General features: G+C 63.9%; 55 protein-coding genes, 1 tRNA gene, 1 other RNA gene and 1 pseudogene (1 of these 58 cut by a window edge). 16 read left to right on the top strand and 42 right to left on the bottom strand.

The genetic code is table 11. The annotated features are described in order from the left end of the window. Nucleotides 1-1001 carry the 3' portion of a phosphomannomutase/phosphoglucomutase gene (locus SO156_RS30160; RefSeq protein ID WP_498537297.1) on the top strand. Its footprint begins 499 nt before the window's first position, so only the last 1001 of its 1500 coding nucleotides appear in the window; its start codon lies beyond the left edge, outside the window; the stop codon is at nt 999-1001. Between the two features lie 160 nt (nt 1002-1161). On the opposite strand, the gene SO156_RS30155 is transcribed toward SO156_RS30160, so the two are convergent. The 9 genes from SO156_RS30155 to SO156_RS30115 all read right to left on the bottom strand — a co-directional run bounded on the left by SO156_RS30155 (nt 1162) and on the right by SO156_RS30115 (nt 8797). Further along, nucleotides 1162-1671: an Lrp/AsnC family transcriptional regulator gene (locus SO156_RS30155; RefSeq protein ID WP_498537296.1), complete on the bottom strand. Its 510-nt coding sequence runs from the start codon at nt 1669-1671 to the stop codon at nt 1162-1164. A 98-nt stretch (nt 1672-1769) separates the two neighbouring features. After that, the gene (locus tag SO156_RS30150; RefSeq protein ID WP_498537295.1) at nt 1770-2690 is read right to left on the bottom strand and encodes a sugar kinase; all 921 of its coding nucleotides are present in this window, start codon (nt 2688-2690) and stop codon (nt 1770-1772) included. A gap of 12 nt (nt 2691-2702) precedes the next feature. Beyond that, a complete protein-coding gene (nudC, locus tag SO156_RS30145; protein ID WP_458149924.1) occupies nt 2703-3647 on the bottom strand; it encodes an NAD(+) diphosphatase in 945 nt (314 codons plus the stop codon). Between the two features lie 27 nt (nt 3648-3674). Further along, the gene (locus SO156_RS30140; protein ID WP_027520822.1) at nt 3675-4094 is read right to left on the bottom strand and encodes an HIT domain-containing protein; all 420 of its coding nucleotides are present in this window, start codon (nt 4092-4094) and stop codon (nt 3675-3677) included. Between the two features lie 267 nt (nt 4095-4361). Next, nucleotides 4362-5489, bottom strand: coding sequence for a muconate cycloisomerase family protein (locus SO156_RS30135; protein ID WP_498537294.1), 1128 nt, complete (start codon nt 5487-5489; stop codon nt 4362-4364). After that, complete coding sequence (locus tag SO156_RS30130; protein ID WP_498537293.1) at nt 5486-6241, bottom strand: SDR family NAD(P)-dependent oxidoreductase; 756 nt, start codon at nt 6239-6241, stop codon at nt 5486-5488. The genes SO156_RS30135 and SO156_RS30130 overlap by 4 nt, the downstream gene beginning before the upstream one ends. Further along, nucleotides 6241-7047, bottom strand: coding sequence for an amino acid ABC transporter ATP-binding protein (locus SO156_RS30125; RefSeq protein WP_498537292.1), 807 nt, complete (start codon nt 7045-7047; stop codon nt 6241-6243). Before SO156_RS30125 ends, SO156_RS30130 begins: the two co-directional genes overlap by 1 nt. Then, the gene (locus tag SO156_RS30120) at nt 7044-7706 is read right to left on the bottom strand and encodes an amino acid ABC transporter permease (protein WP_458149929.1); all 663 of its coding nucleotides are present in this window, start codon (nt 7704-7706) and stop codon (nt 7044-7046) included. Before SO156_RS30120 ends, SO156_RS30125 begins: the two co-directional genes overlap by 4 nt. Nucleotides 7707-7936: 230 nt before the next feature. After that, nucleotides 7937-8797: a transporter substrate-binding domain-containing protein gene (locus tag SO156_RS30115; protein WP_498537291.1), complete on the bottom strand. Its 861-nt coding sequence runs from the start codon at nt 8795-8797 to the stop codon at nt 7937-7939. Between the two features lie 178 nt (nt 8798-8975). Here SO156_RS30115 and ffs point away from each other — a divergent pair. The 5 genes from ffs to SO156_RS30090 all read left to right on the top strand — a co-directional run bounded on the left by ffs (nt 8976) and on the right by SO156_RS30090 (nt 12421). After that, an RNA gene (ffs, locus tag SO156_RS30110) (signal recognition particle sRNA small type) lies at nt 8976-9072 on the top strand. A 94-nt stretch (nt 9073-9166) separates the two neighbouring features. Then, nucleotides 9167-11005, top strand: coding sequence for a DNA polymerase III subunit gamma/tau (locus SO156_RS30105; protein ID WP_498537290.1), 1839 nt, complete (start codon nt 9167-9169; stop codon nt 11003-11005). Between the two features lie 26 nt (nt 11006-11031). Beyond that, the gene (locus SO156_RS30100) at nt 11032-11352 is read left to right on the top strand and encodes a YbaB/EbfC family nucleoid-associated protein (protein WP_254100560.1); all 321 of its coding nucleotides are present in this window, start codon (nt 11032-11034) and stop codon (nt 11350-11352) included. A 1-nt stretch (nt 11353) separates the two neighbouring features. After that, nucleotides 11354-11956 carry a recombination mediator RecR gene (recR, locus tag SO156_RS30095; protein WP_027520814.1) on the top strand — a complete coding sequence of 201 codons (603 nt, stop codon included), beginning with the start codon at nt 11354-11356 and terminating at the stop codon, nt 11954-11956. 30 nt (nt 11957-11986) lie between these two features. Further along, on the top strand, nt 11987-12421 hold the full coding sequence (locus SO156_RS30090; protein WP_458149932.1) for a hypothetical protein: 435 nt from the start codon (nt 11987-11989) through the stop codon (nt 12419-12421). Nucleotides 12422-12527: 106 nt separating this feature from the next. Here the strand turns inward: SO156_RS30090 and SO156_RS30085 are convergent, their stop codons facing one another. The 3 genes and pseudogenes from SO156_RS30085 to SO156_RS30075 all read right to left on the bottom strand — a co-directional run bounded on the left by SO156_RS30085 (nt 12528) and on the right by SO156_RS30075 (nt 15576). Beyond that, the gene (locus SO156_RS30085; protein ID WP_498537289.1) at nt 12528-13901 is read right to left on the bottom strand and encodes an AmpG family muropeptide MFS transporter; all 1374 of its coding nucleotides are present in this window, start codon (nt 13899-13901) and stop codon (nt 12528-12530) included. 86 nt (nt 13902-13987) lie between these two features. Continuing rightward, a pseudogene (locus SO156_RS30080) lies at nt 13988-14291 on the bottom strand (GIY-YIG nuclease family protein). 88 nt (nt 14292-14379) lie between these two features. Next, a complete protein-coding gene (locus tag SO156_RS30075; RefSeq protein ID WP_498537288.1) occupies nt 14380-15576 on the bottom strand; it encodes a DNA recombination protein RmuC in 1197 nt (398 codons plus the stop codon). A 171-nt stretch (nt 15577-15747) separates the two neighbouring features. Here SO156_RS30075 and def point away from each other — a divergent pair, with 171 nt between their 5' ends. From def to truA, 3 genes are all read left to right on the top strand, one after another. Continuing rightward, on the top strand, nt 15748-16272 hold the full coding sequence (gene def / locus SO156_RS30070; protein ID WP_458149936.1) for a peptide deformylase: 525 nt from the start codon (nt 15748-15750) through the stop codon (nt 16270-16272). A gap of 139 nt (nt 16273-16411) precedes the next feature. Further along, the gene (gene fmt / locus SO156_RS30065; protein WP_498537287.1) at nt 16412-17347 is read left to right on the top strand and encodes a methionyl-tRNA formyltransferase; all 936 of its coding nucleotides are present in this window, start codon (nt 16412-16414) and stop codon (nt 17345-17347) included. 120 nt (nt 17348-17467) lie between these two features. Continuing rightward, entirely contained in the window at nt 17468-18205 is a 738-nt protein-coding gene (gene truA / locus SO156_RS30060) for a tRNA pseudouridine(38-40) synthase TruA (RefSeq protein ID WP_498537311.1), read from the top strand. Nucleotides 18206-18359: 154 nt separating this feature from the next. Here truA and dapE read toward each other — a convergent pair whose 3' ends face one another. From dapE to rpmH, 11 genes are all read right to left on the bottom strand, one after another. After that, the gene (dapE, locus tag SO156_RS30055; protein WP_498537286.1) at nt 18360-19526 is read right to left on the bottom strand and encodes a succinyl-diaminopimelate desuccinylase; all 1167 of its coding nucleotides are present in this window, start codon (nt 19524-19526) and stop codon (nt 18360-18362) included. Then, a complete protein-coding gene (locus SO156_RS30050; protein WP_498537285.1) occupies nt 19523-20155 on the bottom strand; it encodes a DUF805 domain-containing protein in 633 nt (210 codons plus the stop codon). Before SO156_RS30050 ends, dapE begins: the two co-directional genes overlap by 4 nt. A gap of 150 nt (nt 20156-20305) precedes the next feature. Continuing rightward, on the bottom strand, nt 20306-21151 hold the full coding sequence (gene dapD, locus SO156_RS30045; protein WP_498537284.1) for a 2,3,4,5-tetrahydropyridine-2,6-dicarboxylate N-succinyltransferase: 846 nt from the start codon (nt 21149-21151) through the stop codon (nt 20306-20308). Nucleotides 21152-21374: 223 nt separating this feature from the next. Further along, nucleotides 21375-22064: a pyrimidine 5'-nucleotidase gene (locus SO156_RS30040; protein WP_498537283.1), complete on the bottom strand. Its 690-nt coding sequence runs from the start codon at nt 22062-22064 to the stop codon at nt 21375-21377. A 188-nt stretch (nt 22065-22252) separates the two neighbouring features. Beyond that, complete coding sequence (locus SO156_RS30035) at nt 22253-23317, bottom strand: DUF1036 domain-containing protein (protein ID WP_498537310.1); 1065 nt, start codon at nt 23315-23317, stop codon at nt 22253-22255. 104 nt (nt 23318-23421) lie between these two features. Next, nucleotides 23422-24309: an acetylglutamate kinase gene (gene argB, locus SO156_RS30030; RefSeq protein WP_458151538.1), complete on the bottom strand. Its 888-nt coding sequence runs from the start codon at nt 24307-24309 to the stop codon at nt 23422-23424. 232 nt (nt 24310-24541) lie between these two features. Next, nucleotides 24542-24907 (bottom strand): DUF423 domain-containing protein, encoded by a 366-nt coding sequence (locus SO156_RS30025; protein WP_498537309.1) that lies wholly within the window; start codon nt 24905-24907, stop codon nt 24542-24544. Further along, nucleotides 24907-25560, bottom strand: a complete 654-nt coding sequence (yihA, locus tag SO156_RS30020; RefSeq protein WP_498537282.1) for a ribosome biogenesis GTP-binding protein YihA/YsxC — start codon at nt 25558-25560, stop codon at nt 24907-24909. The genes SO156_RS30025 and yihA overlap by 1 nt, the downstream gene beginning before the upstream one ends. A gap of 134 nt (nt 25561-25694) precedes the next feature. Continuing rightward, the gene (gene yidC, locus SO156_RS30015) at nt 25695-27548 is read right to left on the bottom strand and encodes a membrane protein insertase YidC (RefSeq protein ID WP_498537281.1); all 1854 of its coding nucleotides are present in this window, start codon (nt 27546-27548) and stop codon (nt 25695-25697) included. A gap of 16 nt (nt 27549-27564) precedes the next feature. Further along, a complete protein-coding gene (gene rnpA / locus SO156_RS30010) occupies nt 27565-27942 on the bottom strand; it encodes a ribonuclease P protein component (RefSeq protein WP_458151542.1) in 378 nt (125 codons plus the stop codon). Nucleotides 27943-27971: 29 nt separating this feature from the next. Continuing rightward, nucleotides 27972-28106 carry a 50S ribosomal protein L34 gene (gene rpmH, locus SO156_RS30005; protein ID WP_008542748.1) on the bottom strand — a complete coding sequence of 45 codons (135 nt, stop codon included), beginning with the start codon at nt 28104-28106 and terminating at the stop codon, nt 27972-27974. Nucleotides 28107-28531: 425 nt separating this feature from the next. Here rpmH and SO156_RS30000 point away from each other — a divergent pair, with 425 nt between their 5' ends. Both SO156_RS30000 and SO156_RS29995 read left to right on the top strand, forming a co-directional pair. Further along, the gene (locus SO156_RS30000; RefSeq protein WP_498537280.1) at nt 28532-29998 is read left to right on the top strand and encodes an ATP-binding protein; all 1467 of its coding nucleotides are present in this window, start codon (nt 28532-28534) and stop codon (nt 29996-29998) included. A 318-nt stretch (nt 29999-30316) separates the two neighbouring features. Then, nucleotides 30317-30393, top strand: a tRNA-Arg gene (locus SO156_RS29995). A 6-nt stretch (nt 30394-30399) separates the two neighbouring features. On the opposite strand, the gene SO156_RS29990 is transcribed toward SO156_RS29995, so the two are convergent. Then, the gene (locus tag SO156_RS29990) at nt 30400-31134 is read right to left on the bottom strand and encodes a tyrosine-type recombinase/integrase (RefSeq protein WP_498537279.1); all 735 of its coding nucleotides are present in this window, start codon (nt 31132-31134) and stop codon (nt 30400-30402) included. On the opposite strand from SO156_RS29990, the gene SO156_RS29985 reads away from it, so the two are divergent. Then, the gene (locus tag SO156_RS29985; RefSeq protein ID WP_498537278.1) at nt 31133-31744 is read left to right on the top strand and encodes a hypothetical protein; all 612 of its coding nucleotides are present in this window, start codon (nt 31133-31135) and stop codon (nt 31742-31744) included. The genes SO156_RS29990 and SO156_RS29985 overlap by 2 nt on opposite strands. 42 nt (nt 31745-31786) lie before the next feature. Here the strand turns inward: SO156_RS29985 and SO156_RS29980 are convergent, their stop codons facing one another. Both SO156_RS29980 and SO156_RS29975 read right to left on the bottom strand, forming a co-directional pair. Continuing rightward, nucleotides 31787-32062 (bottom strand): hypothetical protein, encoded by a 276-nt coding sequence (locus SO156_RS29980; RefSeq protein WP_498537277.1) that lies wholly within the window; start codon nt 32060-32062, stop codon nt 31787-31789. A gap of 554 nt (nt 32063-32616) precedes the next feature. Next, entirely contained in the window at nt 32617-32856 is a 240-nt protein-coding gene (locus SO156_RS29975) for a DUF6894 family protein (RefSeq protein ID WP_498537276.1), read from the bottom strand. A gap of 983 nt (nt 32857-33839) precedes the next feature. On the opposite strand from SO156_RS29975, the gene SO156_RS29970 reads away from it, so the two are divergent. Beyond that, complete coding sequence (locus SO156_RS29970) at nt 33840-34127, top strand: usg protein (RefSeq protein WP_027528055.1); 288 nt, start codon at nt 33840-33842, stop codon at nt 34125-34127. A gap of 408 nt (nt 34128-34535) precedes the next feature. On the opposite strand, the gene SO156_RS29965 is transcribed toward SO156_RS29970, so the two are convergent. Both SO156_RS29965 and SO156_RS29960 read right to left on the bottom strand, forming a co-directional pair. After that, nucleotides 34536-34811 (bottom strand): recombinase family protein, encoded by a 276-nt coding sequence (locus tag SO156_RS29965; RefSeq protein WP_498537275.1) that lies wholly within the window; start codon nt 34809-34811, stop codon nt 34536-34538. Next, nucleotides 34790-34906: a hypothetical protein gene (locus SO156_RS29960; protein WP_498537308.1), complete on the bottom strand. Its 117-nt coding sequence runs from the start codon at nt 34904-34906 to the stop codon at nt 34790-34792. The genes SO156_RS29965 and SO156_RS29960 overlap by 22 nt, the downstream gene beginning before the upstream one ends. Before the next feature lie 928 nt (nt 34907-35834). On the opposite strand from SO156_RS29960, the gene SO156_RS29955 reads away from it, so the two are divergent. Continuing rightward, the gene (locus SO156_RS29955) at nt 35835-36209 is read left to right on the top strand and encodes a hypothetical protein (protein ID WP_498537274.1); all 375 of its coding nucleotides are present in this window, start codon (nt 35835-35837) and stop codon (nt 36207-36209) included. Between the two features lie 271 nt (nt 36210-36480). Further along, nucleotides 36481-36720, top strand: coding sequence for a hypothetical protein (locus SO156_RS29950; protein WP_458149065.1), 240 nt, complete (start codon nt 36481-36483; stop codon nt 36718-36720). Nucleotides 36721-36781: 61 nt separating this feature from the next. Here the strand turns inward: SO156_RS29950 and mctP are convergent, their stop codons facing one another. From mctP to SO156_RS29895, 11 genes are all read right to left on the bottom strand, one after another. Beyond that, a complete protein-coding gene (mctP, locus tag SO156_RS29945; protein ID WP_458149066.1) occupies nt 36782-38335 on the bottom strand; it encodes a monocarboxylate uptake permease MctP in 1554 nt (517 codons plus the stop codon). Nucleotides 38336-38400: 65 nt separating this feature from the next. Next, complete coding sequence (locus tag SO156_RS29940; protein ID WP_458149067.1) at nt 38401-38649, bottom strand: DUF3311 domain-containing protein; 249 nt, start codon at nt 38647-38649, stop codon at nt 38401-38403. 321 nt (nt 38650-38970) lie between these two features. Continuing rightward, on the bottom strand, nt 38971-39795 hold the full coding sequence (locus SO156_RS29935; RefSeq protein ID WP_498537273.1) for a TIGR04222 domain-containing membrane protein: 825 nt from the start codon (nt 39793-39795) through the stop codon (nt 38971-38973). Further along, entirely contained in the window at nt 39792-40355 is a 564-nt protein-coding gene (locus SO156_RS29930; RefSeq protein ID WP_498537272.1) for a glycine-rich domain-containing protein, read from the bottom strand. Before SO156_RS29930 ends, SO156_RS29935 begins: the two co-directional genes overlap by 4 nt. Nucleotides 40356-40431: 76 nt before the next feature. Continuing rightward, nucleotides 40432-41397, bottom strand: coding sequence for an alpha/beta hydrolase (locus SO156_RS29925; protein ID WP_498537271.1), 966 nt, complete (start codon nt 41395-41397; stop codon nt 40432-40434). 174 nt (nt 41398-41571) lie between these two features. Next, nucleotides 41572-41904, bottom strand: a complete 333-nt coding sequence (locus SO156_RS29920; RefSeq protein ID WP_458149071.1) for a hypothetical protein — start codon at nt 41902-41904, stop codon at nt 41572-41574. A 24-nt stretch (nt 41905-41928) separates the two neighbouring features. Next, nucleotides 41929-46743: an NAD-glutamate dehydrogenase gene (locus SO156_RS29915; protein WP_498537270.1), complete on the bottom strand. Its 4815-nt coding sequence runs from the start codon at nt 46741-46743 to the stop codon at nt 41929-41931. A gap of 70 nt (nt 46744-46813) precedes the next feature. Further along, nucleotides 46814-47236 (bottom strand): CBS domain-containing protein, encoded by a 423-nt coding sequence (locus SO156_RS29910; RefSeq protein WP_458149073.1) that lies wholly within the window; start codon nt 47234-47236, stop codon nt 46814-46816. Nucleotides 47237-47353: 117 nt separating this feature from the next. After that, complete coding sequence (locus SO156_RS29905; protein ID WP_498537269.1) at nt 47354-47824, bottom strand: aminoacyl-tRNA deacylase; 471 nt, start codon at nt 47822-47824, stop codon at nt 47354-47356. 200 nt (nt 47825-48024) lie between these two features. Further along, nucleotides 48025-48708, bottom strand: coding sequence for a DUF2270 domain-containing protein (locus tag SO156_RS29900; protein WP_458149075.1), 684 nt, complete (start codon nt 48706-48708; stop codon nt 48025-48027). A 106-nt stretch (nt 48709-48814) separates the two neighbouring features. Continuing rightward, nucleotides 48815-50845, bottom strand: coding sequence for a YgiQ family radical SAM protein (locus tag SO156_RS29895; RefSeq protein ID WP_498537268.1), 2031 nt, complete (start codon nt 50843-50845; stop codon nt 48815-48817). Nucleotides 50846-51060: 215 nt separating this feature from the next. On the opposite strand from SO156_RS29895, the gene SO156_RS29890 reads away from it, so the two are divergent. Continuing rightward, the gene (locus tag SO156_RS29890; RefSeq protein WP_498537267.1) at nt 51061-52347 is read left to right on the top strand and encodes a DUF1963 domain-containing protein; all 1287 of its coding nucleotides are present in this window, start codon (nt 51061-51063) and stop codon (nt 52345-52347) included. A 198-nt stretch (nt 52348-52545) separates the two neighbouring features. Here the strand turns inward: SO156_RS29890 and SO156_RS29885 are convergent, their stop codons facing one another. From SO156_RS29885 to SO156_RS29875, 3 genes are all read right to left on the bottom strand, one after another. Next, a complete protein-coding gene (locus SO156_RS29885; protein WP_498537307.1) occupies nt 52546-53901 on the bottom strand; it encodes an ABC transporter substrate-binding protein in 1356 nt (451 codons plus the stop codon). Nucleotides 53902-54065: 164 nt separating this feature from the next. Then, the gene (locus tag SO156_RS29880; protein WP_498537266.1) at nt 54066-54731 is read right to left on the bottom strand and encodes a GntR family transcriptional regulator; all 666 of its coding nucleotides are present in this window, start codon (nt 54729-54731) and stop codon (nt 54066-54068) included. A gap of 6 nt (nt 54732-54737) precedes the next feature. Further along, on the bottom strand, nt 54738-56017 hold a 1280-nt coding region (locus tag SO156_RS29875), incomplete at its 5' end, for an FAD-binding oxidoreductase (RefSeq protein WP_498537265.1).

Below are 56017 nucleotides of genomic sequence, written 5' to 3'. Positions count from 1 at the left end.
AGTTCCACGAAAATTATCCGGCGCGGTATATCGCCGATCTCACCAACCGCCCGAAGCTGAAGCGCAAACTCAAGGTCGTTGCGGCTTGCGGCAACGGCACCGCCGGCGCATTCGCCCCGCAGGTGCTGGAGGCGATCGGCTGCGAGGTGATCCCGCTCGACACCGAGCTCGACCACACCTTCCCGAAATACAATCCGAATCCCGAAGACATGGAGATGCTGCACGCGATCCGTGATGCGGTGCTGCATCACAAGGCCGACGTCGGTCTCGGCTTCGACGGTGACGGCGACCGCTGCGGCGTCGTCGACAACACGGGCGAGGAGATCTTCGCCGACAAGGTCGGCGTGATGCTGGCGCGTGACATGTCGGCGATCCACAAGGACGCGCAGTTCGTCGTCGACGTGAAGTCGACCGGCCTGTTCATCACCGATCCCGTGCTGCAGAAGCAGGGTGCGAAAACCGCCTATTGGAAGACTGGCCATTCCTACATGAAGCGCCGCACCAACGAGATGGGCGCGCTTGCCGGCTTCGAGAAGTCGGGCCATTTCTTCTTCAACAAGCCGTTCGGGCGCGGCTATGACGACGGCCTCGTCTCTGCGATCGCGATCTGCGACATGCTCGACCGCGCACCGGGCAAGTCGATGGCCGACCTGAAGAACGCGCTGCCAAAGACCTGGTCGTCGCCGACCATGTCGCCGCATTGCGCGGACGAGGTCAAATATGGCGTCATCGATGCCGTGGTGAAGCATTTCGAAGGCTTGCACGAGAAGGGCGCCAAGATCGGGGGGCAATCGATCCGCGACCTCGTCACCGTCAACGGCGTGCGCGTCACGGTTGAGGACGGAAGCTGGGGCCTGGTGCGAGCGTCCTCCAACAAGCCCGAGCTCGTCGTCGTTGTCGAAAGCCCCGTCTCCGAGCAGCGCATGCGCGACATGTTCGAGATGGTGGACGGCGTGCTGCGCACGCATCCGGAAGTCGGCGAGTACAATCAGAAGATTTGAGCGGCGCGAGGGAGGCATGATCCATGCCTTCCTCTCCGCTGTCATGCCCCGGCTCGACCGGGGCATCCAGTACACCGCCGTATTCAATCGCCGTCTCTGGAATACTGGATCGCCCGGTCGAGCCGGGCGATGACAGTTCCCTTGTGGCGAGATTCGAAGTCTAAGCCGTCACTACCACCGGGATCGGCAGTGCGGTGACCGACTTGATCTTCTCCATGGCGAAGCGCGAGGTCACGTTCTTGAGCGGCACGGCGCTGATCAGCTTCTTGTAGAAGACGTCATAGGCCTGCATGTCGGCGACCACGACGCGCAGCATGTAATCGACATCGCCGGCCATGCGGTAGAACTCCATCACCTCAGGCATGGCGCTGACGGCCTCGGCGAATTTCTTCAGCCAGGCCTCCGAATGGTCGGCGCTCTCCACCGACACGAACACGGATATGCCGAGCCCGATCTTGTTCTGGTCGACCAGCGCCACTCGCTTGAGGATCACGCCATCGGCCTCCAGGCGCTGGATGCGCTTCCAGCAAGGCGTGGACGAGAGCCCGACCCGGTCGCCGATCTCGGCGACGGACAGGGAAGCGTCTTCCTGAAGTACCATCAGAATCTTGCGGTCGATGGCGTCGAGGCGGCGATTGGTCTCTGGCAGTTGGACGGCGAGGTCGCTCATTTGAGGAACTTTTTTCCATTTCAGGGGTCGAAATCCCTCATATATAGAAAAATCTTCTAGAGCAAGCCCATATTGCGGACACCCGGGTGCCGCGCTGGTCAGCCTTCGTGCAAAAGCTCTTCAACTTCAATGCGTTGCGGGGCGGCCAGACCGCCACCAAAGCGGGTGCATTTCAGCGCGGCAGCGGCCGCGGCGAATCGCAGCGCCTCCCGCCTATCCCGGCCTTCGGCGAGGTGAAGTGCAAAAGCACCATGGAAGACGTCGCCTGCGCCGAGCGTATCCACGGCGTGGACCGGAAAGGCCGGCGTCTCCTCCAGCTCGCCCCACTCATTGAGCCAGATCGTGCCGCGCGGGCCGCGGGTGCCGGCGAGGAATGCGGGCGTCAGCCTCGCCAGCGTCTTCAGCGCCCCACCGTCGTCGGCGACACCGGCCGTTTCCCGCAACTGCTCGCTGGCGAACAGGATGTGCGAGGCGGCCGCGAAAAGGCCATCGCCTGGCGACATTGCGCGGTCGACGCCGACGATGACGGGAATGCCGCGGCGTCGCGCCTCGGCGCAGAGGGGAAGGGCGAATTCGGCGCAGCGGCTCTCGACCAGAATGGCGTCGCAATCGCCGAGCAGCGCGTCGGCATCAGGCAGCTTCACCGTCCACAGCTTGGGATCACGATAGATGACGAGGGTGCGTTCGCCGCTCGCGTCGATCATGATCGTCGAGACCGGCGTCGTCAGGCCCGGCATTCGCGCGATGTGCCCGACGTCGATGCCCTCGCGCGCCATGCGTTCGAGGATGAAGCCGCTCGAGGTCTCCCGCGCATCGCCCATCGGCCCGACCAGCGCAGCGCGGCCGCCGAGGCGCGCGATGGCGATCGCGGCGTTGAGAGCGTTGCCGCCGCAGATCTCCTCCAGATGCGTGGCGTTCGCCTTGCTGCCGTGCTCGGGGACGCTGTCCACGCGGAAGGTCAGGTCGCGCACGGGAATGCCGATGCAGAGGATGCGCGGCGCGATTGTTCTGGCGGACATCGGCCGTCGTCGCTATGCGCCGTCCTTGCCCTGCAACCAGCGGCCGACCAGATGATGGGCGATGGCGAAGGGGTGCGGACCGGCAAGCCCGTCCGGATGCGTTCGCGTCAGCATGAGCCGCGCTTCGTCGCGGCTGAACCAGCGCGCGTCTTCCAGCTCCGAGTGGTCGACAGTGATCTCATCCGTCAGTGCCCGCGCGCTGCAACCGATCATCAGTGACGACGGATATGGCCAGGGCTGCGTCATGTAATACGCGACGTCCGTGCAGCGAATGCCGGATTCCTCGAAGATCTCACGGCGCACAGCGTCCTCGATGGTCTCGGCGGCTTCGACGAAGCCGGCAAGGCAGGAATACATGCCCGGCGGAAACTGCTTCTGGCGGCCGAGCAGGCACTTGTCGCCGGCGGCGACCAGCATGATCACGACCGGGTCGGTGCGCGGAAAATGCTCGGCCTTGCAAGCAGGACATTCGCGCTTCCAGCCGCCTTCCTTCATCGCGCTGCGCGTGCCGCAATTGGCACAATAGCCGTGGCGCTGATGCCAGGTGACCATCGACTTCGCCATCGCGATCGCGGATAGCTCGTCGGGGTGGATTGCGCCCTGCATGGCCATGCCGCGCAATTCGGTCACGGTATAATCCTCGCGGCCGATCAGCTTTTCGGCCGCGGCCTGCGGCATGCCCATGCCGAACACCGCTGCGCCATCGCGCAGCCCCAAGAAGATCGTGCCGGGATTGGCGCCGCATTTGGTGGCTTCGTCGATCGAGAGCAGAGCGCGCACGCCCTCGCCCTCGCGCTTCACCAGCAGCGAGTCGCGGTAGATCACATAAGCGCGCGACGACGGCTTCTGTTCGATCGCGAAGAGTTTTTCGTCATTGAGGCGCAGATGCGCGGCGCGATCCAGGACGTTGGTGACGAAGGCCGGCCGTCCCAGCGGAAACGAGTCGAATGCTGACATTATTGTTCTTTCAACCCAATCGTTCTTTCAACCCAACCAGATCTTGCGGCGAAGCGCGCTGATGAAATTCTGCACCTCTTCGGCATCATGCGCCAACGGCGGCATCACGCCCCAGACCGGGCGCGGCCACGCCGCATCGCTGGTGCGGCGCGCGATGATGTGCACGTGAAGCTGCGGCACGAGGTTGCCGAGCGCGGCGACATTGAGCTTGTCGCATTTGGTGATCTCCTTCAGCGCGCGGGAGACGCGCGTGATCTCGGTCATCAATTGCGCCTGCTGGACCTCGTCGAGATCGATGATCTCGACCGCATCCGCGCGCCGCGGCACAAGCAACAGCCAGGGGTAATGCGCGTCCTTGATGACCAGCACTTTCGACAACGGCAGATCGCCGATATCGATGGTGTCCTCTTTCAGGCGGGAATGCAGCGACCAGGCAGGATCAGGCATGAAGATTGTCCGGATGGCCCGACAGGCTCGGGCGGCGAGGGCAGGAACCCAAAGTGTTCGGCTTCGACCATACGCCACCGATTCCCGTAGGGGAAGGATCGCACTCCGCAGGAGCGATATGCTCCATCGTCGTCCCGGCGAAGGCCGGGACCCATAACCACAGGGAGAAGTTGTTGTGCGAGATCGTGGTTGCGAGCTCGCACGAGCAACAGAAGCCTGCGGCTATGGATTCCGGGCTCGCGCGTTGCGCGCCCCGGAATGACGGAATTACGCTTCCGCCAGCACGCGCGCGTTGGCGCGGACCGAGGCTTCGCTGACGCGGATGCCGAGGCCCGGACCATCGGGCACCACGACATGGCCGGCGCGGTTGGGGATGCGCTCCTCCAGCACGTCCTCGGTCAGCACATGGTGCGGCATGTAGAACTCGCAGCCAAGCGAGATGCCGGGCGTCGCCGCGATCAACTGCGTGCCGGCGGCGAGCCCGATGCCGCCTTCCCATAGCGTGCCGCCATAGCCGGGCAGGCCGGCGACGTCGGCGATCGCCATGATGGCTTGTGACTCGAACAGGCCGCCGGCCTTCATCAGCTTGATGGACACCGCGTCAGCGGCTTGCCGGCGCACCACCTCCATCATGTCGCGGCGATCGAAACAGCTCTCATCGGCGAGAACAGGTGTTTCCAGCGCTGACGTCAGCTGTGCCATGACGTCGAGATATTTGCGCGGCACCGGCTGCTCGATGAAGGTCGGCGAAAACTGCTCGACGTCGCGCAGGATCTTGATGGCGCCAAATGGCGCCAGCGCCTGGTTGTAATCGACCCGTAGATCGACGGTATCGCCGAATTCTTTCCGGATCGCCGCGAGATGATCGAGGTCCTCGCGGTGCGGCTTCACACCGGTCTTGACCTTGTAGATGACGTTGCCGTCCGGAACCATTTTGCGCATGCGCTCGAGGTCGGCGGCGAAATCCGGATCGGCAATCGAAAAGGAGAGGGGGATCGTGTCGCGCACGCGGCCGCCGAGCAGGTCGGCGGCCGAAAGTCCCGCCGTTTTGCCGACGATGTCGAGCAGCGCCATCTCGATCGCGACTTTTGCTTCGGCATGTCCAACCAGCGCGCGGTCGAGCTCCGCCATCAGCGCGCGGATGCGGCGCACCGGCTTACCGAGCAGGATCGGACGCAAGTAGATGTCGAGCGCGGAGAACGCCGCCTCCGGCGTTCCCGTAAACACCTCCCATGGTGCCGCCTCGCCCCAGCCGACTACGCCGTCGCTCGCAGTGAGTTCGAGTAGCACGCGCTTCACCGTGCCCTTGACGTTGCCGACGCCCTGAAGGCGGGCCATCTTGATCGGGCTTTCGATCAGGAACAGGCGAAGCCGCTCGATCCTCGCTTCGGTCATGCCAGGCCTCCATTGACGTGCCAGATCTGGCCGGTGACGTAGGATGCCTTCGGCGACGCCAGGAAGGCGATGATCTCGGCCACCTCCTCCGGGCGCCCGCGACGGCGCATCGGGATCAGCGCTTCCGTTGCGGCGATCTGCTCGGGCGAAAGCCTGCTCTCGCTCGGCTTGTCCTTGAGGATGAGACCGGGCGCAACTGCGTTGACGGTGATGCCGTCGCCGGCGAGCTCGACCGCGGTGAGCCGCACCAAAGCTTCCAGCGCGGAGCGGCTCGCGGCGGTTGCCGCGAAGGGCGCGAAATCGGGGCGGATCGCATGCGCAACGAACGACGACACCGCGATGATCCGCGCATCGTGCCCGGCACGCAATAGCGGAAGGGCGGCCGCGACCAGCCGCGTGAAGGCCAGCGCGGACTCCTCCATCGCGCGGCGGAATTGATCTGCCGGCGTGCCGATCGCGCTGCCGCGGCGGGCATGGCCGCCGACCAGGACGAGCGCATCGAGCCGGCCGAAGGCGGCTTGCGCGGTCGCGACAGCGTCGGTTGCGGCGCTCTCCTCGGCGAAGTCGCCGAGGCATTTCGCGATCGTCGCTCCGCGCGCTTCGGCCTCAGCGGCCGTGGCATCGAGGCCGGCACTGTTCGAGCGTGTGTGCAGCAGGAGTGCGGTACCGGGAGCGGCCAGGAGCTTTGCCGTGGCGCGGCCAATGCCGCTGGCGGCGCCGGTGACGAGATAAGCGCGATTGATATCGGACATCACGATGTCGCATTGGCTGGCGGCAATGCGCCGGTGCGGTGGAAATGGCTCAGGAAGGCGCGCGTCGCAGCTTCCCGCGGGGCATCGATCACCTGCCGCGCCGGGCCGTCCTCGACAACGACGCCATCGCGCATGAACACGACGCGATCAGCGACTTCGCGGGCGAAGGCGATTTCGTGAGTCACGATCACCATGGTCATGCCTTCGGAGGCGAGCTGCTGCATCACGTTGAGCACCTCGCCGACGAGCTCGGGATCGAGCGCGGAGGTCGCTTCATCGAACAGCATCACGTCCGGCTCCATGGCGAGTGCCCGCGCGATCGCCACGCGCTGCTTCTGTCCGCCGGAAAGCGTCGCCGGATATTGATCGGCCTTTTCCAGGAGCCCGACTTTTGCCAATTGCGCGCGCGCCAGTTTTTCGGCGGCTGCCTTCGGCATGCGGCGCACCGTGACGGGGCCTTCCATGACGTTTTGGAGCGTCGTCATGTGCGGGAACAGGTTGAAGTGCTGGAACACCATACCGGTGGTGGCGCGGAATCTTGCCAGCGTCTTCACATCGGGCAGCTTCGCGCCTTCCCCGAACGCGAAGCGCGTCTCGCCGACGCGGACGCTGCCGCCGTTCGGCACGACCAGCAGGTTGATGCAGCGGAGCAGCGTCGACTTGCCGGAGCCCGACGGCCCGATCAGCGCGACCACGCCGCCCTTGGCGACGTCGAGGTTGATGTTCTTCAGCACCTCGTTGCTGCCGAAGCTTTTGCGCAAGCCGCGGATTTCGATCTTGCGACTATCTCTAGACGTATCGCTCATTCGCTGACCGCCAGACGCTTCTCGCCCCGCCGCACGATGATGGTCAGGGGAATCAGGATCGCGGCATAGGCGAGCGCCACCGCGGTGTAGGTCTCGAGCGGCCGGTAGCTGTCATGCGCCGCGACCTGGCTCTGATAGACGAGGTCGGGCACGGCGAGAACCGAGACCAGCGAGGTGTTCTTGAACTGGATGATCGACTGGTTCATCAGCGCCGGAATCATGCGCTTGATCGCCTGCGGCAGGACGATGCGCATCATGGCCTGGCGCGGCGTCATGCCGAGCGCGGCGCCCGCTTCCGACTGACCGCTGTCGATCGAGACGATGCCGCCGCGAATGATCTCCGAATAAAACGAGCCGCCATAGAGCGACAGCGCGAGCGCCGAGGCCGTGATCGGCGTCATCTCGACGCCGGCAAGGATCGGCAGCGCGTAATAGAACCAGATCAGTTGCACCAGGATCGGCGTGCAGCGGAACGCCTCGACGAAGGTCAGTGCAATGCCGCGCAGCCAGCCAAAGCGCGACAGCATCGCGAGCGCGGCGATGAGGCCAAACAGCAGTCCGAGCAGCACGATGACCACGGTGAAGCCGACGGTGACGCCGAGCCCGTTCAGGAAGAGCCAGCGATAGCTCCAGAGGATGCCGAAGTCCCACTGATACATACGTGCCTTTCGGAACTCAGACTGACGCGAGATTAAAGCGGTGGTGCCGCATTCTCACTGCACCTCTCCCGCTTGCGGGAGAGGTCGGCGCGCGTCAGCGCGCCGGGTGAGGGCTCTCCCCATCTTGGGGTTATCGATTGCGGAGGCACCCTCACCCCAACCCTCTCCCGCAAGCGGGAGAGGGGGCGCGGTGCCAATCACGGATCGAGCTTGCCTCAAACTCATCCTACTTACAGCGTCACGCCCGGCGGAATGTCCGCCTCCGTCACGCCCACGAGCTCCATGTTTGTGAGGATCGCGGTGCGGATGAAGCCGAGGCCCTTGTTGAAGTCGATCCAGGTGTTGACGTAGTCGCGCCAGGTCTTGTCGGTCTCGCGGCGGAAGCCGGCGTTCGAGGTGGTGGCGAAGATCGGCGTCGGCAGCACGAACTGGCCGAGCGAAGGATTCTTCTTCAGCACCGTGAGCGAGAGCATGGTGATCAGGCACTGCGCGTCCACGCGACCGGTCTGCAGCGCGGCGGTGGCATCATCCGCCGTCTTCAGGCGCGAGATCTGCGCCTTCGGGATCAGGCGGCTGACGACCTGGTCGTGCGAGGAGCCCTGGTCGACGGCGATCTTGATGTCGGGCGAGTTCAGCTCGGCCCAGGTCTTCGGCTTGAACTCCTTCTTGGCGAGGAAGCCGAAGGCGTTGTTGAAGACGGGAATCGAGAAGTCGACCACGAGCGCGCGCTTCGGAGTTGGGTTGAGGCCGAAGAAGATGTCGATCTTGTTGGACTGGAGATCGAGCACCGAATTGCCCCAGGTCGTCTCGGTGATCTCGAGCTCGGCCTCCATGTCGTCGGCGAGCGCCTTGGCGATGTCGATGTAAAAGCCCTTCCACTGCCCGCTGGCGAGGTCCTTCATGTAATAGGGCGCACCGCCATTGACCGCGCCGATCCGCATCTTCTTGGTACGGCGGATGCGCGCGAAGGTGGATTCGTTGGCATCGGGGGCCGTCTGCGGCGCCGCCGGGGATGCGACCGCGCCTGCCGCCATTGCCGCGCCGACTGCGCCAAGCCCGACAATCGATGCAACATCACGACGTGTAACCATTTTGGTTTCGCTTTTCTGATTGGGTGAAGTTCCGGCAGCGTTCATACCAAGGCAGCACCAACAGCGAAAGCACAGCCTCTTGGCGCTTTAGGCGGGGATTTGCCCGGATGCTGGGCAGGCTGATACCCGACCCGATACCCGCTTGCTTTCCGACCCTTTTGGCCCCAAATAGAGACCGGGAGATTGGCGGTGGACGAGCCACTCGCCAACCGGGTCAGGTCCGGAAGGAAGCAGCCCTAACGAGGTCCGGATCGGGTCGCTCGTCAGTCTCCTACCTGTTTTTTCGAGCGAATTGCGCCGGCGGGCTCCCCGCCAGCGCGCTCCTTTCCGCAAAAGCCGGCCGAGAGACATTTCATTGCGGATCGACCGATGACCGACGCTGGCGCCCCCACAGACCCTGACAGCGCCAGCCAGCCTGGCTTTGCGCTCGGCGCCCAGCCGGGAACGCCGTATCGGGTGCTGGCGCGCAAATACCGCCCCTGCAGTTTCGACGATCTGATCGGCCAGGAGGCCGTGGTCCGCACCGTCTCCAATGCGTTCGAGACCGGGCGTATCCCGCAGGCCTGGATCCTCACCGGCGTCCGCGGCGTCGGCAAGACCACCACCGCGCGCATCCTCGCCCGCGCGCTCAACTACGAGATGCCGGACGGCTCGGTAAAGGGCCCGACCATCCACATGCCGACGCTCGGCGTGCATTGCCAGGCGATCATGGAAAGCCGGCACATGGACGTGCTGGAGATGGACGCGGCATCGCACACCGGCGTTGATGACGTCCGCCAGATCAACGACAGCGTGCGTTATGCGCCAGCCAGCGCCCGCTACAAGGTCTACATCATCGACGAAGTCCACATGCTGTCGACGGCGGCGTTCAACGCCTTCCTGAAGACGCTGGAGGAGCCGCCGGAACACGCAAAATTCGTGTTCGCGACCACCGAGATTCGCAAGGTTCCGGTCACGGTGCTGTCGCGCTGCCAGCGCTTCGACCTGCGCCGGGTCGAGGCTGACGTGCTGATGAATCACCTTGCCAATATCGCTGCGAAGGAAAGCGTCGAGATCGAGCCGGAGGCGCTCGGCATCATTGCTCGCGCTGCGGAAGGTTCGGTACGCGACTCGCTGTCGCTGCTCGACCAGGCGATCGCCCATGCGGCCGGCCAGGTGAAGGCCGATGCCGTCAGGCAGATGCTGGGGCTCGCCGACCGCACCCGCGTCATCGATCTCTTCGATTCGCTGGTGCGCGGCGACATCGCGTCGGCGTTCAAGGAGTTCCGCGACCAGTACGATACCGGCGCCGATCCGATCGTCGTGCTCTCGGACCTTGCTGAGTTCGTCAACTTCGTTACCCGCGTCAAGATCGTGCCGGCTACGGCGGATAATGTCGCCTATGGCGAGACCGAACGGCTGCGTGCGCGCGAATTCGCGTCGAAGATCTCGATGCGCGTCTTGTCGCGGATGTGGCAGATGCTGCTCAAGGGCATCACCGAGGTGCAGGCCGCGACGCGCCCGGCGGCCGCCGCGGAGATGGTGCTGGTCCGCATCGCCTATGTCGCCGACCTGCCGACGCCGGACGAAGCGATCAGGATGCTGGAGCAGAACGGCGGCGCGTCGCCGGTCGTGAGCGGCGGCGGCGCTGCGCGCAGTACGCCGACCGCGCCGGTTGCCTCCGCGGCGCCGGTGCGCGCGCCGTCCTCGCTACCCTCATTCGGCGGTGGTGCGCGGCCGCAAATGGCAGCGCCTGCGCCCGAGATCCAGGGCTCGGCGCCCGCGCTGCGCATCACGAGCTTCACCCAGCTCGTCGCGCTCGCCGGTCAGAAGCGCGACCTCATGACCAAGGGCGCGCTCGAAGGCGATATGCGCCTCGTCCGTTTCGAGGAGGGCCGGCTGGAAGTCGCACTCGAGCCCAACGCCTCCAAGACCATGATTTCCGAGCTCGCGCGCAAATTCGAGCTCTGGACCGGTCGCCGCTGGACGGTGATCGTGTCCAACGAGCAGGGCCAGCCGACGCTGCGCTCGCTCAACCAGGCCGCCAAGCAGGAGCACGCGCGGACCGCGGAGGCCGATCCACGGGTGCAGGAGGTGCTGTCGCGCTTCCCCGGCGCCAAGGTCGTCGAAGTCCGCAGGCTTGCCCCCGAGACGCCGGAATCCAATATTAACGCCGACTATGGCAGTGACGATCCGCCCGACGGTTCCGACGGCGACGACGATCTCTGAGCCTATCTTTCCAAGGACGAACAACCATGGCTGATTTTCTCGGCATGATGAAGCAGGCGGCGCAGCTGCAATCCAAGATGCAGGCGATGCAGGACGAACTCGGCAATGTCGAGGTCGAGGGCATCTCCGGCGGTGGCCTGGTGGCGGTGCGCATGACTGCGAAGATGGACGTCAAGGGCATCAGGATCGATCCCTCGCTGATGAAGGCGGAGGAGCGCGAGGTGCTGGAGGATCTGCTCGTCACCGCGCTCGGTGATGCACGCCGCAAGGCGGAAGCCGCCATGCAGGAGAAGATGCAGGCGCTCACCGGCGGTCTCGGCCTGCCGCCGGGCCTGTTTGGCCAGTGATATGGGAGCGGTTGCCGGTCCCGAGATCGAACGCCTGATCCAGCTTCTGGCGCGGCTGCCCGGCTTGGGGCCGCGTTCGGCGCGGCGGGCCGCGCTGCACCTGATCAAGAAGCGCGAAGCGCTGATGATGCCGCTCTCCGCCGCCTTGCAGGTCGCGCTCGATAAGGTCCAGGTGTGCAAGACCTGCGGCAATATCGATACGCAAAGTCCCTGCACGGTCTGCACCGACCCGCGCCGCGATCCGGCCATCATCGTCGTGGTCGCCGATGTCGCCGATCTCTGGGCGCTGGAGCGGGCCAACGCGACGCAAGGGCGCTATCACGTGCTTGGCGCGACATTGTCGCCGCTCGACGGCGTCGGCCCGCAGGATCTCACCATCGACGCGCTGGTCGCCCGCGCACATGATCCCCAGGTGCACGAGATCATCTTGGCGCTGAACGCAACGGTAGACGGCCAGACCACGGCGCATTACATCACCGACCTGCTCCAGGATGCCAACGTCAAGGTAACCCGGCTCGCCCATGGCGTTCCGGTCGGCGGAGAACTTGATTATCTCGATGAAGGTACGCTATCGGCAGCAATGCGGCAGCGGACCCTGTTCTAGCTTTTCCCTTAAGACGACGGAACGGACGACATGACGAAACGATTCGCCAAACGGCTGGCTTTGGTCGCGACGATGATGACGCTGGTGACGCCGGCCATCTCGGCGCAGCAGGACGATGGTGCTCCGCCGCCGTCAAAGCCCGGCAAGCCGATCAACACCGGAGAGGTCCTGTCGGGCGAGCTCAACAGCATGCGCGTACGTGACGTCAAGAACGGCAAGAAGGTTGCAACCTATCAGATCACGTCCGAGCCGCGGCGCCTGCCGCCGCCGAACGGGCTGTGCAATCTGGAGACCGGCCCCGAGACATTCCAGCTCGTCACAAGCAGCGACGCGCAGGCCACGCAGTTGAAATCGTTCGTCGGCAAGGAGATCTCCGTCAAGGTCGACGAGGTCGCCTGCGCCAGCGATCCCGGCCAGATGAGCGAGGCCGTGATCACGAAGTGGAGCCTGGTGAAGAAGCAGTAGGGGTTCGATTGTAGGGTGGGTTAGCCGAAGGCGTAACCCACCACTGTCTATGTCCGCGGAGGCAGAAGAGGTGGGTTACGCTTCGCTGACCCACCCTACGGCAGCCCTACACCCGCACCGGGCCCAGCGTTTCGAAATGTCCGCGCTTCTGCAACCAGGTGAGCAGGATCAGGCTCGGCACCGCGACCACCACGCAGATCATGAAGAACAGCGGCCAGCCCGTCATCTTCGCGACGAAGCCGGCGCCTGACGAGAGATAGGTGCGCCCGACCGCGGCCAGCGCGGTGAGCAGCGCATATTGCGTCGCCGTGTGCAGCGGGTTCTGGCATAGCGCGGAGAGATAGGCGACGAAGATCACCGTGCCGATGGCGCTGGTGAAATTCTCGCAAGTGATGGCGAAGGCGAGCGCCCACTGGCTGGCGCCTGCCAGCGCGAGCCACGAGAACGACAGGTTCGCAAGCGCCTGCACGACGCCGCCGATCCACAGGCTGGCTGCCAGCGAAAAGCGCCGTGCGACGAAGCCGCCGGCGAAGCCGCCGATCAGGGTTGCGGCAAGGCCGACACCCTTCACGATCGCCGCATAGTCGTTGCGGGAGAACCCGAGGTCGATCACGAACGGCGCCGTCATGGTGCCGGAAAACGCGTCGGTGAACTTGAACAGCACCACGAAAGCGAGCGCGGCGAGCGCATCCTTGCGCGACAGGAATTCCGAGAAGGCGCCGATCGCGGCGTGCAGGACGCGCGCGAACGCCGTCTCGGTCTGTGTTGCCGCTTCCGCCTTTGCGGATTGTGCAGGCTCGGTGGCGAGAAGCGCAGTGATCGTGCCGATCAGCACCATGGCCGCCATCACCACATAGCCCCACATCCACGCGGACGGCTTCGGAATGCCGGTGCTTTCGAAGCCGGATACGATGAACAGCGCGCCCGCGGTCGAGACCAGCATGCCGATGCGGTAGGCTGCGACATAGGAAGCCATGCCGGCGGCCTGCTCGCTTTCGGGCAGGCTCTCAACGCGGAAGGCGTCGACCACGATGTCCTGCGTCGAGGAGGTCGTCGCCACCAGCAGCGCACCAAGTGCGACGAAGAACGGCGAGCGCGCAGGATCGGTCAGCGCCAGGAGCAGGATCGAGATGATCAGCAGGAGCTGCGAGAACAGCAGCCAGCCGCGGCGGCGCCCGAAGGCGCGGGTGAACAGCGGCACATGCAACGCATCAACCAGCGGCGCCCACAGGAACTTCAGCGTGTAAGGCGTGCCGACCAGCGCGAACAGCCCGATGGTGCCGAGATCAACGCCGGATTCCCGCATCCAAACCAGCAACGTCGAGCCCGACAGCGCCAGCGGCAGACCGGAGGAGAAGCCGAGAAACAGCACGATCAGCACCCGCGGCTGCAGATACACGGCAAGGCTCTCGCGCCAGGAGGCAGCGGGAGCGTCGGCGGTCGTGGGAGCGGTTCCGGAAGTCGCGTCGGGTGCGGTCATGGAGGGGTGTTAGCAGATTCTGGCGGCCACAAGTGAGGTGTCGTCGCCCGGCTTGACCGGGCGACCCAGTATTCCAGAGACCGGAGTTATGGGGGACCTGCAATCCCCGGGTAAAGATCGTTCCAATCGGGGATTGTCCTTCTCGATCAGCGCGATCTTCCACGCGCGCTTCCATTTCTTGAGGCGCTTCTCGCGCTTGATCGCATTCTCGGGATCATCGAACTGCTCGAAATAAACCAGCTTCACGATCGCGTATTCTTTCGTAAAGCTCTCGACCAGCTTCAGCTTGTGCTCGGCCACCCGGCGGATCAGATCATTTGTCACGCCAATGTACAGTGTACCGCCGATCTTGCTGGCGAGAATGTAGACGTAGTAACAGCGTGCACCCATCTGCCGCCTCTGGGATACTGGGTCGCCCGGTCAAGCCGGGCGACGACAGCGATATTGGGGCGACAGGTTGCTTCATCTTTGAAGATGGTCACTCCCCCGCTTGCAGCTTGCGCGGGAACAGTTCTGGCGTGCTGGCGACCAGGCGCGGGCCTTCCGGTGCGTCGGTTTTGCTGAAGTCGAGCTCCTCGATGCGGCCGGCGCGCTTCTCGATCTTGTCGGCGGAGATCAGTACCTGGCGCACGTCCTCGTTCACGTCGGCAAAATGCTTCTGCAGTTTCAGCACGCGATCGCGCAGGCGGCCGAGATCGTCGCCGAGCTTGATCACCTCGGTGCGGATCTGGTCGGCGGCGTCGCGCATGCGCGCGTCCTTCATGATCTGCTGCATGACCTGGATCGCGAGCATCAGCAGCGAGGGCGACACCAGCACGACGCGGGCGCGATAGGCCTTCTGGATCACGTCATCGAAGCCGTCGTGGATCTCGGCATAGACCGACTCCGACGGCACGAACATCAGCGCCATCTCCTGGGTCTCGCCGGCGACGAGATATTTTTCGGCGATGTCGCTGACATGCTTCATCACGTCGCCGCGCAGGCGCTGCGTGGCGACCCTGCGCTCCTCATCGGTGCGTGCGTCGTGCAGCGCCGTCATCGCCTCCAGCGGAAATTTGGCGTCGATGCAGAGCGGGCGCTGGTCGGGCAGGAACACCACGCAGTCCGGCCGTTTGCCGGTCGAGAGCGTGAACTGGAACTCGTAGGCGCCCTTCGGCAGACCGTCCTGGACGATCGCCTCCATCCGCGCCTGGCCGAACGCGCCGCGCGATTGCTTGTTGGCGAGGACGTCGCGCAGGGTGGTCACCTGCGTGGTCAGGTCGGTGAGGTTCTTGTGCGCGCTGTCGATGATGCCGAGCCGCTCGTGCAGTGCACGCAGGCTCTCCATGGTGTTGCGTGTCGTATGCTCCATGGACTGGCCGACGCGATGGGTGACCGAATCCAGCCGCTCGTTGACCGCGCGTGCCATCTCGGCCTGGCGGCCGGCGAGCGCCTGCGCCATGGCGTCGACGCGGCCCGACGCCTCGCTCTGGGCGCGCAGCATCTGGCTCAGGCGCTCCTCCAGTTCGTCGGCCCGGATGGTCTGGGCCATGGCGAGTTCCGCGCCACGCCGCGAGCCGCGCGCGATCACGATGGCAATCACCAGGAGCAGGATGAGGGCCAGCACACCGAAGCCGATCAGGGCGTCGACGGTGCGCACCGGCCAGTCGCCAGCGGTAAAAATGATCTCGTTCATGTCAACCCTTCTAGCCGATTCGCGAGCAGGCGCGAACGAAGAGGGAACATTTATGGTTAACCGGCAGTGAATTTTTATGGTTAACGAAAGCCTGGTTTTTATGGTTAGCGAACCGTTAACGGCGTTCCCGGCAACATTGACCGCATCCGGCGCGCGGCTTAAATCGCCGCCATGGCCTTAAGAGAAATCATCATCCTGCCCGACAAGCAGTTGCGTCTGGTCTCCAAGCCGATCGAGAAGGTCACGGCCGAGATCCGCAAGCTTGCCGACGACATGTTCGAGACCATGTACGATGCGCCCGGCATTGGCTTAGCGGCGATCCAGATCGCGCAACCCCTGCGTCTGATCACGATGGATCTCGCCAAGCGCGACGAGAACGGCGAGACCGCGCGAGAGCCGCGCGTCTTCATCAATCCGGAGATCGTCGCCTCGTCCGAGGAAGTGTCGGTCTACGAGGAGGGCTGTCTCTCGATCCCGGAATATTACGAGGAGGTCGAAAGGCCTGCGAAGGTGCGCGTGCGCTTCACCGATCTCGACGGCAAGTTGCACGAGGAGGATGCCGAAGGGCTCTACGCCACCTGTATCCAGCACGAGATCGATCATCTCAACGGCGTGCTGTTCGTCGACTACCTGTCGAAGCTCAAGCGCGACCGCGTGTTCAAGAAGTTCGAGAAAGCCGCCAAGCGCGCGGAGTGAGCGAACCATCCTCCGCCGTCATGCCCGGCCTTGTGCCGGGCATCCACGTTCTTCGCGCTACGAGCAAGAAGGGCGTGGATGGCCGGGACAAGCCCGGCCATGACGAGTACCTTGCTCGTTTTGAGGATTGTCTCGCCCTATGCCTCTCCGCCTCATCTTCATGGGCACGCCCGATTTCTCCGTGCCGACGCTGCTGGAGCTCGTCGCGCATGGCCATGAGATCGTGGCCGTCTACACCCGCGCGCCGAAGCCGGGCGGGCGGCGCGGGTTGCAGTTGCAGCCGACACCGGTTGAAGACGCTGCGCGAAAGCTCGGTATTCCCGCGTTGACGCCGAAGACCTTGAAGACGCCGGAAGCGCTCGACGAGTTCCGCGCGTTCGATGCCGATGCGGCTGTCGTCGTCGCCTACGGCATGATCCTGCCGCAGGCGATCCTCGATGCACCAAAGCTCGGCTGCTACAATCTGCACGCCTCACTGCTGCCGCGCTGGCGCGGTGCCGCGCCCATCAACCGGGCGATCATGGCCGGTGATGCCGAGAGCGGCGTCATGGTGATGAAGATGGACGTGGGGCTGGACACCGGCGACGTCGCGATGGCCGAGCGTCTTGCGATCTCGGACACCATGACCGCAGCCGATCTGCACGATCGCCTCGCCCGGCTCGGCGCCGACTTGATGGTCCGCGCGATGGCGGCGCTCGAACGCGGCGGACTTCAGCTCAAAAAGCAGAGCGAGGACGGCGTCACCTACGCCGCCAAGATCGACAAGGCCGAGGCACGGATCGACTGGACCAAGCCTGCGCGCGACGTGCTGCGCCACATCCACGGCCTGTCGCCGTTTCCCGGCGCCTGGGGCGAGCTCGCCGGGGTGAGTGAAAATGCGCGCGTAAAGATTTTGCGCTGTGAGCTTGCAAGAGGCTCGGGTGCGCCGGGCGACGTGCTCGACGACCAGCTCACCATCGCCTGTGGCGAGGGCGCCATCCGCATCATCGAGCTGCAGCGCGAGGGCAAGGCGCGGATGCAGGCCGCGGACTTCTTGCGCGGCGTACCGTTGAGGGCGGGAGCTCGATTTACGTAACACTGTCATACCCCGCGAAGGCGGGGTATCCAGTACGCCGCGGCTTCTCGGTTGAACGGAGATGCTGAGGCGTACTGGATCGCCCGGTCAAGCCGGGCGATGGCAGCGAAACTGGACAAGATGCCCCGTTACAAGCTCACCATCGAATATGACGGCGCGCCGTTCTGCGGCTGGCAGGTGCAGGAGACGCTGCCCTCGGTGCAGGGCGCGCTCGAGACGGCCGTGAAGGCGATGTGCGGCACGGACGTGCGCGTGCATGGCGCGGGCCGCACCGATGCCGGCGTGCACGCGCTCGGCCAGGTCGCGCATGTCGATATTGAAAAGCCCTTTGCGCCGGATCGCCTTCGCGACGGCCTCAACGCGCATCTGCGTCCCCATCCGGTCGCGGTGCTCGAAGCCGAGATCGTGCCTGAAACATTTGAAGCGCGCTTCTCGGCCATCAAGCGCCACTACCGCTATCGGATCGTCAACACTCGCGCCAATCTCGCGCTCGACGTCGGCCATGCCTGGCGCGTGCCGCGCAGGCTCGACACCGACGCCATGCATGCTGCCGCGCAGCGCCTGATCGGCAAGCACGATTTCACGACCTTTCGCGATACCGAATGCCAGGCCAAGTCGCCGGAGAAGACGCTCGATCAGCTCGACGTCTTGCGCGAAGGGCGCGAGGTGACGATCCTGACCTCGGCGCGCTCCTTCCTGCACAGCCAGGTCCGCTCCATGGTGGGTTCGCTGGTCTGGGTCGGCGAAGGCCGCTGGACCGCCGATGATCTCGCCGCAGCCCTGGCTGCCCGCAACCGCGCCGCCTGCGGCATCGTCGCCCCGTCGCAGGGACTGTATCTGGTGAAGGTGGATTATTAGTTGGCTAATCGCTTTTGCGCCCCGACGTCATGGCCGGGCTTGTCCCGGCCATCCACGACCTTTCTTGCCTGAGGCGCCAAAGAACGTGGATGCCCGGGACAAGCCCGGGCATGACGGTTGAGTGAGCGGCAAAAGCAGAGCAAAAAGTCGGACGCTACCCAAAATACCGCGCCAAAATTCCGCGATAGACCTTCGTCAGCTTCTCCAGATCCGCCACCGGCACGCGTTCGTCGACCTGGTGCATGGTCTGGCCAACGAGGCCGAACTCGATCACCGGGCAATAGTTGGAGATGAAGCGCGCATCGGAGGTGCCGCCTGACGTTGACAGCTCGGGCTTGCGTCCCGTGACCTCCTCGATCGCGGAGACCGCGAGATCGGTGAACGGGCCAGGCTTGGTGACGAACACGTTGGAGTTCGACGGCTCCCAGACGATATGGGCGCGGATGCGGTTGCCGCAGGCTTTGGCCAGACGTGTCTCGACCAGCTCACGCAGGCTCGCTTGCGTGTGGTTGTCGTTGTAGCGGATGTTGAACTTCGCGCGCGCCTGGCCGGGAATCACATTGTAGGTGGTGTTGCCGACGTCGACGGAGGTGAATTCGAGGTTGGAGGCCTGGAATTGCGCGCTGCCGTGGTCGAGCGGCTCGTCGGAGATCGCCACGATCAGGCGGGAGATATCGGGCACGGGATTGGAGGCGCGGTGCGGATAGGCGACGTGGCCCTGCCGTCCTTCGACATGGAGCGTGCCGGATTGCGAGCCGCGGCGGCCGACCTTGATGGTGTCGCCGAGCGTCTCGACATTGGATGGCTCGCCGAGCACGCAATGATCGAACTTCTCGCCGCGCGCCGCGGCCCATTGCAGCAGCTTGATCGTGCCGTTGATCGAGACGTCTTCCTCGTCGCCGGTGATCAGGAAGGAGATTGATCCCTTACCATCGCCCCGCGGCTGGGCACCGTTGGCCGCGAGATGCTCCAGCACCGCGGCCACGGAACAGGCGATGCCGCCTTTCATGTCGACCGCGCCGCGCCCATGCAGAACGCCGTCCTTCACTTCGCCGGAGAACGCGCCGACGCTCCAGGCACTTTCATCGCCGGGTGGCACCACGTCGGTATGGCCGGCAAAGGTGATGTGCGGTCCGTCGCTGCCGATCCGCGCGTAGAGGTTATCGACGTCGGCAAAGCCTGCCTCGGAGAAGGTCACGCGGTGGCAGGTGAAGCCGGCTGCGGTGAGCGCCTTTTCGAGCACCCCCAACGCACCGGCATCGGCCGGGGTTACCGAGGGGCAGCGGATGAGATCGCGGGCAATGGAGAGAGCATCGGTCATGCCCCCCGCTTAACATGCATGCCGCCGGGCGGGCTAGCACTGTGCGCGACGAATTCGAGCTCGCTCTGCTGGTGCCAACCGCTCCCGCGCGGCAGGGCCGACGCGCCGCTGTGGCGTGTCCGGGTCTGGATTTTGGGCAGCGGATTGGGACCGAAGAGATTCGTGTGCGGTGTGCCGCGCAGGCAGCCTATCTCGACGAAACCCCAGATGCTCAGTGCCAGCGCGGCCAGGGCAAGCGGCAGTTCGATTGGCGCAGCGGGGAGTTGCGCGGCAACATGCGGATAGAGAGCGGGAAAGACGATGAAGGCAAGCGACCACCATCCGCTCTTGTCACGGTCATGCAGTCGCTTGATCGAGGTCGCGAGGTAGACCCACAGCAAGAGACCGCTCAAAAGCAATCTCGTGAGCAAGAGGGGCAGGCCGGCCATTGTCAGCGACCGGTAGGTTGCCGGATCGAGGAATTCGAGCGCATCGAGCTTGAAACTCCAGGGGCCGCCGAAAAGTCCGCGGATGCCCGCGACGATGGTGATCAGAAGCAGCATCCCGCAGATGATGACCAGCATCGCCAGCCAGAACCTGGCGCGGTTGATACGGCCTTCGATTCGGAACAGAAGCCAGATCCAATCCATGGCAAATCTCCGGGCGGCAGGGTCGCCCGGTTGTTGGTCGCGATGGAGGGAGGGTGGGTTCGATCGGCTATCCGACCCGTCATCCTGAGGTGCTCGCGGCACGCGAGCCCCTCAGGGTGACGGTGAGGGATTGCAGTTCGGGGACTGAACTCAGTCCCGCAGCAGCTCGTTGATGCTGGTCTTCGACCGCGTGCGCTCGTCGACGCGCTTCATGATCACGGCGCAGGCGGTGCTCGGGCCGATCTGGCCGTTCTTCATCGGCCTACCGGGCAGCGCACCGGGCACCACCACCGAATATTCCGGCACCTCGCCGACGAAGACTTCGCCGGTCTCGCGGTCGATGATCTTGGTCGAAGCGCCCAGAAACACGCCCATCGCAAGCACCGCGCCCTTGCGCACGATCACGCCCTCGGCGACTTCCGAGCGCGCGCCGATGAAGCAGTCGTCCTCGACGATCACGGGCTCGGCCTGGAGCGGCTCGAGCACGCCGCCAATGCCGACGCCGCCGGAGATGTGCACGCGCTTGCCGATCTGCGCGCAGGAGCCGACGGTCGACCAGGTGTCGATCATGGTGGACTCATCGACATAGGCGCCGAGATTGACGAAGGACGGCATCAGCACGACGTTGCGCGCGATGAAGGCCGAGCGGCGCACGATCGCGCCGGGCACGGCACGGAAACCGGCGTCGCGAAACCGGTTCTCGCTCCAGCCGTCGAACTTCGAGGGCACCTTGTCCCACCACGAGGCCTTGCCGGGGCCGCCGGGAATGGCGCTCATGTCGTTGAGGCGGAAGGATAGCAGCACCGCCTTCTTCAGCCACTGATTGACCTTCCACTTGCCGCTCGCCTCGCGCTCGGCGACGCGCGCTTCGCCCTTGTCCAGGATCTCCAGCGCATGATCCACGGCTTCGCGCACCTCGCCCTTGGTCGAGGTCGAGATGCTGTCACGCGCATCGAAGGCGCCGTTGATGGTGGATTCGAGGGCTTGGAGGGACATCGGGATTTCCTCAAGGCGGGAAGGATTTGTGACGGATTGGGGGGCTTTTTCGGGATTTGGGCGGGCGGAGTCAAGCTTGGTTCGCCGTCATCACCCGCGAAAGCGGGTGATCCAGTACGCCGCGGCGGATGTGATGAATCGAGATAGCAGTGATTACTGGATACCCCGCTTTCGGCTTTCGCGGGGTATGACGCCTCATCGGGGCTTCACAGTCGCAACGGCCTCAGCGCGACAGGCTCGCCAGAAACCCGGCGAGATCATCCGTGACATGGTCGACATGGGCCGCATCGCGGCCTTCCAGTTCCCAGTCCTCGCGGACCACTTCCTTGGTGCCGTCGGGCACCACCAGCACCGTGGTCATGCCGAGCTCGTGCGGAACGGTGAGGTTGCGGGCGAGGTCCTCGAACATTACGGCCCGGGTCGGATCGACCGCGTGCAGGTCAAGGAATTTCTGGTAGGTCTGCCGCGCCGGCTTCGGCTCGAACTCGGCCGCGATGATGTCGAACACGGCATCGAAATGCGTGGCGAGTCCAAGCCGCGACAGCACGGCATCGACATGATCGACCGAGCCGTTGGTCAGGATCAGCTTGCGCCCCGGAAGTTTCGCGATCGCCTCGCCGAGCGCCGGGTTCGGCTCCAGCGGCGAGTGGTCGATTTTGTGCACATAGGCGAGGTAGTCGTCGGCGCGCACGCCGTGCAGGGTCATCATGCCGCGCATGGTGGTGCCGAAGCGGCGGTAATAATCCTTCTGGATATTCCGCGCTTCCTCAGCCGTCACGTTCAGCCAGCGGCAAACGAACTCCCCGATCCGCGCATCGACCTGCTGCCACAGGTTGACGTGATGCGGATAGAGGGTGTTGTCGAGGTCGAACACCCAGGTGTCGATGTGGGTGAAGGGGCGGGGTGGAGTCATCTCAGCATTCTCGTCTCGTCGTCCCGGGGCGCGCGAAGCGCGAGCCCGGGACCCATAACCACAGGGAGCAGTCGTATGCGTGATCGTCGTTACGCCTCGCCGCCAAACTCAATCCTGTGGTTATGGGTCCCTTCGCCGGGACGACAGTGGGGTTTGTGGCACCTGCGTTCTGATCACGGCGCAATTTCTCACGGCATCGCAAAGCGCAGCGTCTTGCCGCCGCTACTCATGTCGACCGTGCCGAATCCCGTCGCTGCGAATCCCCGTGCGCCGCAATCGGTCTGCTCGTTGGTCTCGAACTTGGTCTCGCGCGTGCAAAGCTGCTTCTCGCCGCCCCAGTTCAGTGGCTTGTCCATCAGCTTGATGGTGCGGTTGTCGGCATCGACGGCTTCCGCAAAGCTGAAAATCTGTTTCGGCTGGCCCGCCACGTCGGGGTGCAGGCACTTGCCGGGATCGATACGGTACCAGCCGCGGCTCGTCACTGCCTTGCCGTCGTCGGTCGCGACCGCCGCCATCACCCTGTGCGGGGTATCGTTGCACCAGGTCAGGCCGCTCGTTGACGGCGTCTGCACCGCGTCGACCATGGTCTTGAAGAGGTTTGGCGACTGCATGACGTCGGACGGCAGCCCGCGGCTCTTCAGGAAGGCGGCGAGGGCTGATTGCGTCTTCGGACCGTCGACGCCGTCGATTGCGCCCGCGTCATATCCGGCGATCGCCAGCAGGCGCTGAATGCCGGCGAGCCGGGCCTGCTCGTCGTCATACTCCGAGTCCTCGGCGAGATAGGCGACGAGGTTGCCGTCGTCGCCTTGCGTCGGCGTCACCTGGGTGAAGGCGGCTTGCGTCTGCCCGCTACGGCATTGGCGCGCGGCCGCGATGACGAAATTCTCCTGCGCGATGCACAGCATGTCGCTGCCGTTCTGCGGGATCGGCGAGGCGCCATAGACGCCGAGCGCGCGGGCATGGAGCAGGATGCGGTCGGCGGTCAGCGTGCCCTGCACCACCACGCGGCAGGTGGCGGGATCGATCCGAAACCAGCCGCGCGTCGCGGTCGCCGCCTTGTCGTCGATGCCGATCGCGGCTTCCACGACGTAGGACATGCGATTGCAGATCTTGAGGTCGGCGAGAGCCGGGGCGGCGGAGAAGATGAAAGACACCGCCGCTGCCGGCAGTGACGTCAGGAAGCTTGCCAAGGCTGAGCGACGGTGTCGCCTCGTTCTCTGCTCGTCATGCTCGGGCTTGTCCCGGGCATCCACGTTCTTTGTGCGGGCCGAAACGTCGTGGATGGCCGGGACATTTTCGCGAAGACGCGCTTCGCGCTCTTGCCCGGCCATGACGACTCGCTTTTGCCCTTCGTCCGTCACTTGTGGATCAGCGTTCCCGTGCCCTGGTTGGTGAACAGCTCGAGCAGCACCGCGTGCTGCATCTTGCCGTCGATGATGACGACGCCCTGCACGCCCTGTTCGAGCGCATAGATGCAAGTCTCGACCTTCGGGATCATGCCGCCCGAAATGGTGCCGTCGGCGATCAGCTTTCGCGCATCCTTGATCGACATCTCGGGGATGAGTTTCTTCGACTTGTCGAGCACGCCCGGCACGTCGGTGAGCAGCAGCAGGCGTTTTGCCTTCAGTGCGCCCGCGATCGCGCCGGCAAAGGTGTCGCCGTTGACGTTCAGCGTTTGGCCGTCATGCGATGTGGCAAGCGGCGCCAGCACCGGAATCAGCTCATAGCCGATCAATTGGTTGAGCAGCGTGAGGTCGACCTTTTCGGGGTCGCCGACGAAGCCGAGATCGACCACCTTCTCGATGTGCGAATCCGGATCCACCATGGTGCGCGTCGTCTTGGACGCCTTCACCATGTTGCCGTCCTTGCCACAGAGCCCCACCGCCTTGCCGCCGGCATCATTGATGTAGCCGACGATCTGCTTGTTGACCGAGCCGGCGAGCACCATCTCGACGACCTCGATGGTCGCGGCATCGGTGATGCGCAGGCCGGCGGCGAATTCGGAGACGATGCCGAGGCGCTTGAGCATGGTCGCGATCTGCGGCCCGCCGCCATGCACGACCACCGGGTTGATGGCGGTCTGCTCCAAGAGCACGATGTCGCGGGCAAAATTCTTCGCAGTCTCCTCGTCGCCCATGGCATGGCCGCCATATTTGATGACGATGGTTTCTTCGTCGTACTGCTGCATATGCGGCAGCGCTTCGGACAGGATGCGGGCCTGGTCGAGCGGGGAGATTTCGGTCATGGGGGCGGATCTCGCTGGCGGGACTAACGCGGGTTCGCGTTCTATCCGATTGGCGGGCGAGGCGCAAAGCGTGCGTTGTTACCCTCTCCCCTTGCGGGAGAGGGTGCCGAGCGAAGCGAGGCGGGTGAGGGGTCTCTATCCGCGAATGACCCTAACGAGAGTGAGCGCCGATAGAACCCCTCATCCGGCGCTTCGCGCCACCTTCTCCCGCAAGGGGAGAAGGAAGAGGGCACTATTTCCGCGCCACCACCGCCGCCACGCTCACCGCCAGCCAGCTCAAAATCATCAGCGTTCCGCCGGTCGGCGCCGCATATGGAAACAGCGAATGGCCGGCATATTGGCGCAGCGTCAGGTCGCCTGCGAACAATACCGCCGCAATCACGAAGCCGAAGGCGGCGACGAGGCCAATTCCGCCGTGCAGAAGGCCGCGCGCGAGCAGCGCCGTCGTCGCCAATATGGCAGTTGCGTGAAACAGCAGCATCGAGCTTGCGGTGGCGAGCCGGCTTGCCTCCGTGCCGTGGGCGGAGGCGGCGGCCATTGCCACGCCGGCGGCGCCCATCAAGCCGGCAAGTCCGATCAACAGGCGCAATGCAGGCATCACGACGCCCGCTCTTCCAGGAGCCGCGCCATCGCGGCGCGCAAGCTCTCCATGCCGGTCGAGCTGCGCGATGAGGTCGCGAGCACGTTCGGAAACGCGGCCGGGTGCTTTGCCAGCGCCGCTTCCGTTTCAGTGATGCGGCTGGCGAGCTCCGAAGCCTTCACCTGGTCGGCCTTGGTCAGCACGATCTGGTAGCTGACGGCCGAGCGGTCGAGCGTCTTGAGGATTTCGAGATCGACGTCCTTGAGGCCGTGCCGCGCGTCGATCAGCACATAGACACGCGCCAGCGACGCGCGGCCGAGCAGGAATTTGTGGATCAGCTCGGTCCAGGATGCGACCTGCGTCTTCGGCGCCTTGGCATAGCCATAGCCGGGCATGTCGACGAGCCGCAGGCCGGTGTTGTCGGGGCCCTCGAAGAAGATCAGCTCTTGCGTCCGCCCCGGCGTGTGCGAGGTGCGCGCGAGATTGTTGCGGCCGGTCAGCGCGTTGATCAGGCTCGACTTGCCGACATTGGAGCGCCCGGCAAAGGCGACCTCCAGCCCCGCCATCGGCGGCAGCGTTTGAATCGAGGGCGACGCCCACACGAACCGCCACTCGCGCGCGAACAGCTTTCGCCCGGCTTCGATCAGCCTCGCATCATTGTCGTCATTCATGCGAAGCTCATTGTTTCGCTGTCATTCCGGGGCGATGCGACGGGACCGCGGAGCGCGGCCCGGAGCATCGAACCCGGAATCTCGAGATTCCGGGTCTGGTGCTTCGCACCATCCCGGAATGACTGAGTGAGACGCTACGTCGCCTTCTTCGCGAACGTCGCCTTGAGATTGTCGAACAACTCCACCTTCACGCCGTTGCGGCGCATGATGAAGCTCTGCTGGATCACCGAGAGTGTGTTGTTCCAGGCCCAGTAGATCACGAGACCCGCCGGGAAGCCCGCCAGCATGAAGGTGAAGATCAGCGGCATCCAGTCGAAGATGATCTTCTGCGTCGGATCCGGCGGCGTCGGGTTCAGCTTCATCTGGAACCACATCGTGATGCCCATGATGATCGGCCAGATGCCGAGCGCGAGATAGTGGCCGAACACCGGGATCGCGGTCGGATCGAACGGGATCAAGCCGAACAGCGTGAACAGGTTGGTCGGATCCGGCGCCGAGAGGTCCTTGATCCAGCCAATGAAATGCGCGTGCCGCATCTCGATGGTGACGAACAGCACCTTGTAGAGCGAGAAGAACACCGGGATCTGGATCACCACGGGAAGACAGCCGGCGACCGGATTGATCTTCTCCTTGCGATAGATCTCCATCATCTCCTGCTGCTGCTTCACCTTGTCGTCGGGATAGCGTTCGCGGAGCGCCTGAAGCTGCGGCTGGATCGACTTCATCTTCGCCATCGAGGCGTAGGACTTGTTCGCCAGCGGGAAGAACAGCAGCTTCACGATCACGGTCACGAGCAGGATCGAGATGCCGAAATTGCCGAAGAAGCGGTAGAAGAAGTCGAGCCCGAGGAACATCGGCTTGGTGATGAAGTAGAACCAGCCCCAGTCGATCAAGAGATCGAAATGGTTCAGCCCCAGCTCCTTGTTGTAGCCGCCGAGCCCGGCGAACGGGAACACGCCGACGACGCCGGCTTCCTTGGCACCAGCAAACAGCCGCGCATTCGCCGTCGCGGTGCCGCCGATCGCAACCGTCACGGCATCGAGCAGATAGTCGGTCTGGTAGGTGTGCAGGTTGCCGGTGGGGTTCGACGAGAAGCGGGCCTGGAGCTGGGCGTTGGTGTCGGGCAACAGCGCCGAGGCCCAGTACTTGTCGGTCATGCCGAGCCAGCCGTTGGTGGCCTTGAAGTTCACCTGCTTGGCTTCGTCGATCTTCTTGTAGGCGTATTCCTGCAGGCCGTGGTCGCCGAGATAGCCGATCAGGCCTTCATGCAGGATGTAATAGCCGGAGACCTGCGGCGTGCCGTGGCGCGAGATCAGAGCGAAAGGATAGAGCGTGACCGGCGCGTTGCCGACATTGCTCACCTCGTCCTTGATGGTGAAGAGATAATGGTCGTCGACCGAGATGGTGCGGCGGAAGCTGAGGCCCTCGCCATTGTCCCATTTCAGCACCACCGGCGTCGACGGCGTCAGGCTGCCGCTGCCGTCCTGCTGCCAGACGGTTTGGGCGTCCGGCAGCTTGGCCGTAACGCCGGTCGCCGGCACCCAGCCGAACTCGGCGTAATAGGGTTCCGCCGTGCCCGAGGGCGAATAGAGGATGATCGGCGGCGAATTCGGATTGACGGTTTCGCGGTATTGCACCAGCGCAAGATCGTCGATGCGTCCGCCCTTCAGAGAAACGCTGCCGGCAAGCCTCGGTGTGTCGATCTTCACGCGCGGGGATGCGGCAATCGCGGTGTCGCGGGAAACCGCCGGCTGGGCCTGCTGGTTCGTGGTCGGCGTCGCTGACGGCTGGGCCGCGTTGCCGGATTGCGGCGTGGCGCCCGGCGTCGCCGTGGCCGTGGGCTGCGGCGTGCTCTTCTGAAGCTCGGCCTGCGCCTGCTGCTGCGCGCGCTGCTTCTCCATCTGCGGCACGTTGTAGAAATACTGCCACGCGATCAGCACCAGGCCGGACAGAATGACGGCGAGGATGGTGTTGCGATTGTCGGTCATCTCTGGATTCTCGTCATCAGTCCGGTTTGCGGCCCGCGGCTGCGGGCGTCTGCCCACGTCCCTTCGTCGCCGGCCGCTGCGATTGGGCGAACGCCGCGCGGAGGTCGTCGAGCATGACCGCGAAGTCGCGCGTGAGCGCGTCCCTGCGGCCGACTAGCACATAATCATGGTGGGGGTGCATTGACACCGGGTCGCAGCGCTTCACCAGTTCGCGAAGCCTGCGCCGGATGCGATTGCGCTCGGTTGCGGTGCCGTTTTTCTTGGTAACGGTAAAGCCGACCCGGATCGGGCCGGCATCATCGCGGCGACGGCTTTGCAGGACGAACGCGGGCCTGTTCACCCGCGCGCCATTGGCAACGGCGAGGAAATCCGCCCGCTGCCTCAGCCGATCCATGATGAAATCCCAAAAAGGGCCAGTCCGGCTCAGGCGCTCAGACGCTTGCGGCCGCGGGCGCGGCGGGCGGCGAGGACCTTGCGGCCGCCGGCGGTGGCGAGGCGGGCACGGAAGCCGTGACGGCGCTTGCGCACCAGTTTGCTGGGTTGATAAGTCCGCTTCACGGGTTGTTCTCCGCTGACCGGGCAATTTGCCTTTGGAATTGATGGATACGTCCGAAAGATGCGGCCCAAAACGGGCCCTTTCCGGCCCAAAAAGAGCCGCTCCCGGTGTCACACCGGGTCATCGCGGACAATTCGGCGCGGCTTATAAGGGAGCGTCCCCTTTTCGTCAACGCCGCGGGAGAGGTCCAATTGGTGAATATCGCTGTTTCCGCGGGGTTTTTCCCAGTGGAGGTAGCGACTCGCTGTTTCCACGCTTACATCCTACCTCGGCAGATTAGCGATCGGTAATTTGACCGACCGGTGCTAGGGGCCGCATCCTCCGCAAGTCGAGGCCAACGAAGGCGATATTCGTGTCAGCGACAGACCTTCAGCCCGCCCAAAGGGGCTTGGAGCGCCAAGACCTAGAGCGCCAAGACCTGGGGCCCATGGGGCCTCCGGAGCCGGCGAAAGTGCGGCTGCGCGCTCCGCACCGGCTCGGCCTGTCCGGCAAGCTCCTGCTGCTGACCGTCCCCCTCGTGATGATCGCGGCGAGCATGCTCTATGTGCCGGCGATCGCGAACTTCTGGGTCAACCGGCTGAACGACCGCGTCGCCGCGGCGAACACCGCGGCGCTGGTGCTCGACGCCGCGCCGCTCGGCATGGTCCCTGACTCGCTGTCGCGGCAGATCCTCAGGAGCATCAATGCACGCGCGGTGGCGATCAAGATGGGCCAGCAGCGGCGCCTGCTCGCCAGCGCCGACCTGCCGGCCGCAATCGAGCACGACATCGACCTGCGCGAGATGACGGTGTGGCAGGCGATCACCGGCTCCTTCCAGATGATGCTGGAGACCGGCAACCAGGCCATCCGCATCGTCGGCCCGGCCAGCGGCAATGCGCAGTTCATCGAGGTCGTTACCGACGAATTGCCGCTGCGGCAGGCGATGTACCGCTTCTCCCGCAACGTCGTGGTGGTCGCCCTGTTCATCGCGGTGTTGACCGCCGGCCTCGTCTATCTCGCGCTCCATTATCTGTTCGTGCGGCCGATGCGGCGGCTGACCGCGAGCCTGGTCGGCTTCCATGAAAACCCGGAGAGCTCCGCGGGAATCATCGTGCCGAGCCAGCGCGGCGACGAGATCGGGGTGGCCGAGCGCGAGCTGTCGGACATGCAGCGCGACCTGATGTCGATGCTGCATCAGAAGAGCCGGCTCGCAGCCCTTGGGCTTGCCGTATCAAAGATCAACCACGATTTGCGCAACCTGCTCGCGTCGGCGCAGCTCCTGTCCGACCAGCTTGCCAGCGTCCCCGATCCGCGGGTGCAGCGCTTTGCGCCAAAGCTCGTGCGATCGCTCGAGCGCGCCATCGCGTTCTGCCAGTCGACCCTGTCCTACGGACGCGCCCAGGAGGCCGCGCCCGATCGCCGCCTGATCCTGATCGAGCCGGTGGTCATAGAGGTGCGCGAGACCGCGGGCCTCGCCTCCGATGCCTCGATCACCTGGGTCGCTGCGATCGAGCGCGGGCTGTCGATCGATGCCGATCCCGACCAGCTGTTCCGCGTGCTGCTCAACCTCGTCCGCAACGCGGCGCAGGCGCTGGAAACGCACGCCGCGAGCGCGACCGCTCCGCAGCAGATCCGGATCACCGGCAAGCGCGAGGGCGCGGTCGCGATTCTCGAAGTCTCCGACACCGGCCCCGGCGTGCCGGCAAAGACCCGGGAGCACCTGTTCGAGGCGTTCCAGACCTCGGGCCGTCCCGGCGGCAGCGGGCTTGGGCTGGCGATCGCCGCCGAGCTCGTCCGCGCCCATGGCGGCGACATTCACCTCGTCGAAGGCACCATCGGCGCGACCTTCCGAATCGTGATCCCCGACCGCCCCGTGGAACTCCTCTCCATCCGCAACGAGCGGGCGAGGGCGTAAGGTCGGCCAGAGGCCGACCTCCCGCGTCATTCATGGCGTGAGGGCCCTCGGCCCTCGGTCGTTCCAGGGTGGCGCTCCGTCTCCTCGTTATTCCGGGGCTCGCGAAGCGAGAACCCGGAATCTCGCGCCAAAACCGCTGGATTCCGGGTTCGGTGCTGCGCACCGCCCCGGAATGGCTCAAAGGGGGCCCCAAATACCGCCCTCCCAGACCTTGCCAACCGGGGCAAGAGCGGTTAGTCAGAGCGCTCTTTCGCACCCCCTCCGGCTCCGTCCGGAGGCTGCGTGTGGGCCTCGCCCGCATAGCTGTTTGCGAAACACGCGCCCGTAGCTCAGCTGGATAGAGCATCAGACTACGAATCTGAGGGTCGGACGTTCGAATCGTTCCGGGCGCGCCATTCATGTCATTGATCGGCATCGCTTTTGCCTTTTCGGCTCGACCCGGTCGCCGCGCTGGTTTGCAATTGGTTTGCAAACTTTGTTCGGGGGCTGTTCTCGAAATTGAAGATCGCCTGCTCGGCAAGCCCACGCGTCCGGGCGAGATAACGTTCCAAGATCCTGTGCACCGTCTTCAGCGAGTGACCCGTGATGGTCGCGATCTGCTGCGGCGTGCAGCCGGCTTCGGACAAGAGCGTCACGGCGGTGCCGCGCAGATCGTGGAAGTGAAGCTCGACCGGCTCGTCTAGTCCCGGCAGGGTCACGGTCTGCAAGCCGGCCTTCGTCATGGTCCGGTCCCAGAGCGTGTTGAAGTAACGTGCCTTCAGTGATTGGCCGGTCTTCGTCGTCAAGACCAAGGTCGAGACCTGCGCCATGCCGTCCAGCATGCGGCGCAGTGCCGTCGTGCAGGGGATCTGGATCAGCGGCGCCGTACTGCCGTGCCGACGGGCCTTACCCTGGCGGAGCTCGATGTGAGTACCCTTGTAAGCTGACCACGGCAGGCGCAAGAGGTCGCCCTCGCGTTGGCCGGTATGTAGCGCCAGGATCAGCGCGCGCTGCATCTCGATCGGCGCGACCTTCATGAAGGCGGCGATGTGCTCGGGCAACCAGATGATTTCGGAGCGGTCGACGTGGTAGAGCCGCTTGAAGCCGCGGAGATGGTTGGCAGTCAGCGTCCCGCGGTCGACAGCCCAGGTGATCATGGCGGATATCGCAGAGAGTCGATTGTCCGCCTCGCGCCGCCCGGGTGATTACGCAAAAATCTATGGGTGGCTGCAGTTCGTTCTTCAGCATCAGCCTCCCCCGGGATTTGCGAACCAGCTCGAGGCTAGACTGAGATATTGCCGTGCACCTTATCGCGTGGTGGGCGGCGACGTTCTCGTTCCGATCGGCAACAACCTGGACGCAGCTGTCGTTGGGCAGGCGTTGAACGATCTCAGCGGAGCCTCACTCGCTGGAGGACATGAGCACCTAAAAGCAGCGGCGGCGGAGCTCACGTCAGGTCATTTCGCAGACAGTGTCCGCGAAAGCATTCATGCTGTCGAATCTGTCGTTCGAGTGCTTGAACCCGACGGTGAGTTTAGTCGCGCATTAGCGAAGCTCGAACAGAGGACCAATATCCACAGTGCATTGAAGCATGGCTTCACAAAAATCTATGGCTTCACCAGCGATCAAGAGGGTATTCGGCATTCGCTCCTCGAAAAGGATGCACCCGATGTCGACGAAGCGGATGCCCTGTTTATGATCGGTGCATGCTCGGCCTTTGTGTCGTACTTGATCAACAAGGCGCGGCTGGTTGGTTTGCTGCACTGATCTAGCGCGGAGACCGAAGACCCTGCACTTCTGTTTCGTGGATCAGCGCGCGGCGGCGACGCGCTCGGTGTCGATCTCGGAGCCATCTTGGACTACGTCCATGTAGCAGGCTGCCGCTTCGGCTCGGTCCTCATAGGGATAGAAAGTGGAGTAGTTGTCGGTGGAGTTGATGACCACGGCATAGCCGATGGTGACGATCCAGCTCTTGCCGAGGGCGTCGGTGACTTCCCTGGTCCGCCTCACCAGCTTGACGGTGGCGGTGCCGGCGGCGTTGACGAATTGCTGCAGGGTCATGATGCTCCCGGAAGATTCCATCATCGCAGTATTCCTTAAACGACGGCCAACGTTTTGCTCCCGCGCGCCGGCCGGGACGCGGTGAATCGTTGGTCTCCTTGGGAATGTCGGCCCTGCGAAAGCCGCCGCGCCACTCGACGAGCGGCGACGCGAGCATCGGCTCGCGCGTCTCTGGTGTCAACGCAACGGGAGGCTGGAGCGATTCCGATTCCTTAATGGAAACAGCCTAGAAAAGCACGCAAGTCGTGGTGCATCTGGCCTGCCGAGATCGGCGCTGATAGGACCCTTAGGCCGCTTTCAACGTTTACGGGTGGGGTGGTCCCGGAAGGATCGCAGATGGATCTTGTGGAACGCTGCTTTATCGCTTTAGCCGTCTCGGGCTTCTGCGCCGCCGTCCTTCTCCTGGGCGGCTAGATCATCCGAGCCCGTACAGCGCTGCCGACGCGCGCCAACGCATGGTGCGCGATTCGCGCGCCCCTCAGGTTCTCGGCCGCGAGGGCTGCGGGGATCAAACCCGCCGATGCGATGCTGATTGTCAGTGGCTCGCCAGACGATGTTGTTTGCTGCGGCGCATGACTTCAGCGAGGATGCTCAACGACTATAAAAGCTCTGACAACGCATCGCGTACGCTCGCCGTCTTCCACTTCAATGGCGACATATGTTCCGGCGTGATCATCGCCACGGCCGATCCGCCCGATGATTGCAGCAACCTCACGCAACGCATGGCGACACGCAGCTTTTTCGTCAGGAAACGAACGCCCTTTGTGGTCTTCGATCAGTTTCCCATCTTGGTGCTTGTGAAAGTGAAACCGAGCCATCTATTTCAGTTTCCCCAGAAAATGGTTCGCTTATCGCAAGTTCGGCCGGTAAGTCTTGTGATTGCGAGCCAAGAATTTGGGATTTCGCGTCAGCCCACGCGGCCCGCGCGGGCGCGGCTCCTGGGTTCTTTGAGATGGATCAAGAGTCCTCGGTGAGCGCTGGGCCGTGCTGCGGGCATGAAGCGCGACCACTACTCATCATGGATGCTGCAGACGCTCTCCTGGTCGTTGGCGGCTATCGGCCTCCTCACGATCGCGGCGGTGCTTTGCTAAGGCCCACCTCGCGCCAGCGCACGGCGCGGGGCAAGCAAAAGCCCCACCCAGCGGTATGCAGGACGGGGCTCGGTGCGTCGTGGGCAGGGTGTGCGCGCGCTAGGCAGCCTTCTGAGCGCGCTTCGCGATCTTGGCGACAGTTGCACGCGAGCAGCCGGTGGCCTCCTGGACGGAATCCCTTCCGAGGCAGCACAACGATAGGCTCGCCGCGTGTGACAGTTATTATCACAGCCAGAGCGCGCATTGCTGCCTAGAAGTTGATTCTCAACACCATGAGGAAGCCATGACGAACACGACCGACCATCAGAGAGTGACTAACGCCACGACAGACCTGCTACGCGACGATCAGCTCGATCAAGTGACCGGCGGCGGAAATTCTTCGCAATTCTACCAGTGGGGCGACGGTGGGCCGCCATTCCACTTCGTGACCAGACTAACTACAAACAGGCCGGCCTCATGGTCGTGGCTTTTCGGGTAAATGGGCAGGGCGGTCTCTCTGCGCGTTTTTGCGCGGAGAGACCATTGCTCCATTTGGCGACGATGTCGCATGAGCGTTCGAATGACTCGCGCTCTGCATCGGCCCCGAGAGGTCGGGAGTGATGGCCATCACTGATGGCGGGCGCTTCGAGAGCGATAAGGGGGTGTCAGCTCGTGACGGCGAAGATGATCTGCTGGGACGGACCAGCGCGTGGAGGGAATGGAGATTGAGCATGGCTTCTCGGGTTGGGATTGCTTCCGAGGATTTTCGGAAACAAGTGATGGGATACGGGCTGACGACGGCACGGATCCTCTATCGGATGCCGGATCATCGCTCGCTGCTGCAGACCTATGTCTGGCAGAATTACGATCTGTTTCCGAAATTCCCGGCGCTGCAGGATTTTCTCGCCTTCTGGCGGGAGAAGCTCGACGGCCCCTTGTTCTCGGTCACCGTGGCGCATTCCAGGCTGATCAAGCCGGCTGAACTGCGCGCCGTCGATGGCGTGTTCAGGTTGCATTGAGCAAATGGTGGCCGCCGCCTCGTTTTAGGATTGGCTACCGCTAGCGCACACACGATCGCCAAAGGAGAAATGACATGACGGATGTGAGGAAGCCGACCAATACAGAGCGAAAAGTCTGGTTCGAAGGCCGCGTCTTGACGAGCGATCAGCTGGACGCAGTTTCCGGCGGTCTCAGCAGCATGGTGTCAGAGGTCCTCAAGAACTTCGGCGGAGCCCTAAACACGTCAGCGCGCGGTTCATAAGCGCGCTCAGTCCCACCGCTGGCTCTGGCATGCGCTGAAGGGTTTGGATAGACAGGAGCGCCGTTCCGCTGGAGGCGTTTCGGCGGGAGACCGCTGAATTCTTGAGGCCGAAATCTCCCGCCCATTAGCGCGTGCGATGATTGTCAGCGTTCGCTCGTGATATCTGTCACGAAATTGGCGATGTCCGGTCGTGGGAATGATCTGATATTTCACGCTTGGCCCGGGCAATCCCTTCCTCGCAGCGTTTCTGAATCAGCCCCCGTTCGAACTCGGCAGTGCCGCCCATGATGGTAAGCACCAGCCGGCCCACGTCGGTCGTGGTGTCGCACCAAGCTTCGCCCAGCGAGACGAAGGCGCAATCGCGCGAGGCGATCTCGTGAAGGATGTTGTGTAGGTCGCGGCTGCTACGTGCCAGCCGGTCTAGCTTGGTGACCGTGACCACATCGTCCGGGGCAAGGCCCGCACCAGCCGATCAAACTCCGGCCGGCCGCTGATCGATTTGCCGGATGCCTTCTCGCTGAAGATGCGCTCACACACTGCGGCCTTCAACGCTTCCACTTGTCCCGCGTAGTCCTGGCCGTTTGAGCTGACCGTGCATAGCCGTAACGCATCGCCGATCGCCCCTTTTGAAAGTAAGACTTTCGGAATCTAAATCGACCGATGAATCAGCGTCGATCCGCTTCTTTCAAAACCTGTACTTTTTGAAAGTCGATCGACTTCGCGCAGGTTCTCGTGTGGCCTCTAGCCGGGCCCGAACCAGCGCTGACGGGCAGAGATGATAGATCAGTGCCGGCTTGTGATCTGATCGCGAAACAGAAAGCCAGTTAGGCCGTACAGTGATGCGCCTGCTGCGACGAAAAGCACTACTTCAATCATGTTGAGATCCCCGTGCCCAACCGGAGCTTATCAGCATGGTGATGGCCCGGGACTTAATGGCGCGTTAATCCACAGGCAGCGGGGCGAGAGCCCATTTTGCAACATTGGGAACACGGGCGCACCGCGAGCTAGTCCGCGCTCTCGGTAGGGCTCGGAATCTGATCACCCGAGCCGAGCGGGCGCGTGCTGCTTCTAAGCGCGCGGCACAGCCCTCAGTGTTCACAACGGCGATGACGGCAAGCTTCGGATGTTCGAATGGAGTCGCCGCAATCGCGGCGCGCAGTCGCATTGAGATCGGCTGTGCCGAGTCCGCATCGACAGCGCGGAGCAAATCGAGCGAATTCACCGCCGTCTACCTTCGTCGAGTGTTGGCAGCGATTGCCATTCGCTGACGTTCCGGCGCCATTGCCAGCGGCCGCCGTTGCGCCGTTCCCATGTCTTGCGGCAGGCATTCATCGCCGGCGAGCCGGCCTTTCGATTTCGGCCCGGGACGAAGCCCTTTCACGGCCAGGCGAAGCCGGCCGGAAACAAATCAGGCCTAACTTCCCTGAGCTGCCCCGTCCAATCCAATTCAAAAGGGGAGGATCAGATGAAAGCAGCGCTGTTGGCATTATCGCTTCTTGGTCAGCCCACGGTAGCGATTTCAGACCGCGTGCCCATCCTGAACGTGGAAGCTCTTTGCAGGGACGTTTCTGCTGACGACAAGGCGTCGGGACTCGCTCTCGCGCAGGACGCCGGCGAATGCATGCGTGACGAGAGGATTGCGCAGCAACAGCTAAGTTCGACCTGGCTGACCGTTCCTGCTCCGATGCGTGAAACTTGCGAAGGCGAGGCTACGGCTGGGGGCATACAAAGCTATGTCGATCTGCTCACCTGTCTGCAGATGGCAGGCTGGGACAATCCGGCTCCATCACCCGCGGCCCCGCTCAGGGGAGCGAGCAAGACGCGGAACGCCAAGAATTAGTTGCGCCAAGAATTAGTTGCGTGAAGACCTCGCTAAGCTGCTGATTGCAGTTTCTTGGCGATCGAGACGCTTTTTGCCGGATAAGCCTATCTTGCCGTCCAGATTTCTGCCGCGTCCGAGCGACTACGGACTCGCATCAGGACCAAAGTACGATCAGGGCCTAAGTAGGATGACGCGTCGGTAGCGCTCGGTAAGATCGGACCCGCTGAAGGGCGAGGACGCTGCAATCGTGCACGCTGCTCGCCCCTCGAAACCGGAAGGGATGCGATGCATGTTCGTGACCGTCGTTGCAATTCTCTGTCACCTCAGCGGCGCCGCCGCGGGTAGCTGCGTCGAGGAGATCGTGACCAACAGCAGCATGACGCCCGACATCACGTTTCAAGACTGCATGAAGGGGGCGCAGGCGCCGCTTGCGAAGTGGATGGGTGAACATCCGCTGTATCATTCAAACTGGCGGATCGAGCGCTACAAATGCGTGCCGGGCCACTATGAGATCAAGGGCCGCGCATAGCGTATGACGTGATCCGGCATCGTCGTGCGGCGGTGCGCTTTTCCGTCTTGCGATTTCTTTCTCAGGTTCGCAACGGCGCCCGATACTCGGTCGCGAGAGTCTCATCGGCCGAAGTGCGGCTGACGAGATTGAACAGCGGCGTGAGGACGAGTGTCAGAATGAGGTTGAGGACCACGGCGTACAGCGCCGAATAGCCGGGAAAGGTGAAGTCGCCCACCGCAAGAGCATAGGTCGGGGTAAGGTTCGCCGCGACGAACATTGCGGTTCCCGCAACAATTCCCGCGGCCCATCCGATGAGCAGCGCCCAATCGTTGAACCATCGCGTGTAGACGCCGAGCATCACGGCCGGCAGCGTCTGGATGATCCAGATTCCGCCGAGGAGCTGCAGGTAGATCGCGAATTTCGATGGCACGAACACGATGAAGGCCAGCGCGCCGAACTTGACGATGAGCGACACCATCTTTGCCATCTGCGCTTCCTGCTTGTCGGTGGGCGCGCCGTTGATGAATTCGCGGTGAATGTTGCGTGTGTAGAGATTGGCGGCAGCGATCGACATGATCGCAGCCGGCACGAGCGCTCCGATGCCGATGGCGGCAAAGGCGATGCCGACGAACCATGACGGGAAGGTGTGGAGGAACAGGGCCGGCACCGCAAAATTGTTGCCGAACTGTTTGAAGCCGGTCGCGTATTCGGGAAGCGTGCCGACGCCTGCGGCAATGGCGAAGAAGCCGACGAGCGCAAGCAGGCCAAGCATGAATGAATAGGCAGGCAGAAGTGCCGCATTGCGCCTGACGGCGCGTCCGCTGCTGGCGCTCAGGATGCCCGTGATTGAATGCGGGTAAAGGAAGAGCGCCAGCGCCGACCCGAGCGCCAGCGTCGCGTAGGCGCCGTACGCGCCGGTCGTGTTGGCGCCGGGCGTCGCCAGCAGGAGCTTCGAGTCCGGTACGGCTGCGAAGATCTTCTCAAAGCCGCCAAGCTGTATGGGAACGAGGATGATGGTGGCGAACGCCGTGATGTAGATCAGGATGTCCTTGACGATTGCGATCGACGCGGGGGCCCGCAGTCCGCTCGAATAGGTGAAGGCGGCGAGGATGATGAACGCAAACAGCAACGGCAAGTCGCCACTATAGCCCTCGCCGGAAACGCCCATCCCTCCGATCACGACCTGAAGCCCGACCAGCTGGAGCGCAATATAAGGCAACGTCGCGACGATGCCGGTGACCGCCATCGCCAGTGCGAGCCAGCGATTGCCGAAGCGCCCGCGGACGAAGTCGGCGGCCGTGATGTAGTTGTGCCGGTGGCAGACGTACCAAAGCCGCGGAAAAACCAGGAAGAGGATGGGATAAGCGATGATCGTATACGGGACAGCGAAGAAGGCGACCGCGCCGGCCCCGAAAGCCAGCGCCGGAACCGCAATGAAGGTGTAGGCCGTGTAGAGGTCGCCGCCGATCAGGAACCAGGTGACGATCGTACCGAAGCGGCGTCCGCCAAGTCCCCATTCGTGCAGCTGGTCGAGGTCGCCCTTGCGCCAATGCGCGGCTGCAAAGCCGAGCCACGTGATCAGCCCAAACAGCACCAGGAAGATGATCAAGGCAGTCCAGTTGACGTCCTGCACGGCACTCCTCCCGATTGGCCCTCCTCGGTATCGTTTCCCCTTGCGTGACTGCACCCGCGACCGGGCTATTCCTCCGTCGCGAAATAGACCATTGCGGTCAGGATGGCTCCAATGATGACCCAGAGAAGCTGGTACCAGTAGAAGAATGGGATGCCGATGAGCTCGGGCTCGGCCATGTTGTAGAACGGCGGCCAGAGAACGGCGACGAATTGAATGAGGAGGAGCAGGTACCACCAGCTCCATCCGGCGCGCTTTTCGTCCTGCCGGCCGGCGGCTGCTTCCTGGATATGTCTCGAACCGACGCCGTTTGACATGCAGCCCTCCTTCACCGAGGTGCGCCAATGCCGGTCAATGATGCGGAAGGTGGTGGAGCTGTCTCGGTCATCCCGGCCGCGAAAGCTGGGGCTCGTCAACTTCGCAACGCGGCTTACTCATCCGCGCCGTCGTAACGCATCACCTGTTCCCGAGTTCCAATCCCGTTTCCGCTATGGCGGGCCTTCAGCGCGCGGGAAAATTGCGCGATTCGTATGATATTTCAATATCTTGTCCGGTATGCATAAGCCTCGCGGCGGCAAATCGCCGGCTACTTTGCATGGGGTTGTTTTCGACCCTTTTGTCTTTGCGGCAGTTCCCCCTCAACTGCACCCGCCGCATCCGCCGCCACCTCCGCCGCCCCCACCGCAACCGCCACCACCATCGCCACCACCACCGCTGCTCATCGTTTGTGATGCGGCATAGACCGGGGCGTGGGGAGTCCCCGACAGGACGACGGCACCGGAGAGCGCCACGGCGAGAAGCAGCTCGTGGTCGCGCGGCGCGCGCGAGGCCCGCGCGTTGGAGGCCTGATAGCTCTCGAGGGCCTCTTTGCCTGCGCGCGTTCGCGCGGGTCGCTGCGCCAGCAGGATGCCCCCGATGACGGTGACGACGAGCAGGACAATCAGGATGCCGACCGGGTGGTGCCGCTCCGCGCCGACGACGGCCTTGATGGCTCCGAGACCCAGGAGGAGCGCGACGAAAGGGAGGACCGTCAGATGGAAGGACGTCATCTGCGCGTCGGACGGGGCATAGCCGAGCTGCTGCAGGCGCCCCTGGATCTGCTGGACGATCGGCTTGACCGCCGTCTGGAATTGCTGGCGCGTCATGTCCGACTGGACCGCGAGCGATGCCGGCTTGCGCATGATGGTGGTCAGCGGCGTCTGGTCGGTGACGGTGATGGTGCGGCCGTTCTGTGCGATGGTGGCACCATTCCCCGACGTCAGGCTGAGCAGGATCACATCGCCGAGGCGCCGTGCGCCGCCGCCGAGATAGGCCAATTCCAGCGCGTTCAACTGGCGCGTCGCGTTGGCAGGGGGGCCGATCGTCGACCTGAAATGGTAACCCAGCAGGAAGATGATGGCTGCGCTGGTCAGATAGAGAGTCAGGAAGGGACCAGCCGTCCAGTCCAACGGATTCCATGTCATCGGTTCGTCCTCATCAATCGATCGCGAATCCATGCGATGGGTCTGGGGATGATAAGCCAGCGGCGGCGGTCCGTCACATGATAGCGTTGGCGCCCGAAGCGCAGATGTGTCGCCGGCCACAGCGCCGCGCTTGGCGGCCCGAACATGCGCTCATGCAGCGCGAGCGTCTCGGCATATTGCCGGCGATAGGTCGCCTGGGCCTCGGGCCCGCCGGGAGTGGGATCATGGTGCAGCGGGGCCTGTAACCTCTCGCCGCACCAGATCGTCCAGTAGTCGCGTGAATAGATCAGATGCTGGTGCCAGACCTCGTCGACGATCTCGCTCGGCGTGACCGGCGTCGGCGAGACGACGGCGAGAAAGCAGAAGCGGCGATAGGCCTCGACGGCCGCACGGGCCTCGTCGAGGCTCCAGCCGTGGTCGCGCGCGAGGCGTCGGGTGAAGTTCAGCGGCGTGTCGGGCTCGAAATTATGCTGCTCAATGCGTCGCCACAGCGCCGCGCGCGCCGGCGTCCAGACCGGCTCGTCGGACTGGATGTCGATCTTGAACTGCTGGCGCTGCAACCGAGGCTCCCGGTGATCGTCCACGCATCATAATAGCATGGGATCGCGCGGCAAAGGCGGAGGAGCCGGCGCCCTTTTACGTGGTCGTGCCGTCGATCGAGCGGCGGATCACCCGCTGCACCTCGGCGTTCGACAGAAACAGGTCGTGGTTGATGATGCCCCAGCCGGCGTCGGAGGCGTCGATCACGCGCACGCCGAGCCGCTCGATGGTGGCCTTCTCGGCAGCGCCGACCCGTGTCATTCCGCCGGCGAGTTGCCCCGAGAGCGCCAGTGCGCGATCGTTCGTCGCGGCAATCACGGTGATCTTGCCGGCGAGCGGGCCGATGCGGTGGATCGCCGACGAGAACACGTCCATGTCGATATCAGGCGCCGCAAAAACCACCGCGCCGATTTTGCCCGTAACGGTGTCGCCGTATCGCGCATAGAGCTGACGCAGGCTTTCGAGCGTCAGCATGGTTCCCATGCTGTGCGCAACGATGTGCACGCGGCCGCTACCCGGAGCCGACACGAGGGAGGAGAGCACGCGCTCGAAATCGTCGCGGGACCACATCGCGCTGTCGCGGTCATAGGCATAGTCGAACAGTCCTGCCTTTGAGGGCCAGGAGAACACCATGGTCCGGCCGCGGAACTTGATCCCATCGGAGAGATGGGCGGCATCGAGCGCTGCGGTCTCGAAGGTCTGCTTGAAGCCGTGCACGTAGATCAGCACGTCTCCCCCACCGCTGGCTTGCGCCAGGAGATCGCCAGCGTCGGCCGATACCGGTTCGACCCGGTCAAGGCGCCAATCGCCAAGTCCGACCGCGGCGAGCGAAAGACGGCTCTCGTCCGGCGCCACCAGCTTGGCCCGCGCGACCGTCATCGTGGTCGCGCGCTCCGGCCCGAACCAGGGTTTCGTGCGACCGCCGTTCACGGGCTTGCGCGTCGTGGTGACGAGCAATGTGGGGTCAACCGAGAGGGACGACGCGTCGAAGCGCGCGCCTGTTGCGCCCAGGCCTGCGCATCCGCCAAGCGCGAGCGCGCCGAAGGACGCGAGCCCGCGCACGAGCGCGCGTCGCGATACCTGAGTTTCATGTTGCAGAAGATGTCGGACGATCACACGGAACCTTCGGGAACGCTGCCCACCGTTGCCCCGCCCTGCCAGCTCCGTGAATGATGATGGCGGCGAGAAAAGGGCGAGCCCGGTTCCGCTTCGATCAGAGCCGATAAACCCTAGCGCTCACGCCGGCTGGCTTGGAATCCGTGCCACAATTTCAGGCCGGTTCTTCGCGAGCCAGGCCATGGCTTCCGGCCCGTCGACGATACACTCGAAGGTTTCCCAGGTCGGATCCTCCAAGGAGTCCTCCTGAAGTCGCTTCGCCGCATATTCCATGAGGTTATGCAGGCGTTCGTATCCTCGCCGGCGCTCGAGCGACTCAGCAATTGCGGCACTCGTCCATTCGCGCTGGGCCAGATCGATGATGCTCGGAGCGTCAGCCTCGCTGAACCAGGGCGTGGCATCGAACTCGAGGCAGACGACGTTGTCGGCGGTATGGCAGGTCGCATGGATCATGGGGTCCCTCCGTTTGCGGGCGCGTCAGCCCTTGACCAGATCCCCCAGCAAGTTCGCCGCCACCGTCAGCTTGGCGAGCGTCAGGCCGCTGGCGGCAATCTCCTCGACCGAGCGGCGGATGCGCGTCGCTTCGGGGTGAGCCGTGAGCCAGATCTCGACGGCTTGCTGGCCGGACTGGCCGGTCGCCAGCATATCCGCGGCCAGTCGTCTTTCGGCCGCTGCGATCTGGTCGACGGCGCGGTCGATGGCGAGGCGTTCGAAATAATCGTTGGCCGGGACGCTGCGCGCGGCGGCGATGATGCGATCGAGACGGAAATTGGCTTCCGCAGCGAAGAAGGTCGCGGCGGCATCGCCGATGGCGCGGTTGGTGCGTTCGGCGACCGTCACGATATCGGGTGCCGCGATCAGGGCGTCGAGGTCGGCGAGCTCGCCGGCAAGGCCGGCCGGGACGCCGGCCTCGGTGAGGTCCTGCCGACGCTTGCTGCGCACGGCCTGCAAGTCCGGCGGCAAGGAGTTGTCGAGGGAGGCCGTGATCTCGCGGATGCCCGGGCCGAAACGTGCAATCACCGTCTCCAGGCCATCCCTGAAATCGACATTGCGCACGTACCAGACCATCCGGGACAGCAGAAGATCCTGGATCGTCGCGTAGAGCGACAGCTGCAGCTGCCCGTCGATGCAGGCGTCAAGCTTGTCGATCGCGTCATTCAGCCCTTGGAGCCCGTAGGACTCATCCACCGCCACATAGGCCATGACGATGGTGGGAATATCGGCATCGGTCTCGTCGATCAGGCGCACGATGCATGCCGGGCCGCCACGGTTGATGACGGCATTGGCGAGACTGGTCGCGATGATCTCCCGTCGCAGGCGATGGAATTCGACCGCGGTCGGGAATTTGTCCTGGACCTCGCGCGGAAAATACTGGGACAGCTCGCGGGCAAGATATGGATCATCAGGCACGTTGGTCACGAGCAGGTCATCGTACAGCGTCAGCTTGGCGTAGGCGAGCAACACGGCGAGTTCGGGCCGTGTCAGGGACTGCCCGCGCCTCGCGCGTTCGGTGATCGCCGCATCGTCCGGCAAGAACTCCACGGCGCGGCTGAGCAGACCGCGCTGCTCGAGCGATTGCATGAGGCGGGTAAGGAAGCCGCTCTCGGCCACGCCCTTGCGTTCGGCGAGTGAGAGCGCCAGCGTCTGCAGATAGTTGTTGCGCAGCACCAGCGTGCCGACCTCGTCGGTCATCGCGGCGAGCAGGCTGTTGCGGTCGGCGGGGCTGAGGCGCCCCTCGCGCTCGGGGCGCGCCAGCGCAATCTTGATATTGACCTCGACGTCGGAGGTGTTCACGCCGGCCGAATTGTCGATGGCGTCGGTGTTGAGCTTGATGCCCTTCTGCGCCGCTTCGATGCGTCCGCGCTGGGTGACGCCGAGATTGGCGCCTTCGCCGATCACCCGGGCGCGGACCTCGGTGCCGGTGATGCGGATCGGATCATTGGCGCGGTCGCCGGCCTGATCGTCGCTTTCCGAGGACGAGCGGATATAGGTGCCGATGCCGCCAAACCACAGGAGGTCCGTGCGCGCTTTCAGGATGGCGATCATCACCTCGAACGGCGTGGCCTGCGGCTTGTCGAGATCGAGCAGGGCGCGCACTTCCGGCGCGAGCGGGATCGCCTTGAGCGAGCGCGGGAACACACCGCCGCCTTGCGAGATCAGCGACTTGTTGTAGTCCTGCCAGCTCGATCGCGGCAGGTCGAACAGGCGCTTGCGCTCGGCGAAGCTGGTCGCCGGATCGGGCGAAGGATCGATGAAGATGTCGCGGTGATCGAAAGCCGCGACGAGCTTCGTCGCCGGCGAGAGCAGCATGCCGTTGCCGAAGACGTCGCCGGACATGTCGCCGACGCCGGCAACGGTAAACGGCATGGTCTGAATGTCGGTGCCGAGCTCGCGGAAGTGCCGCTTGACCGCCTCCCAGGCGCCGCGCGCCGTGATTCCCATCTTCTTGTGGTCATAGCCCTGGCTGCCGCCGGAGGCAAAGGCATCGCCGAGCCAATGGTTCTTCTCGGTTGAGATCGCGTTGGCGACGTCGGAGAAGGTAGCGGTGCCCTTGTCGGCGGCGACAACGAGGTACGGATCGTCGCCGTCATGCCGCACGGTGGAGTCGGGCGGCACGATGTCGTCGCCGTCGAGATTGTCCGTGAGTTCGAGCAGCGAGCGAACGAAGATGCGATAGGCCTCGGTGCCTTCGGCCAGCCACACCTCGCGATTGGAGGGCGGCGGCAGGCGCTTGGGCACGAAGCCGCCCTTGGCGCCGACCGGCACGATCACCGCGTTCTTGACCTGCTGCGCCTTCACGAGGCCCAGGATCTCGGTGCGGAAATCCTGCGGCCGGTCGGACCAGCGCAGTCCCCCGCGCGCAACCTTGCCGAAGCGCAAGTGAATGCCTTCGACCCGCGGTGAATAGACGAAAATCTCGTATAGCGGTCGCGGCGCCGGCAGGTCTTCGATCCCGCGCGCGTTGAACTTGATTGAGATCACCGGGCGCGGATGTCCGTCCTGGCCGACCTGCCACAAATTGGTGCGGATGGTCGACTGCACCAGATTGGTGAAACGGCGCAGGATGCGGTCTTCATCGAGCGAGGCGACGGATTTGAGCTGCTCCTCGATCTCAGCAAGCAGGGTCGTCTCGCGCGCCGCACGCTCAGCCTCCGTCTGGGCGAGGCGCGGATCGAGGCGGGCCTGGAACAACGCGACGAGGTTGGCGGTGATCGCGGCGTTCTTGCGCAAGGTCTGCCACATATAGTCCTGGCTGAATGGAGCGCGGATCTGGTGCAGATAGCGGGACAACGCCCGGATGCTCGAGACTTCCCGCCAGCCCAGGGCCGTGCGCAGAATCAGGGCATTGTATCCGTCGGATTCGGCGCGATCGGCGACGACCGCCATGATCGAGGCTTCCAGGCGATGGCTCAATTCCGGACTGATCTCGATCGGCTGACCGTCGCTGGTCTCGATCGTCATGTCGTGCAGCCAGACCGGCTCAGGCCTGTTACCGGGGACGATCTGATAGGTGCGCTCGTTGACCACGCGCAGGCCATGATTTTCGATCACCGGCACCCGATAGGACAGCGACAGCGGCGCGGCGTCCGAGAACACCTTCAGGCCGAAGCGCCTGGGATCGTCCTTGCCCTCGAAGCGGTGAACCGAAATCGTCACCGGGCGGGCCGCCGTCAGCTTTTCGATGGTCGCAATGTCGGCGACCGACTGTTCCGCCGTGAAAACCTCAGTATAGCCGCCGCTAAAGGCCTGGGCATAGCGATTGGCGAGCATGCGCGCCCGCATGCCGTCGGTTGACGCAGTCAGCGCGGCCTTCAGCTTGTCAGCCCATGTTGCGGCAATGGCGCTGATCCCGGCCTCCAGCGTGGCGCGCTCGACGGCGGGAGTCTTACCTTCATAGCGCCCGATGATGTAGTGGACGCGCGCCAACGCGCCTTCGGGGAAGGACACGTAGGAGGCCGACACCGTCCCCCGGAAGGCCTGCGCCAGGAAGTTGGCGACGCGCGTGCGCACGTCGGTGTCGTATTTGTCGCGCGGAATGAAGGCGAGGATCGAGACGAATCGATCGAACTTGTCGACCCGCGCCAGCGCCCGGACGCGGGGGCGCTCATAGAGGATCAGGATCTGCATAACGAAATCGTAGAGAGTGTCGACGTCGATCTGGAACAGCTCGTCGCGCGGATACTCTTCGAGAATATGCATGAACGCCTTGCCCGAATGGCCGCTCGGGTCGAAGCCGGCGCGTTGGAGCACCCGCGACACCTTGTGGCGAACATAAGGGATCTGCCGGACCGAGCGCGTATAGGCGCCCGAGGTGAACAGGCCGACGACGCGCAACTCGCCCTCGAGCCGCCCGTCGGGCGTGTAGAGCTTGATCCCGACATAGTCCATCCGGATGCGGCGATGGACGCGGCTGCTGACATTGGCCTTGATGACGATGAGCAGGGTAGGCTCGTGCATGAACTCGCGAATCTCCGACGTCATCACAACCATTTCGTTGCCGCGGCGCAGGACCTTCGCATCGGGGTCGCTCAGGATGCCGAGGCCTTCGCCGGTCGTGATGTCGTCCGAGGCATCGCTGTCGGGCGAGAAGCGATATTCGCGCACGCCCAGAAAGGTGAAATTGTCTGCACACAGCCATTGCAGGAACTGGTTGGCCTCGGCGACCTCGTCGATCGGGAGCGGCGGCGGATTGGACGTGAACGTCTTGATCGCCTGCTCGACGCGGTCCCTCATGGCTCGCCAGTCGGTGACGCAGGCGCGCACGTCGTTCAGCGTCCTGGTGAGGCCGACGACCAGCTTCTGCTGGTCGGCCTCGGCATCCAGGCGGGTGATGTGGAGGTGAATTAGGCTCTCTCGCGCGCCCCTTGCCCCTTCCGGCAATGCTTCGCCATGGAAACGCAGCAGCTTGCCCTGGTCATCGCGCTCCACCGCGATGATCGGGTGAGCGACGAGGGTGACCTCGATGCCCTGCTCGGTGAGTTCCGCCATGGTGGAGTCGAACAGGAAGGGCATGTTGTCGTTGAGAATTTCGAGCACGGAAATCTCGCGCCCGTCCGGCATCGCCGGATTGACGACGCGGATATCGGCATTGCCCGCCGTGCGTCGCTGCACATGCTCCCAGGATTGCTCGGCGAGGAGGGCCAGTGAGGAGGCGTCGTAATTGGCGAGGTCCTCGAGATTGGTGTAGCCGAACAGAAGCTCGGCAAAGGTCCGAGGGCTCTTGCCTGGCTGAACGCTTCCTGTCGCATCATGGATCAGGGTTGCCCGGGCCTTGTCGTCGCGCCACGCCATCATGTCCTCCCTTGCCCGCGCCGCCTTGGCACGGAGCCATTGACGTCCCTCGCGTCGAGCCGGCGCTGCCTCAATGGTGATGGGCCGAAACGCCCTTGACGCATTGGGTCAACAGATCGGTGGTGGCGGATTGGCCGACATCACCCAGGCTGATCATGCCGACCATCCGCTTGCTCTTGTTGATGACGGGCAGCCTCCGGATCTTCAGCGTCTCCATGTGATGCACGGCTTTCGCCAGATCGTCGTCTTCCCGGCAGCAATGGATGCCCTCGGTCATCACGTCCCGCGCCGTCATGCGAGCGGCGTTGAAGTCCTTGGCTGCAAGGCCTTTGCAGACGATGTCGCGATCCGTCACCATCCCGATCAAATGGTCGTCTTCACCGATCGGAATGCAGCCGACGTCGTGCCCCTGCATCAACTTCGCGATCTCGGTGATCGGGGTGTCAGGGCTGACCCAATCGACGCCCTTGTGCATCACGTCCTTGACCTTCATGAGGACCTCCGTTGTGAACGCAGCCCCCGCCACGTGACTATACAACGAACCGGGTGCGACCGCACGCGTCGCCGCGACCGGAAACCTACTGGTGGATCATCTCGCCGTCGTGCCGCGTCAATCGTGTATGCTGAAGCGTCCATGCGGCGCATTGGCCGTCAGGCGCGTGAACTGCGCATGCGTCAGCTGGAGCAGCGTCTCGTGATCGCCGGCTTCGATATAGACTTCGGGCTGGGCCTGGATGGTGTCGTCGACGATGAGATCGAGCCCGTAGCACCTGCCGACGGCCGGCACGGCTCCGTGCGCGCAGTCGGCGAAGATTCGATTGATCTCGGTTTCGTTGGCCATCACGAGATCCTCGCCGAGCCTGTGCTTCAGATCGGGCAGGTTGAGATGGTGCGATGCCGGCACGATCGCGAGCATATAGCCGCCGTCATGCCGCAACACGACGGCCTTGGCGAGACGATCGCCCGAGACGTGGCAGGCCTCCGCCGTGCGCGTCGATGACATGGTGAGATCGTGCGGGATCTCGGCATACTGGATTTTTTCGGCAGCGAGATATCGGTGCAGCGTCGGAGCAATGGACATGGCGTGCCCTCCGATGGGTATGCAAGCCGTCCGCCGTGAGCCCACGCCGCACGATAGGCGGCCGCGTGATTGTCTGGTCTCAAGATAGGCCCTGCAATCGAATGCCGCAATTCGTCACTGCATCGCGACGCGACTCTGCCACTGCGCGGTTAGACAGTATTGCCGACCTATCTGCGAACCGCGGGGTGCCGCCTCTGCGGTCAACCCATTCCGCCCGTGGAGGGTCGTGTGCCATGTGCACGCCGATCAAGCCAATACGTCGCGACGGCAAGTACAACCCAGCAGAGATTGTAGAGAAGGCCGCAGCAAATCACCACCCAGCCCGGGATCGGGCCGATTGCGGCGCGATCGATGAGCTCATCAAGGTGAGCCGCCATTTGCGGATGAATCGCGAGTTTGCCGACATAGGCGGATGTCTGGATCACGATGATCCAGATGTATGTGCGGCGAATGCGACGCCCGGCGGCGCGAACGAAACTGATATGATGGCGCGGATGCAGGTAGTCTTCCGCTAGGATGTTCCGCCAGCCGGCATCGTCCTCTCCGCGCTTGCCGCTCAAGATCGGAACGTACCAGTGTGTTTCGAGAAAGCGCGCCCGCGCGCGCCAAACGTTGAAATAGCGATAACGGCGCGCCTCGAGTCCGAGAAACACCGCGAGCAGCATGCCTATCAGAATGAGCGGCAGCGCTGATGCCTCTTTAGACGAGAATGTCGACGACAGGGCGATGCCCAAGGTCACGATCGACCAGTTGGTCGTATTGTCGAGACGTGTGCGCCAGATGGTGCTGCGATAGATCTCGCCGCGATACAGGTGGGCGATCGCACCCAGTTCAGCCGGGTTCAGCTCTTGGATTTCACGTGTGTCTTCTGTAGGCCTGAGCATGGCGCGAACCACCCAAGACCAGTGAAATGTTCAGGTCGTGCTTTCGGCAGCGACCCGATGATACTACCACGATTCCGCTTCGTCTGGACAACGCCGCGATCGATGTTCACTTCATCACGCGCACGCCCTTCGTAGTAAAGCGCTGCGTCCGGTCGCCCGGGCGCAACGGTCGTCGCGTGCCGGCGGCCTTGCCGGTGCCCGGCGGCTGGTGTGCGGGCACGAGCTGGTCGGGGCGGGAGCCGATCAAGTCGGCGCGGCCCATCTCCTTCAGCGCCTCACGCAGCACTGGCCAGTTGTCGGGGTCGTGATAGCGCAGGAACGCCTTGTGCAACCGGCGCTGCCGCAGGCCCTTGATCGCCTCGACCTTGTCGCTGCCGCCGCGGCGCACGCCGCGCAGCGGATTGACGCCGGTGTGGTACATCGCCGTGGCGGTTGCCATTGGCGAGGGCAGGAAGGTCTGCACCTGGTCGGCGCGATAGCGGTTCTTCTTGAGCCAGAGCGCGAGGTTCATCATGTCCTCGTCGGTCGTGCCCGGATGCGCCGCGATGAAATAGGGGATCAGGTAATATTTCTTGCCGGCCTGCTCTGCTGCGGCATCGAACATCCGCTTGAAGCGGTTATAGGCGCCGATTCCCGGCTTCATCATCTTGTCGAGCGGGCCGCGCTCGGTGTGCTCGGGCGCGATCTTCAAGTAGCCGCCGACGTGATGGGTGACGAGCTCCTTGACATATTCCGGGCTCTCCACCGCGAGGTCGTAGCGCACGCCGGAAGCGACCATCACCTTCTTGATGCCCTTGGTCTCGCGTACCTTCCGATACAGCCGGATCAGGTCGTCGTGCGAGGTGTTGAGGTTCGGGCAGATCTCGGGGAAGACGCAGGACGGCCGCCGGCACGCCGCTTCAACCTTCGGATCCTTGCACGCCATCCGGTACATGTTGGCGGTGGGACCGCCGATGTCGGAGATCACGCCGGTGAAGCCCGGTGTCTTGTCGCGGATGCGCTCGATCTCGCGCAGGATCGAGCCTTCCGAGCGGTTCTGGATGATGCGGCCCTCGTGCTCGGTGATCGAACAGAAGGTGCAGCCGCCGAAGCAGCCGCGCATGATCGTCACCGAGAATTTGATCATCTCCCAGGCCGGGATCCTTGCATCTCCGTAGGCTGGATGCGGCGCGCGGGCGTAGGGCAGATCGTAGACGGCGTCCATCTCCTCGGTGGTCAGCGGGATCGGCGGCGGGTTCAGCCAGAGGTCGCGATCGCCATGGCGCTGGACCAGCGGCCGCGCATTGCCGGGATTGCTCTCCCGGTGCAGCACGCGTGACGCGCGCGCATAGGCCTCGCGGTCCTGCTCGACCTGCTCGCAGGCCGGCAGCCGGATCACGGTGTTGCCGGGGTGGCGAGCCGCGCCTTCGTCGGCGGAGTCGAGATCGTCCGCGTGAAGCTCGGTGTAATCCCCGGGCGCGCGGCGAAACAGTGCGGTGCCCCGGATGGAATCGAGCTCGCGCGGCGCCGTGCCATCGGCGAGCCGGTGCGCCACCTCGACGACGGCACGTTCCGCGTTGCCGTAGAGCAGGAGATCCGCCTTGGCGTCGGCCAGCACTGAGCGGCGCACCTTGTCGGACCAGTAGTCGTAATGCGCGATCCGGCGCAGCGAGGCCTCGATGCCGCCGAGAACGATCGGCACGTCCTTGAACGCCTCGCGGCAACGCTGGGCGTAGACGATCGTGCAGCGATCCGGGCGCCGGCCGCCTTCGCCGCCCGGCGTATAGGCGTCGTCGTGGCGCAAGCGCCGGTCGGCCGTGTAGCGGTTGACCATCGAGTCCATGTTGCCGCCGGTGACGCCGAAGAAGACCTTCGGCTTTCCCAGCGTCTTGAACGGCTCGGCCGAATGCCAGTCGGGCTGGGCGATGATGCCAACCCGGAAGCCCTGGGCCTCCAGCAGCCGGCCGATGATCGCCATGCCAAAGCTCGGATGGTCGACATAGGCGTCACCCGTCACCAGCACGATGTCGCAGGCATCCCAGCCGAGCGCCGTCATCTCGGCGCGGCTCATGGGGAGGAACGGCGCGGCCTTGCCGGGATGGGCCCGGTGGCGGGGCCAGGAACTCAAGGGTTTTGCGGCGTTGGCGATGGTATCCATGGCGCCCACGCATAAGCCGGGTGTGCCGCAAATTCAATCGATCGGCCCATCAATTTCTGCCTGTTGCCGTGGCGAGTATGGCCAGGCTCGGGCGAGACAAGCCGCGAGAACGCTAAGCCGCATCGGACGCGGATGTGACAAGCAGCCCCCCTTGTCTGATCCGTGGCCGAATGGTTCCATCGGCTCTATACACGCTGGGGTGGCAGGGGGCGATGATGGCCAGATCTGAACGAGATGCGCTTGCGGAATCAGCGCTCCCTGCGGCGCTCGTCACACGCAGCGATCTGCCTGTGCCGCTCGCTCACCCCGCGCGAAGCTTCTTCGGCGGCCTCCCCAAGCTGCCTCCGGCGTTCGAATGGCCGAGAGCAGACGTCAGGGCGAATGAGAAGTTGGAGACCGTCGCGCTTAGCTTCGTTGCACAGATCGACCTGGCAGACCTGCCGCGCTCCATACCGTCGCCACTCCCAAAGGTTGGTACCCTCTATTTCTTCTGTAGTTCGGTGTTTGTCGGTGAAGACCTGCCTCCATGCCGCGTGCTCTATTCCCCCGCACATGGTGGCGCGTATGCCGAACGGTCGCCGCCACCTGATCTTATGCCGCTCGGCGGCAGCGACGGCGACGCCCAGGTCAAATGGCTCGACCCGGCCGTCGATTTTCATTCCAGGGTCGAGTTCAAATACCCTCTTTCCTTTCAGCCGTTCACCGACTTCTACTTCCACGAGGACCCGGTGGGAGGCGAGCTCTTCGTCGAGTCATTGTGTCGGGCGTTGGGCCCGGGCGAGCCAAAGCAAGCGGACCTGCTCCAGTTTCGTGCGATGGATGCATATGCCAAGGATGAGGATTGGCCGTTCAACTGGTTGCTTATGACGTATGTCGTTCGCTCGGTGTTGTCGCTCATCCAGGATGACTTCAGACCGCGATCCTACAAGCCCCTCGGCGACCAGGCGGCTACGGAGTTGCGCCGTCTTCGTGCCGGTGCCATCGGATGGCTTGAGCGCTGCCGGACATTGACCTCACTGGATCGCCTCGAGGCCGATGCAAAAGCGGGCTTTCGCAGTTGGTGGTTCGACGTTGCGCAGACATACGAGAGGTTGGACGAGCAAGTATTCACCTATCCTCACAAAATCCCGGCCAACCTCGGTTATGCCATTAATCACACCGTCCGTTGCATGGCGACCCAGGATCCCGAGGCGTGCGACGATGTCCCTCACGAGTACATCGCAAATCTCGCCCGGCAAAATCATTGGAAAACGCCGACGGTGAAGGACGGGCAATACCGCCATTTCAGCACCGCGCTTCATCAGATGCTGGGCTATGGCAGCGGTCCACAGGATGCAACGGAGGAGCACCTTGAGGACATCCTGTTGCTCCAGATTGGGGGAGACCTCGCGTTCTTCGACTGGCACGCCAACATCGGCTGCGTGCTGCATTTCTGGATTGATCCCGATGCGCTCGCAAGGCTCGATTTCTCGAACGTCGTGGCCACCTACGAATGCGACTAGCATGCTGTGACACGCAGCCGCGCCGCGCTTGCGTTCCAAAAGACGGCGCGCAATCAGTATCAATCATGGCGGACATCTACGCGAACAGGACGCTCGGCGAGCGTCCTGCTTTATCTGTCGCGACGCAGGCACCGGCGCCTGGCGCGGGCGCATGAGCGAGATGAACCCACTTGCAGCGCCCGCGCTTGAGGTGAGGCCTCAGTTGCCGGCCACTTCCTTGATCCGCGCGATCATCTGATCGACGGCCTGCTCGACCGGCACCTTGTTGGTGACGATGGCGTTCACGGCCTTGATCCAGACGTTCTCGTTGTTGAGCGCCGTGAACTTGTAGTTCTTGCTCATCTCATAACCGCCGACGCCGGCGGCGAACTGATCGCGCTCGGCACGGCGATGCACGTCGCTATCCCAGAACGCGGACTTCTGGGCGGCGGTCTTGACCGGGAACCAGCGGCCGAGGGCGCCCTCGACATAGGGCTGCAGGTTCTCGTCGCGCAGCAGGAATGAGACGAACTCCTTGGCCCGCTCCTTGTTTTTGGTCTGCTCGAAGATCATGCCGACGGTCACCGACGCACGGGTGTGGACTGGCGTGCCGTCCGGTTTGTCTGGCCAGACGATGGTGCGGATGCGGTCATAGTAATTCTTCTTTGCCTCCTCGCGTTGCTCGGCGGTCAGCGTCTCGTTGCTGGCATCGTCCAGCCATTTGCCGGGAACGGAGATCGTCGAATTGTGCGTCATGATCGTCGTCTTGTTGTGGAAGGCGACGTTGTTGTCGGGATCCTTCCAGCTCGTGGCCGATTGCGGCGTGCATCCCTTGGCGGCAATCGCGACATAGTCCTTCATTGCAGCGACAAGGCCCGCCTTCACCTTGGGATCGTCGACCAGGAGCTTGCCGTTGTCGTCGACGAGCACAACGTTGTAGGCGTCCATGAACACGAGAAAGGAAATGAAGCTGTCGGTGGCGTCGACGCCCATGGGATGGCCGATGCCGTAGATACGCTTGCCGGTCGCTTTGCGCACGGCCGGCTGCGCCGTGTCGCACCAGAACGACCAGAAGCCCTTCCAGTCCTTCGGGATGTCCGTCTCCTTGAGACCTGCCTCCTCGAGCATGTCCTTCCAAAAGTGGAGATGCAGCGTCGCCTGCTTGACCGGGAAGGCGTAATAGGCCTTCGCTTTGGTCTTGTCGTTGTACAGCATGACGGTTTCGAGCGGATGCGGAGCGAACTCTCCCTTGATGGGCTCAAGGATGGAGCCGAGCTCCACGAGCTTGCCTTCGGAGGCCCACTTGCCGACGCCTTGGAAATTGTAGGTGTCCGCATAGGTCACGTCGGGCGGATTGCCGGAATCGAGCGCCGCCACCAGTTTCGGGATCATGTCCTGCGTCGCATATTGCGACAGCTCGACCTTCACGCCGCTCTTGGCCTCGAACTTCTTGATGACGTCGAGCAGCGCGTCTTCCTCGGCCTTGTAGTAGCCCTTGTTCCACCAGACGACGAGCTTCTCCTCGGCGCTCGCGGTCGTTTGCGTCGTCCATGCCGCGCCCAGAAGCACCGACATCGCCACGGCGCAGGTCCTGATCGCGTTCCTGTAACCACTCAACACTTCTCGTTTCCTCTCTTTGGTTAGGATTGTCTCGTAACTACCCCCGCCACGGGGCAGGGTCGGTGAATCGATCTCGATCCTCGGCCATGTGGCTCGGAGCAAGCCCGATGCGAGCGGGTTCAAGCGATCTGGAGCGCTTGTGCATAGGTCTTGCCCGAATTGTTGATGTGCGTGGTCATCAGCTTCGCGAAAGCCGCGAAGTCGCCGCGCTCGAACAGGCGCAGCAGCGTCCGGTGCTGTTCGAAGGATTCGGGCGTTCGTACGTCGATCGGCGAGCTCAGATTGGTGCGCAGCGTCGCGACGCGCCCGGAGACGAGTTGATAGGATTCCTGAAGGTAGCGATTGCCGCAGTGGGCGAACAGCGCTTCGTGCATCGCGGTGTCCCCGCGCCCGTAGGCGACGTTGTCCCTTGCCGCGACCGCCCGCTCCATCCCGGCGATTGCGGCCTCCATCGCCGCGATTGCGCCGGCGCGGTCGTGCGCAAAGGCAAGCTCGGCGGCCTTGGGCTCGATCACGATCCGGAACGTGCAGAGCGCTGTGATGTCCTCCGCGCTCGGGGTAAAGACGAAGCTGCCGACCTGCGGCCGGATCACCACGAGGCCCTGCGCCTGCAACTGTCCCATCGCCTCGCGCACCGGGGTGCGGCTGACGCCGAAGGATTGCGCGACCATCTCCTCGGAAATCGCCGCGCCGAGCGCGAACTCGCCGTCGATGATGCCCTGACGCAGGCGCAGCATCACGCGCTGCGCCAGCGATTTCGGCGGGTCGAGCTTCAGTGACTTCATCGGGGTTCAGATGACCTTGCCGGGATTGAGCAGATGATCTGGATCGAGCGCGGCCTTCAGCGTGCGCATCAGCGCGATCTCGGCTTCGCTGCGGGCATGCCCGAGCCATTGCTTCTTCAGCGTGCCGATGCCGTGCTCTGCCGAGACGCTGCCGCCCATCTCGCGCACGAGGCCATAGATGATCGCGTCCATCGCGTCCTTCGGCTGGCGCTCGGTCGGCAGGCCCGTCACCCAGGACACCAGGTGTAGATTGCCGTCGCCGATATGGCCGTAATAGACGCTCTCGCAGCCCTCGATGCCGTCGGCGAGCGCTGCCTTGCAGCGCGTGACGAACTCGTCCATGCGCTTGACCGCAAGGCCGATGTCGTAGGAGAGGTGCGGCCCCAGCACCTGGCCGAACTCGGAACAGATGTCGCGCACTGCCCAGAGTTTCTGCGTCTGCGCCAGCGATTGGGCGACGGCGGCGTCCGCGAGCAGGCCGCGCTCCAATAGCTCTTCAAGCCAGGCCTGGAAGCGCGGCGCATCGATGCTCTCGTCCGTGCCTTGCGCTTCGACCAGTACGTAAAGTCCGTGACCAGCCGCGACCGGCGGCTTGACGCCCGCGCGCGCCGTGATCACTTCCCAGTAATCCGGCCACATCACCTCAAAGGCCGACAGCAGCGGGCCGAGGCCGGAGCGCGCGGCATCGAGCAGCGCGACCACGGCGGCATAATCCTTCAGCGCGCACAGCGCGGCCATGGTCGAGCGCGGCTTTGGAAACAGCCGCAGGACCACGCGCGTGATGATGCCGAGCGTGCCTTCCGAGCCGATGAAGAGATGCTTCAGGTCGTAGCCGGCATTGTTCTTCATCAGTTTATTGAGATTGGTGATGATGGTGCCGTCCGGGAGCGCGACCTCGAGCCCGAGCACCAGCTCGCGCGTCATGCCGTAGCGGATCACGCGGTTGCCGCCGGCATTGGTGGAGAGATTGCCGCCGATCGCGCAGGACCCGCGCGATCCCAGATCGAGCGGAAAGAAGAAGCCGGCCTCATCGGCCGCCTTCTGGATCGTCTCCAGCGGCGTGCCGGCCTTCACCGTCATGGTCGCGGACGCGCGATCGATCTCCTCGATGCCGGTCATGCGCTCCAGCGAGATCGCGACCCAGCCGGGCTCGGGCGAGGCACCGCGGCACAGGCCGGTCAATCCGCCCTGCGGCACGAACGGCAGGCTTGCCCTGCGACAGGTCGCAATCGCAGCGGCAACGCCGGCCGCATCCACCGGGCGGATCACCGCGAGCGGCGTTTGCG

The sequence above is a fragment of the Bradyrhizobium sp. UFLA05-125 genome (assembly GCF_059803515.1).
The sequence above is the reverse complement of the archived record's forward strand: the minus strand, read 5'-3'. Positions and strand labels throughout refer to the sequence as shown.

Excerpts from the sequence above, each read along its gene's own strand:
- SO156_RS30075 (WP_498537288.1), bottom strand. The coding sequence starts at position 15,576 with ATGAACGAGATCATTTTTACCGCTGGCGACTGGCCGGTGCGCACCGTC.
- SO156_RS30125 (WP_498537292.1), bottom strand. The coding sequence starts at position 7,047 with ATGAGCGATACGTCTAGAGATAGTCGCAAGATCGAAATCCGCGGCTTG.
- SO156_RS29905 (WP_498537269.1), bottom strand. The coding sequence starts at position 47,824 with ATGTCCATTGCTCCGACGCTGCACCGATATCTCGCTGCCGAAAAAATC.
- SO156_RS30050 (WP_498537285.1), bottom strand. The coding sequence starts at position 20,155 with ATGGATTGGATCTGGCTTCTGTTCCGAATCGAAGGCCGTATCAACCGC.
- SO156_RS29890 (WP_498537267.1), top strand. The coding sequence starts at position 51,061 with ATGGCCAGATCTGAACGAGATGCGCTTGCGGAATCAGCGCTCCCTGCG.
- dapE (WP_498537286.1), bottom strand. The coding sequence starts at position 19,526 with ATGACCGATGCTCTCTCCATTGCCCGCGATCTCATCCGCTGCCCCTCG.
- nudC (WP_458149924.1), bottom strand. The coding sequence starts at position 3,647 with ATGTCAGCATTCGACTCGTTTCCGCTGGGACGGCCGGCCTTCGTCACC.
- def (WP_458149936.1), top strand. The coding sequence starts at position 15,748 with ATGGCCTTAAGAGAAATCATCATCCTGCCCGACAAGCAGTTGCGTCTG.
- SO156_RS29990 (WP_498537279.1), bottom strand. The coding sequence starts at position 31,134 with ATGATCACCTGGGCTGTCGACCGCGGGACGCTGACTGCCAACCATCTC.
- argB (WP_458151538.1), bottom strand. The coding sequence starts at position 24,309 with ATGACCGAAATCTCCCCGCTCGACCAGGCCCGCATCCTGTCCGAAGCG.
- yihA (WP_498537282.1), bottom strand. The coding sequence starts at position 25,560 with ATGAATGACGACAATGATGCGAGGCTGATCGAAGCCGGGCGAAAGCTG.
- SO156_RS30040 (WP_498537283.1), bottom strand. The coding sequence starts at position 22,064 with ATGACTCCACCCCGCCCCTTCACCCACATCGACACCTGGGTGTTCGAC.
- SO156_RS30000 (WP_498537280.1), top strand. The coding sequence starts at position 28,532 with ATGGGGCCTCCGGAGCCGGCGAAAGTGCGGCTGCGCGCTCCGCACCGG.
- SO156_RS30115 (WP_498537291.1), bottom strand. The coding sequence starts at position 8,797 with ATGGTTACACGTCGTGATGTTGCATCGATTGTCGGGCTTGGCGCAGTC.
- SO156_RS30130 (WP_498537293.1), bottom strand. The coding sequence starts at position 6,241 with ATGTCCGATATCAATCGCGCTTATCTCGTCACCGGCGCCGCCAGCGGC.
- SO156_RS29980 (WP_498537277.1), bottom strand. The coding sequence starts at position 32,062 with ATGATGGAATCTTCCGGGAGCATCATGACCCTGCAGCAATTCGTCAAC.
- SO156_RS29935 (WP_498537273.1), bottom strand. The coding sequence starts at position 39,795 with ATGACATGGAATCCGTTGGACTGGACGGCTGGTCCCTTCCTGACTCTC.
- recR (WP_027520814.1), top strand. The coding sequence starts at position 11,354 with ATGGGAGCGGTTGCCGGTCCCGAGATCGAACGCCTGATCCAGCTTCTG.
- SO156_RS30150 (WP_498537295.1), bottom strand. The coding sequence starts at position 2,690 with ATGTCCGCCAGAACAATCGCGCCGCGCATCCTCTGCATCGGCATTCCC.
- SO156_RS29880 (WP_498537266.1), bottom strand. The coding sequence starts at position 54,731 with ATGAAGTCACTGAAGCTCGACCCGCCGAAATCGCTGGCGCAGCGCGTG.
- SO156_RS29955 (WP_498537274.1), top strand. The coding sequence starts at position 35,835 with ATGAAAGCAGCGCTGTTGGCATTATCGCTTCTTGGTCAGCCCACGGTA.
- SO156_RS29985 (WP_498537278.1), top strand. The coding sequence starts at position 31,133 with ATGGCGGATATCGCAGAGAGTCGATTGTCCGCCTCGCGCCGCCCGGGT.
- SO156_RS29940 (WP_458149067.1), bottom strand. The coding sequence starts at position 38,649 with ATGTCAAACGGCGTCGGTTCGAGACATATCCAGGAAGCAGCCGCCGGC.
- SO156_RS29970 (WP_027528055.1), top strand. The coding sequence starts at position 33,840 with ATGGCTTCTCGGGTTGGGATTGCTTCCGAGGATTTTCGGAAACAAGTG.
- SO156_RS30105 (WP_498537290.1), top strand. The coding sequence starts at position 9,167 with ATGACCGACGCTGGCGCCCCCACAGACCCTGACAGCGCCAGCCAGCCT.
- SO156_RS30155 (WP_498537296.1), bottom strand. The coding sequence starts at position 1,671 with ATGAGCGACCTCGCCGTCCAACTGCCAGAGACCAATCGCCGCCTCGAC.
- rnpA (WP_458151542.1), bottom strand. The coding sequence starts at position 27,942 with ATGGATCGGCTGAGGCAGCGGGCGGATTTCCTCGCCGTTGCCAATGGC.
- SO156_RS30120 (WP_458149929.1), bottom strand. The coding sequence starts at position 7,706 with ATGTATCAGTGGGACTTCGGCATCCTCTGGAGCTATCGCTGGCTCTTC.
- SO156_RS29950 (WP_458149065.1), top strand. The coding sequence starts at position 36,481 with ATGTTCGTGACCGTCGTTGCAATTCTCTGTCACCTCAGCGGCGCCGCC.
- SO156_RS29910 (WP_458149073.1), bottom strand. The coding sequence starts at position 47,236 with ATGAAGGTCAAGGACGTGATGCACAAGGGCGTCGATTGGGTCAGCCCT.
- SO156_RS29920 (WP_458149071.1), bottom strand. The coding sequence starts at position 41,904 with ATGATCCATGCGACCTGCCATACCGCCGACAACGTCGTCTGCCTCGAG.
- SO156_RS29885 (WP_498537307.1), bottom strand. The coding sequence starts at position 53,901 with ATGTCGGTGCTTCTGGGCGCGGCATGGACGACGCAAACGACCGCGAGC.
- SO156_RS29915 (WP_498537270.1), bottom strand. The coding sequence starts at position 46,743 with ATGGCGTGGCGCGACGACAAGGCCCGGGCAACCCTGATCCATGATGCG.
- yidC (WP_498537281.1), bottom strand. The coding sequence starts at position 27,548 with ATGACCGACAATCGCAACACCATCCTCGCCGTCATTCTGTCCGGCCTG.
- SO156_RS30140 (WP_027520822.1), bottom strand. The coding sequence starts at position 4,094 with ATGCCTGATCCTGCCTGGTCGCTGCATTCCCGCCTGAAAGAGGACACC.
- fmt (WP_498537287.1), top strand. The coding sequence starts at position 16,412 with ATGCCTCTCCGCCTCATCTTCATGGGCACGCCCGATTTCTCCGTGCCG.
- SO156_RS30090 (WP_458149932.1), top strand. The coding sequence starts at position 11,987 with ATGACGAAACGATTCGCCAAACGGCTGGCTTTGGTCGCGACGATGATG.
- truA (WP_498537311.1), top strand. The coding sequence starts at position 17,468 with ATGCCCCGTTACAAGCTCACCATCGAATATGACGGCGCGCCGTTCTGC.
- SO156_RS29975 (WP_498537276.1), bottom strand. The coding sequence starts at position 32,856 with ATGGCTCGGTTTCACTTTCACAAGCACCAAGATGGGAAACTGATCGAA.
- SO156_RS29900 (WP_458149075.1), bottom strand. The coding sequence starts at position 48,708 with ATGCTCAGGCCTACAGAAGACACACGTGAAATCCAAGAGCTGAACCCG.
- dapD (WP_498537284.1), bottom strand. The coding sequence starts at position 21,151 with ATGTCCCTCCAAGCCCTCGAATCCACCATCAACGGCGCCTTCGATGCG.
- SO156_RS30135 (WP_498537294.1), bottom strand. The coding sequence starts at position 5,489 with ATGACCGAAGCGAGGATCGAGCGGCTTCGCCTGTTCCTGATCGAAAGC.
- SO156_RS30025 (WP_498537309.1), bottom strand. The coding sequence starts at position 24,907 with ATGCCTGCATTGCGCCTGTTGATCGGACTTGCCGGCTTGATGGGCGCC.
- SO156_RS30085 (WP_498537289.1), bottom strand. The coding sequence starts at position 13,901 with ATGACCGCACCCGACGCGACTTCCGGAACCGCTCCCACGACCGCCGAC.
- SO156_RS30100 (WP_254100560.1), top strand. The coding sequence starts at position 11,032 with ATGGCTGATTTTCTCGGCATGATGAAGCAGGCGGCGCAGCTGCAATCC.
- SO156_RS29895 (WP_498537268.1), bottom strand. The coding sequence starts at position 50,845 with ATGGATACCATCGCCAACGCCGCAAAACCCTTGAGTTCCTGGCCCCGC.